Below are 55,725 nucleotides of genomic sequence, written 5' to 3'. Positions count from 1 at the left end.
GGCACGACACCGGCCGACCGGGACGCGTGGACCTCCCGCTACGGCGCGTGGCTGGACGACCTGGCGTCGCGGGACGTCGCGGCCGTCGGGTTCGGCGTGGTCACGCTGCGTCGTCCGGTCGACGGGCCGCCGACCCTGCGACGCCTGGAGTCGGTCACCGGCTCGGTCCGCCAGCCGCTCGGTCCCGTCATCGCCGCGGGTCTCGCCGCGCACGACCTCGTCACGGGCCTGTCCGACACCGCGCTGGCGGACCTGCGGCTGGTGCACGCCCCCGACGTCACCGAGGAGCGCTACCTCCAGCCCGGTGCGTCCGACCCGCGCGTCGTGCTCCTGCGGCAGGGCGGCGGGTTCGGTCGCACCGTGCAGGCCGGCACCGCCCTGGCCGCGTTCGTCGGCGCCTGCGACGGGGAGCTCACCGCGGGGCAGATCATCGGCGCGCTGGGCGCGCTGCTCGACGTCCCCGCGTCCGACGTCGCCGCCGACGTCCTGCCGACGGTCCGCGGCCTGCTCGCCGACGGGCTGCTCACTCCCGCCTGACCGGCCGGGCGCACCTGCCCGGGCGGCTGCGAGGGCTGGACCGACCTCTCGCGGGTGGGAGGGCCCGTGGCCGGGTCCCCGCTGGTCGTAGGCTCGCCCTGGCCGCGGCGGCGCGGCCGGGAGTGCAGGAGGCACGATGACGACGCAGGACCACGGCGGGACGCCCACGGTCGCGGTGCTCGGCGGCGGGGTGATGGGCGGCACGCTCGTGGCCGCGCTGCGCACGGGCGGCTGGCCGGGGGACCGCATCACGGTGGCCGACCAGGACGTCGCGCGGGCGGCCGCGCTCGCCGAGGAGCACGGCGTGCGGACGGCGGGCAACGACGACGCGGTCGCCGGGGCGGACGTCGTCCTGCTGGCCGTGAAGCCCGACGTCGTGCCGGCCGTGCTGGCGCAGGTCGCGCCCGGCCTGCGCGCCGGTGCGCTGGTCGTCAGCGTCGCCGCCGGCGTGCCGCTGCGGGTGTACGAGGAGGCGCTGCCCGCGGGCACGCCGGTGGTGCGGGTCATGCCGAACACCCCGGCGCTCATCGGCAAGGGCGCGAGCGCGATCGCCCCGGGCCGGGACGCGGGTGCGGAGCACCTCGCGCTGGTCGAGCGCATGCTCGCCGCCACGGGCCTGGTCGAGCGGGTCGCCGAGAAGCACCTCGACGCGGTCACCGCGCTGTCCGGGTCGGGGCCGGCGTACGCCTTCTACGTGATCGACGCGCTCGCCGAGGCGGGCGTGCTGCTGGGGCTGCCGCGCGACCTCGCGTCGCGGCTGGCCGTCGCGACCGTCGAGGGGTCCGCGGCGATGGTCGCGCAGACCGGTGACCACCCGGCCGTGCTGCGCGAGCGCGTCTCGTCGCCCGGCGGGACGACGGTCGCGGGCGTCGCGGCGCTCGACGCGCACGCGGTCCGGGCCGGGCTGGTCGCGGGGGTGCGCGCGGCGGCGGAACGGTCGCGCGAGCTCGGCGCGGGCTGAGCGGTGGCTCCGGAACCACGGCCGGCGACGACCGGGCGGCCGGCGTCCCCGCGCACGCGGCGCGACGGGCGCCCGCCGGCGATGAACGACGTCGCGGCGCTCGCGGGCGTCAGCCACCAGACCGTGTCGCGCGTCCTCAACGACCACCCGAGCGTGCGCCCGGCGACGCGGGAGCGCGTGCTCGAGGCGATCGCCACGCTGGGCTACCGGCCCAACCTCGCGGCCCGCGCCCTGGTGACGCGGCGTACGGGGACGCTGGGCGTCATCACGCCCGCCTCGGCGCTCTTCGGCCCGACGAGCACCCTCGTCGCGTTCGAGCAGGCCGCGCGCGACGCGGGCTTCTACGTGTCGGTCGCGACGCTGCGGGAGTTCAGCGGGGCCGAGGTGGTCGCCGCGGTGGAGCACTTCCTGGCGCAGGGTGTCGACGGTGTGGTCGTCGTGGCGCCGCGCAGCGGGACGGTGGACGCCGTCGGCGGGGTGCGGCTGCCCGTGCCGGTCGTGCTCGTGTCGTCCGGTCGCGAGGGCGTCGGGCTGCCGACGGTGGCGGTCGACCAGGTGGCCGGCGGCCGGCTGGCCACCGAGCACCTGCTGGCGACGGGCCGGCGCATGGTCGTCCACGTCGCGGGACCCCAGGAGTGGTACGACGCGCGGGACCGGTTGCGCGGCTGGCGCGAGGCGCTCGAGGCCGCGGGCGCGGCGGTCCCCGACGAGCGCCGCGGCGGCTGGTCCGCGGCGGACGGGTTCGCCGTGGGGCAGGACCTGCTGCGTGAGGGGCTGCCGGACGCGGTCTTCGCGGCGAACGACCAGCTGGCGCTGGGCCTGCTGGCCGCGTTCGCACAGGCCGGTGCGCGGGTACCGGACGACGTCGCGGTCGTCGGGTTCGACGACGAGCCGGGCACGGCGTTCTACACCCCGCCGTTGACGACGGTGCGTCAGGGGTTCGACGAGCTGGGCCGGCGGGCGGTGCAGGCCGTCGCGGACGCGCTGGCGGGCGGGGCCCCGGGCCACCAGTCGATCGCGCCGGAGCTGGTGGTGCGGGCGTCGTCGGGCGCGTTGCAGGGGCGCTGACCGCGGGGTTGGCGCCCCGACTCATGTGAGCGTTAACATCGGGCGCCGGACGTGGCACGATCGCCCGGACGGCACGACGGACCCCGGGCGATGCGGCCCGGAGAGGGAGCAGCGCGCGATGGTGCACCACGACGACGACACCCGTGACGGCCGGGCCCGCGAGGCGATCGAGCAGGGGCGGGTGACCCTCGGCATCGAGCTCGGCTCGACCCGCATCAAGGCGGTCCTGGTCGGCGACGACCACGTCCCGCTGGCCAGCGGCGGGCACGCGTGGGAGAACCAGCTCGTCGACCGGGTCTGGACCTACTCGCTGGACGCGGTGTGGGACGGGCTGCGCGCGGCCGTCGCCGACCTGATCGCGGACACCGAGCGGCGCCACGGCGTGCGGCCGTCGGCCGTCGCCGCGATCGGCGTCTCGGCGATGATGCACGGCTACCTCGCCTTCGACGCCGACGACGACCTGCTCGTGCCGTTCCGCACGTGGCGCAACACGTCGACCGGGCCCGCGGCGGCCGAGCTGACCGAGCTGCTCGGGTACAACATCCCGCAGCGCTGGTCCGTCGCCCACCTGTACCAGGCGGTCCTCGACGAGGAGCCGCACGTGCCGCAGGTGCGGTTCGTCACGACGCTCGCCGGCTACGTGCACTGGCGTCTGACGGGCCGCAAGGTCATCGGTGTCGGCGACGCGTCCGGGATGTTCCCCGTGGACCCCGCGACCCGCGACTACGACGCCGACCTGCTCGCCCGCTTCGACGCGCACGTGGCCGACCGGCTGCCGGTCGACCACCTCGCCGACCTGCTGCCGCAGGTGCTGGTCGCCGGGCAGGAGGCGGGCCACCTCACCGACGAGGGCGCCGCGCTGCTGGACCCGTCCGGCACGCTGCACGCCGGCACCCGGCTCTGCCCGCCGGAGGGTGACGCCGGCACCGGCATGGTCGCGACCGCCTCGGTCGCCCCGCGCACCGCCAACACCAGCGTCGGGACCAGCATCTTCGCGATGGTCGTCCTCGAGAAGCCGCTCGCGACCGTGCACCACGAGATCGACCTGGTGACCACCCCCGCCGGTGACCTGGTCGCGATGGTCCACTGCAACAACGGCGCCAGCGAGCTGGGGGAGTGGGCCAGCGTGTTCGGCCGGTTCGCCACCGCGCTGGGCTCCGACGCCGGCGCGGACGAGGTCTTCGGCGTCCTGCTGCGTGAGGCGCTCGAGGGCGAGGCCGACGGCGGCGGGCTGCTGGCGTACAACTACCTGGCCGGCGAGCCGGTCACCGGGCTCGAGGAGGGGCGCCCGCTGATCGTGCGGACCCCCGACAGCCGGCTCACCCTGGCGAACTTCGTGCGCACGCAGGTCTACGGCGCGTTCGGCACCCTGAGCCTGGGCATGCGGATCCTCGCGGCCGAGGGCGTCGAGGTCGACGCGATGTACGCGCACGGCGGGCTGTTCCGCACCGCGGGCGTCGCGCAGCGGCTGCTCGCGGCGGCCGTCGACACCCCGGTCGCCGTCGGGCGCACCGCGGGCGAGGGCGGCGCGTGGGGCATCGCCGTGCTGGCGGGGTACCTCGCGAGCGGCGCGACGCAGGACCTGGGCGACTACCTGACGACGCACGTCTTCGCGGACGCCGAGATCGAGGTCGTGCACCCGGACCCGGCGGACGTCGCCGGCTACGCCGCCTGGCTCGAGCGCTACGAGGCCGGCCTGGCCGTCGAGCGCACCGCGACCGAGGTGCTCTGAGCACCACCTGAGACCACGCGCGGCACGACCGCGCACCGGCGCCCGCGCGCCGGACCACACCGCCCGCCACCGCGGGCACCGACGCAGGAGGCCGGATGACCACCACAGCACTGGACGCCTACGGGCCCGACGTCCGCGAGGCCGTCGCGCGCGCCCGCGAGAAGGTCAGCGCGCTGCACGCCGAGCTGCCCCGGTGGGGCCTGGTCGTGTGGACGGCCGGCAACGTCTCGCAGCGCGTCGTCGTCGACCCCGCCGGCCCGAGCGAGCGCGACCTGCTCGTCATCAAGCCGTCGGGCGTCACGTACGACGAGCTGACGCCGGAGTCGATGGTCGTGTGCGACCTGCAGGCGAACCTCGTCGAGGGGGACCGGGCGCCGTCGTCGGACACCGCCGCGCACGCGTACGTCTACACGCACATGCCCCACGTGGGCGGCGTCGTGCACACGCACTCGACGTACGCCACGGCCTGGGCGGCGCGCGCCGAGCCGGTGCCGTGCGTGCTGACGATGATGGCCGACGAGTTCGGCGGGGACATCCCCATCGGTCCGTTCGCGCTCATCGGCGACGACTCCATCGGCCGCGGCATCGTCGAGACCCTGCGCGAGTCCCGCAGCCCCGCGGTCCTCATGCGCAACCACGGCCCCTTCACGATCGGCAAGGACGCCAAGGCCGCCGTCAAGGCCGCGGTCATGGTCGAGGAGGTCGCGCGGACCGTCCACATCAGCCGCCAGCTCGGCGAGCCGCTGCCGATCGCGCAGAGCGACGTCGACTCGCTGTACGCCCGCTACCAGAACGTCTACGGCCAGCACTGATGCCGGCCCACGGAGGAGATGCACGATGAGCAAGGCATACCCCGACCAGGAGATCTGGTTCCTCACCGGCTCGCAGGACCTGTACGGCGAGGAGACGCTGCGCCAGGTCGCCGAGCAGTCGCAGGAGGTCGCCGCGGCGCTCGACGCGTCCGGCGACGTCCCGGCGAAGGTCGTCTGGAAGCCGGTCCTCAAGGACTCGGACGCCATCCGCCGCGCGGTGCTCGACGCCAACAGCGACGACAAGGTGCTGGGCGTCATCACGTGGATGCACACGTTCAGCCCCGCCAAGATGTGGATCACGGGCCTGGACCTGCTGCGCAAGCCGCTGCTGCACCTGCACACGCAGGCCAACGTCGAGCTGCCGTGGGACAGCATCGACATGGACTTCATGAACCTCAACCAGGCCGCGCACGGCGACCGCGAGTACGCGTACATCGCCACGCGCCTGGGCGTCGCCCGCACCACCGTGTCCGGCCACGTGTCGAACCCGGCCGTCACCGCACGCATCGGCACCTGGGTGCGCGCCGCCGCCGGCTGGCAGGCCGCGCAGGACCTGCGCCTCGTGCGCTTCGGCGACAACATGCGCAACGTCGCCGTCACCGAGGGCGACAAGACCGAGGCGGAGATCCGGCTCGGTGTCTCCGTGAACACCTGGGGCGTCAACGACCTGGTCGCCGCGGTCGAGGCCGTCGACGACGCGAGCGTCGACGCGCTCGTCGCGGAGTACGAGGACCTGTACGACGTCGTCCCCGAGCTGCGCCGCGGCGGCGACCGTCACGAGTCGCTGCGCTACGCCGCCCGCCAGGAGATCGCGCTCGAGCGCTTCCTCACCGAGCGCGGCGCCATGGCGTTCACGACGAACTTCGAGGACCTGGGCGACCTGCGCCAGCTGCCCGGCCTGGCCGTGCAGCGGCTCATGGCCAAGGGCTACGGGTTCGGCGCCGAGGGCGACTGGAAGACGGCCGTCCTCGTGCGCGTCGCCAAGGTGATGGGCGCCGGGCTGCCCGGCGGTGCCTCGCTCATGGAGGACTACACCTACGACCTCACGCCCGGTGCGGAGAAGATCCTCGGCGCGCACATGCTCGAGATCTGCCCGACCCTCACGACGTCGAAGCCCCGCGTGGAGATCCACCCGCTGGGCATCGGCGGCAAGGAGGACCCGGTCCGCATGGTCTTCAACGCCGACTCCGGTCCCGGTGTCGTCGTGTCGATGGCCGACATGCGCGAGCGGTTCCGCCTCACGGCGAACGTCGTGGACATCGTCCCGCCGACGGCCGACCTGCCGAACCTGCCGGTCGCGCGTGCCGTGTGGGAGCCCCGCCCGGACTTCACCACGTCGTCCGAGTGCTGGCTGACCGCCGGCGGCGCGCACCACACCGTGCTGAGCACGGCCGTGGGCATCGAGGCGTGGGAGATCTTCGCCGAGCTGGCCCGCACCGAGCTGCTCGTCATCGACGAGTCCACGACCCGTCGCGGCTTCGCCGACCAGGTGCGGTGGAACCAGGTGTACTACCGGGTCGCCCAGGGCCTCTGACGCGTCACGCACGACGAGGGCGGGCACCGGCCCTGGGCCGGTGCCCGCCCTCGCCCGTCAGCGGCGGCTCGCCGGGGTCGTGAGCCCGCCGGTCATGGCGTGGGGTCGTCGACCGTGGGCAGGAGGTCGACGCCGACGACGTTGTCCTCGTTGCCAGTGACACCGAGCGTTCGTCGAACCTGCTCGGAGCACGGTGCGTCGTCGAACGTCACCGTCGCTGTCCCCCGTTCGATCTCGACGTCGAAGCACGCGGCTGCGGCGACCTGGGACTTCAGCGGTCCCGCGACCGAGCCGAGCGCGGCACCTCGCCAGGTCGCCCGGCCGTCGTGGAAGCCGGTCGGGTCGAGCGATCCCTCGAAGCGGTCGCCGACCTCCGTGGTGACGAAGGCCTCGAACTCCTCGTCCGGGAGCGGGCCCGCGTCCTCCAGGAGCTCCCCCAGGAGCGACCGCAGGTAGCGGACGCGGTCGAGCGCGGCGTCGCGGGCCTCGCCCTCGCGGTCGCGTCCCGGTGCGCATCCCCCGGTCGTCCCGGCCAGGGAGAGGACGACAGCCAGGGCGATGGTGCGCAGTCGACCACTCACGGTACCGGTGGGTTGAGCGTCAGGTTCATCGCCCACGCGAAGTCGAGGTAACCCTCGGCCTTGGGGTGGAAGGACTGCTGCGACCCGATGGCGAGCATGTCGCCGTCCGTCGGCGTCAGCACGCCCGCGTGGATGTTCTCCGGCGACCCGCAGATGCCCTTGCCCTCGAACGCCGGGCGGGGGTCGGTGAACGTCACGTAGTCCGTGCCGGCTCGCGCGTCGGCGTCCGCGGCGGCGCGGGCGAGCCGCTCGGCGAGGACCCCGCCGTTCGTCATCGGCAGTTCCTGTCGACGTCGGCCTGGACGCCCGTCGGGTCGCCCGCCGCGGCCTTCGCGAGGTTCACGCGGATGCTCTCCTGGGTCGTCTCGTCCATGAACCGGGCCCAGGTCTCGGTCGCGGGCATCGTCTCCAGCGTCGCGAGCGCCGCGGCCTCCGCCGCGGGGTCGACGCCCCGCTGGGCGAGCCACTCCCGCTCCCAGGCGCAGAACCACCCCCTGTGCGCGACGGTCATGCCGTAGCCGGGCTCGTACGCGCCGGCGGCGAAGCGGCCGGGCTCGTCCGTGCCGTCCGCGGACGTGGCACCGGGAAGCTCCTCGGGCCCGGGGTCCACGGGCTCGGGCAGGGTGACCCCGGCGGGGAGTGTCAGGACGTCCATCGTCGCCCGGTACTCGTGGAGCACCGCGGCGAAGTCGCCCTCCGCTCCCACCCGGCCCGTTGCGTCCTCCCCGGACGCTGCGTCATCGCCGACCGCTGTGGCGTCCGGTGCCGTGGCGCCTCGCCCGTCTTCCGGGCCTTCCGGGGTGCTGGTCGCCCGGGTGCCGGGGGAGTCTGCACCGCAGGCCACCAGCGTGAGAGTCAGGAGAGCCACCGTGGCCACCCTGGCGGCGGTGCTGGCGATCCGCATGAGGACTCCTCGTCGTGGCACGGCGCTGCCGGACCGGTGGGGGAACGTGCGAACGGTCTCGCACCCCGGGGCGGGGTGTCCAGAGCCTGCGTCGTCCGTCCGGAGGCCCGCCGTCCGACTCGGCCTCGGCCTCGTCCTCGCCCTCTGACGTGCGACGTCACCCGACCTGCCGATGCGCGGGCCCGGGACGCGACGTACGGTCGGAGGAACGCGCGTCAACGGTGACGTGCTGGGCGCGTCAACGGTGACGCGCAGAAGGGAGCGTCGTCGTGCGGACGCACTCACGCACGCTGGTCTGGGCGCTGCGCGCCCTCCTGGCCACCACGGGCGCCATGCTCATCGTGATCGTCGACGCGGTGCTCAGTCACCCCTGACGCGAGCCGGGCGCCGGGTCACGGCGTCCGCCAGCGCGGCGCCGACGAGCACCGCCAGGCCGGCGCCGCCGACCCACCACGTCGTCGTCACGAGCCCGGCGGCGACATGGTCGGCGACGAGTGCGACGGCCGGGTCACCGAGGAACGCCGCGGCGGGACCCGCCAGCACCCCCGCCCGCACCACGCGCACGCCCACCAGCACCACGAGCGCGCCGAGCACCACCGCGCCGGCGACCCACGCGGCGGCCCGGGCCCGGCGTCGGGCCAGCGCCACGGCACCCACGGCGGCCGCGACGGCGACCCACGGGGCCCACCCGGCGGCGCGCTCCGCCGTGCCGACGGTCTGCTGCAGCCGGGCGGTCGTCCCGCCGTCGAGGACCGGGACGACGACGGTGACGTGCGGCACGAGCCTGTCCGGTACCCCGACGGCCACGACCGCACCGCGCACCGTGTCGGCCAGGCCGGTCAGGTCCAGGGTGAGCCGTCCCTGCGCGTCGACCTGGGCCGCCGCCCCGGGGCCCCCGCGCAGCGTGCCGACCAGCTGGCCGTGGAACGTGCGGTTCGCGCTCGCCCACGCGGCGGCGAACCCGTCGGACCCCACCGCGTCCAGGGACCGCTCCCGGACGACGCCCGCCACCCGCTGCTCGACGCCCGCGGCGGCGTCGTCCCCCAGGGTCCCGGGCAGCAGGCCGACGACGTCGTCCAGCGGGAGCGCCGCGGTGACCCCGCCGGCGACCCGGTCGGCCACCGCACCCTGCAGCCGGGCATCGTCGGCGAGGGGCTCGACCAGCCGGAGCCAGTCGTCCGTGTCGAGCAGCGTGGTGCGTGCCCAGACGCCGACGAGCGCGACCGGCGTCGACAGGAGCACGAGCACGACGAGCACCGCCACGAGGCCCGGCCGTCTCCGCACGCGCCGATCCTGCCCGAAGGGCGGCGTCGCGACACCTGCACGGCACCGGTCGCGCCGTGCGGCCCGGCCGGCCGGCCCGACCGGTGGAGACAGCGACCGGCCCGAAGGTGCCGCCGCGGGCGCCCGGCCGCTGCCGGACCCGTCCGCGCGACCGGCGGTGGGGGTGGGTGAAAGATGGTGATTCGGGTGGTTCAGGTCGCATACTGTCCAGGACGTGCGTCGGTGCGCGCACCGGGGAGGGCTCGGCATGGACACGCAGCGACGCGGGAGAGCGGAGACGTGGGTCCTCCGCGTCCTGCTCGCTGCGCTGGGCGGTCTGCTGCTGGTCCTGATCCAGGTCGCCGCGGGGGACGCCGCCCACGCCCGGACCCCCGGGGACGCCCGAGCCCTGCCGGCCGTGGCGGTCTCACGGGTGACGGACACCGTCGCTGCGCTGGGAGGCACCGCCGTCGAGCACGCCGGCACGGGGGATCCCGGCGTCCCGGCGGAGCCGTCGGGCCAGGACGAGCCGACGGTCCCGGACGGGTCGACGGTCCCTGCGGAGTCGACGGTCCCGGACGGATCCGCCGTGCCGCCGGAGGCCGTCGAGCCCCCGGACCCGGCGCCCGTGGACCCGACCCCGGTGGACCCGACCCCGGTGGACCCGACCCCGGTGGACCCGACGCCCGTGGACCCGACGCCCGTGGACCCGGCGCCTGTGGACCCGACGCCCGTGGACCCCGCGCCCGTCGACCCCGCGCCGTCGGTGGACGACCCGCCCGTGGAGCCGGCGACGGAGGGGAGCGCGCCGCCCGCGACCGGTGACCAGGGCCTCGAGGACGTGCGACCCGTCGCCGGCATCGACCGGGAGACCGCTGTGCTGCGCCCCGACCCGGCGCTGCCTGCCACGGTCACCCTCGTCCCGACCGACCGTGCCGTCCTGGACCCCGTCGTCGTGGTCGCGACCCTTGACGAGGTCACGGCGGTGGACGCCGCCGCCCGGCTGATGCGCGAGCTGAGCACCTCCGCGCGCGAGCAGGGTCCCGCGACCCTGGTGCGCCCCGAGCCCTCGGTGCCGTCGCCGGACGCGTCGAGCGTCGGCACCACGGCGGCGCTCATCGACGACGTCGCGCCCGCCCCGGCGACCGCGACGTCACCCGGCCTGCGGACGCCCTGGCCCACGGCACCCGGGCCGGTCGGCCCGCAGCCCGAGGCCCCGGCGGTCGTCACGGCGACGCCGCACGTCTCGCACGGCCAGGTCGCGCTCGCGACGACGCCCACGGTCCCGACCGTGCTGGTCCAGCGGCCCACGACTCCCGCGCCGGTGGCGCTCGCGACCCGGGGCGGCACCCCCGGCGCCGGTGCCGTCACGCCGCGTGCCGGCCCCACCGGCGGTCCGGTGCCCGGCCTGCGACCGGTCGTCCCCGCACGCGTGACGACGTCCCCGTCGTCCGACGTGCCGCCGACCGATCCCGAGCGCGACGTCCTGCCGATCCCTGCCTGACCGGACGGACGCGCCGCGCGCGACGTCCGACGCCCCCGTGGCGTCCCGGTTCTCCAGGCAAGGAAGTCGATCATGCACATCTACCTCCGCAGCACCCTGCCGACCGCTCGCCTCGCCGCCGGCCTCGCGCTCGTCACCGCTGGCGCCCTGCTCAGCGCCGGCGGCCACCTCCTGCCCGGTGCGCTCCTGCTGGCCGCGGCCGGGACGACCGCCGTGGTCCACCTGCACCGGCCCCGCCGGGTGCAGGCCCCGGACGTCGGTCCGGCGGCTCGCGCACCCCTCGTGCCGACCCAGCGCCGCGCGCCGCAGCCGCGGACGGGTGCAGGCCACCAGGCGGTCGCCGGGACCGGGACGGCCCACCCGCTCGGCCCCGGCCACGACGGTCCCGCGCCGGTGCCGCCCGGTGCCGGCACCCCCACCGACCTGCGGGTGCTGCCGCACGGCGCGCTGCCCCGTCAGCGGCGGCCCTCCGCGGGATCCTGACCGCACGCACCGGCAGCGCGCCCGGGTCGCCCGGGCGCGCGTCCTGCGTCAGCGCGTGGCGTCGAGCCGGGCCATCTCCGCCGCGACGTCGAACGCGGCCTCCGGCCACCCGAGGTCGAGGTCCGTGAGCGCCCGGTGCAGCAGCGCGCTGACCGCGAGCCGGGCGTACCACTTGTCGTCGGCCGGCACGACGTACCAGGGGGCCGCGTCCGTGCTGGTCCGGTCGAGCACGTCCTGGTAGGCCGCCTCGTACGCGGGTCGCCGCGACCGGGCGTCGACGTCCGACGGCGAGTACTTCCAGTGCTTGTCGGGCCGCTCCAGCCGCTTGCGCAGCCGCCGGAGCTGCTCGTCGGGGGAGACCCACAGCAGCACCTTGACGACCGTGGTCCCGGCCGCAGCGGCCTGCGCCTCGAACCGGTTGATCTCGTCGTACCGGCGCTCCCAGACCTCGGGCGCGACGAGCCCGTCCACGCGCGCCACGAGCACGTCCTCGTAGTGGGAGCGGTCGAACACGCCGATCCGCCCCGGCCGGGGCAGCGCCCGCCGGATGCGCCACAGGTAGTGGTGCCGGGCCTCCTCGGGTGTCGGGACGCCGAACGCGTGCAGGGCGACGCCCTGCGGGTCCACCTGGCCGAGCACGTGGCGCACCATCCCGCCCTTGCCGGACGTGTCCAGGCCCTGCAGCACCAGCAGCACCGACCGGTCGCCACCGGTGCGTCCGTGGGCGTAGAGACGCTCCTGCAGGTCGGCGAGGTCGCTGCCGATCGCGCCGAGCGCGCCCTTGCACTGCGCCCGGGACCCCTCGAAGCCCGGGGTGGAGGCGGTGTCCAGCTCGGTCAGGACGAACCCGGGACGCGCACGCAGCAGCTCGATCGCCGTGTCCCGCTGGGCGGTCAGGCCCTCGACCGCTGCGTCGCGGGCGACGGCGGCGCGTGCGGCGGCCTCCTGCTCGGCCTCGGCGGCCTTGCGCTCGGCCTTCTCGACCTTGCGGGCCGCCTTCTGCAGCTTCTCGTCGGCCTTCTTGCGCGCCTTGCGGCCCGCCTTGCCCTCGGGCTTCCCGGAGCCCTTGGCGTCGGACGACTTCTCAGAGGCCTTCGTGCCGGACTTCTTCTTCGCCATGGTGGTCTCCTGGTCGAGGGGCGGCGTGCGGGCCGTGCGGGCGGGCGGGTCAGGGCCGGGCGGCGAACCGCTCGAGCAGGTCGGCGTGACCGCCGACGATGACCAGGTCGTTCGCCGAGATGCGGGTCTCGGGGGTGGCGTACTGGAAGTCGATGCCGGGGGACTTCACCCCGATGATGGTGACGCCGTAGCGCTCGCGCACGCGGGACTGGGCCAGCGTGAAGCCCTGCGTCTCCTTGGGCGGGCGCATCTTGACGACCGTGAACCCGTCCTCGACCTCGATGTAGTCGAGCATCCTGCCGCTGACGAGGTGCGCGACGCGCGACCCGGCGTCGGCCTCCGGCAGGACCACGTGGTGCGCGCCGATGCGCTGCAGGATCCGCGCGTGCTCGGAGCTGATGGCCTTGGCCCAGATCTGCGGCACGCCGATGTCGACGAGGTTGCCCGTGATGAGCACCGACGCCTCGAGGTACGAGCCGACGCCGACCACGGCCACGGGGAACTCCCGGGCGCCGAGCTGCTCGAGCGCCTCGGGGTTGACCGCGTCGGCCTCGACCAGCGGGACGCGACCCGCCCACTGGGCGACCAGCTCGGGGCTGCGCTCGACCGCCAGCACGTCCTGCCCCAGCCGGTCGAGGGTCGCGGCGATGGCCGACCCGAACCGTCCGAGCCCGATGACCAGGACACCGGATCCCTTCCGCGGGGTGCGCGGTGCGGTGCGCGGCTCGCCGCCGCCCGCACGCAGGCTGTCAGCCAATGATGGGCCTCTCCTCCGGGTAGCGGATCACACGACGACGGTTGCGCAGCGCGAGCGCGGCCGCAAGCGTCATCGTGCCGGTCCGGCCGATGAACATGAGAACGACGAGGACGTACTTCGCGGGCGTCGGCAGGTCGGCGGTGATGCCGGTCGACAGTCCGCAGGTCGCGAACGCCGAGATGACCTCGAACAGGACGCGGTCGAGCGTCAGCCCGGTCATGGCGAGCAGCAGCAGGGACGCGATCAGCACGATGGTCGCGGAGATGAAGCCGACCGCGATGGCGACCTGCAGCGTCTCGCGCGGGATCCGGCGTCCGAACGCCTCGACGTCCCGGTCGCCGCGCCCCTCGGCGACGATCGCGAGGAGCATGACGGCCAGCGTGGTCACCTTGATGCCGCCCGCCGTCGACGCCGACCCGCCGCCGACGAACATCAGGGCGTCGAGCAGCAGCCACGTGCCCTCGTGCATCTGCCCCACGTCGACCGTCGAGAACCCGCCCGAGCGCGGCATCACCCCGGCGAACAGCGAGGCCAGGATCGTCCCGCCGCCGTCCAGCGGCTGGAACGTGCCGGGGTTGGTCCACTCGAACGCCGCGACCACGACCGAGCCGAAGACCACCAGGCCGACGCTCGTGGTGATCGTCAGCTTGGAGTGCAGGCTCCAGCGCCCGGGGGCGCGCAGGTGGTGGGCGACGTTGAGGATGACCGGGAACCCCAGGGACCCGATGAACACGCCGACGATGATCGGCAGCAGCATCCACCAGTCCGAGACGAACGGGGCGAGGCCCTCCGGGGTGGGCACGAAGCCGGCGTTGTTGAACGCCGAGACCGCGTAGAACAGGGCGTGCCAGGCGGCGGTGCCCGGGGGCTCGCCGTGCACCAGCAGGCGAGGGAACAGCACGAGGGCGATCGCGACCTCGAGCACGGTGGACGTGATGATGACCGTGCGCACCAGCGACCCGACCTCGCCGAGGCGGGTCACCTTGGTCTCCGAGGAGACCAGCAGGCGCTGCGTGAGCCCGATGCGCCGCGACACGGCCATGCCCAGCAGGGAGGCCAGGGTCATGACGCCCAGGCCGCCGATCTTGATCGCGACGAGGATGACGGCCAGCCCCCACCCGGACCAGTACTCACCCGTGGGCACGACGACCAGACCGGTGACGGTGGTCGCCGAGGTCGCGGTGAACAGGGCGTCGACGAGCGGTGCCGGCTCCCCGTCGGCCGTCGCGAAGGGCATCTGCAGCAGGGCGGTGATCCCGGCGATGACCAGGGCGAACACCCCGAGGGCGAGGCGGGCCGGCGACTGCCGCGCGGACCGGTCGACGTACTCGCGAGCACGCCACAGCAGGCCGGGCCCCGCTGCCATCCCGCCTCCCGCTGATCGTGCCGACAGCACACTCTGGCACGCGCGGACGGGGCCCACGCGCGCACGGGACCGGGTGCGGACGCTACGGCACGTCGGGTCGACACGTGGGGCGTGCGATGGGACGGTGTGGCCCATGGTCGCGACCGACGCCCACCCCACCGCGCGCGGTGCCGGCGCGGCCACGACCCTGCGGGTCGGGTGGTCGACGGAGCTGCTGGGGTACGACTTCGGGTTCGGCCACCCCATGACCTCGGACCGCATCGACCTGGCGATCGCGCTCGCGGCGCAGCTCGGCCTGCTCGACCGGCCGGACGTGGAGGTCGTCGGGTCGGCGCCCGCGTCGGACGAGGTGCTGGCCACGGTGCACGACCCGGCCTACATCCGGGCGGTGCACGCGGCGGCCGAGCACGGCGTCCCGGACCTGGCGCGCGGGCTGGGCACGCGCGACGACCCGCTGTTCCCGCAGATGCACGACGCCGCCGCCCGCGTGGTGGCCGGCACCCTGGACGCGGTGCGCGCGGTCTGGGAGGGGCGCACGCAGCACGCCGTCAACGTCGGCGGAGGGCTGCACCACGCCCAGCCCGGGGCGGCGTCGGGGTTCTGCGTCTACAACGACGCCGCGGTCGCCATCCGGGACGTGCTCGGGGCCGGGGCGCAGCGGGTCGCGTACGTCGACATCGACGCGCACCACGGCGACGGCGTGCAGGACGTCTTCTGGGACGACCCCCGCGTGCTGACGGTCTCCATCCACGAGACGGGCCACGCGCTGTTCCCCGGCACGGGCTACCCGACGGAGATCGGCGGGCGGGGCGCCGAGGGCACGGCCGTCAACGTGGCGCTGCCCTCGCGCACGGACGACGCGGGCTGGCTGCGGGCCGTCGACGCCGTGGTGCCCGCCGTGGTCCGCGAGTTCGCGCCCGACGTGCTGGTGACCCAGCACGGGTGCGACACGCACCGCCTGGACCCGCTGGCCACGCTGCGGGTGTCGGTCGACGCCCAGCGCGTGGCGGCCCACCTGCTGCACGACCTGGCGCACGAGGTGAGCGACGGGCGCTGGGTCGCGCTGGGCGGCGGCGGGTACGCCATCCTCGACGTCGTGCCGCGCACGTGGACGCACCTGCTGGGCGTCGCCTCGCACCGGCCGGTCGAGCCGAGCACGCCCGTGCCGGCGGAGTGGCTGGCCGTGGTCCGGCAGCGGTACGGCCGTGAGGCGGTGGCGCGGATGACCGACGGCGCCCCGGCGACGTTCCGGCCCTGGTCGGGCGGGTACGACCCCGCGAACGACGTGGACCGGGCGATCCGGGCGACCCGGACGGCGGTCTTCCCGGCGATGGGGCTGGACCCGGACCTCGACTGACCGGCGGCCGACTGCGACGCTGGGCCGGGCGGGTGTCCCGTGCTTCCCACCTGTCACACGCGCAACTAAGGTGGTCTGGCACCCGGAACCTCGGGTGCGCGACGCCGGCGCGGCCCGGCCATCCAGGAGGGCCGGGGCATGGGCGAGGACCAGGGCGGGCGGTCGACCCGCGTGCGGTACCTCACGGTCGTCGAGGTCGCCGACCTCATGCGCGTCTCGCGGATGACCGTGTACCGGCTGGTGCACGCGGGTGAGCTGCCGGCGGTGCGCGTGGGACGGTCGTTCCGGGTGCCGCAGGACGCGCTCGACGCCTACCTGCGCTCGTCGGCGACAGTCGAGCCCGAGGGGCTCGGCGAGGAGCGGCGCAGCTCCTGAGCACGCCCCGCCGCCGCGGGTGCGCGGGCAGCCGTTCGCGGACGCGGCGGCCGATCGCGTAAGGTGGGTGCTCGGACTTCTGCGTGCGTGGGTGATTCGGGTCGGCCCGATGCGCACCGCGCGTCGATCGACCACCACTCACGGCCCTCGGGTCGTGACCGGAAACAGAGTGAGGACCGCATGGGCTCCGTCATCAAGAAGCGCCGCAAGCGCATGGCGAAGAAGAAGCACCGCAAGCTGCTGCGCAAGACGCGTCACCAGCGTCGTAACAAGAAGTGAGCTGACGCCGCATCGCGGCGAGCAGTGCACCGCGGGCCCGGTCGGATGACCGGGCCCGACGTGTGTCCGGGAACCCGCAGGATCTACAACGATGTAGGATCAAGGGGTCTGCCACCCTGGGTCGGCAGGCGACACCACGGGCCGCGGGCGGCGACGAGGGCGAGGGCACACGGTGAACGGACGACGCAGCGGGGCCGTGACGATGCACGAGGTCGCGGCGCGCGCCGGGGTGTCGATCAAGACCGTCTCCAACGTCGTCAACGGGTACCCCTACATCCGCGACAGCACCCGCGAGAAGGTCGAGCAGGCGATCGCGGAGCTCGGCTACCAGCTCAACGTCACCGCGCGGAACCTGCGCCGGGGGCGCACCGGGCTCGTCGGCCTGGCCGTGCCCGAGCTGTCGCTCCCGTACTTCGCGGAGCTGGCCGACTCCGTCATCCGGGCCGCCGAGGCGCGAGGGCTCACGGTGCTCATCGAGCAGACCGGAGCGGTGCGCGAGCGGGAGCTCGAGGTGCTGCGCGGTCAGCGCCGGCAGTTCACCGACGGCCTCATCTACTCACCGCTCGCGCTCGGGCCCGACGACGTGGGCGAGCTCGAGGGCGTCGACTACCCCATGGTGCTGCTCGGTGAGCGCATCTTCGGCGGCCCGGCCGACCACGTGACGATGCGCAACGTCGAGGCCGCCAAGGCCGCGACGCAGCACCTGATCGACCAGGGTCGGCGGCGCATCGCCGTCGTGGGCGCGCACGCGGGGGAGTCGGTCGGCTCGGCGGCGCTGCGCGTGCAGGGCTACGTCGCGGCGCTCGAGGAGAACGGGCTGCCCTACGACCCGGCGCTGGTCGGCGAGGCAGGGCTATGGCACCGCGCGACGGGCGCCGAGACCATGGCGCGGCTGCTGGACGCCGACCTCGGCATCGACGCGGTGTTCGGCCTCAACGACGCGCTCGCGCTCGGCGCCCTGCACACGCTGCACCTGCGCCGCATCGAGGTGCCGGGCGAGATCGCCGTCATCGGGTTCGACGACATCGACGAGGCGGCCTACGCGGCACCCACCCTGTCGACCGTGAACCCCGGCCGCGAGCAGATCGCCGCCACCGCGGTCGACCTGCTCGTCGACCGGATCGACGGCGCGCAGGACGACCGGCCGTTCCGCCAGGTCGTCGCCGACTTCTCGGTCGTCGCGCGCGAGTCCACGATCGGCGACGCCGCGCACGTCTGAGCGGCACCCGGCCGGCGGGGCCGTCAGCGGGCGTCGAGCCGGTCCAGCCGCACGTCGACGAGCCACCCGGTGGCCAGCAACGGCACCGCCACGCCGCCGAGCACCGCGAGCGGCGGGGCGACCCAGCACGTCGCGGCCCACACGGCGGCGACGCCGAGCACACCCACCGCGGTGCCCGGGCCCAGGGCGGGCGCCAGGACGAGGAACCGCCACGTCGCCGGCAGGGGCGCGCGGTAGCGCCGCAGCACCGGGGCCGCGTACGCGAGGACCACGACCGCCCAGGCCGTGACCAGGCCCAGGCCCGCGCCGAGCGCCGCGCGCACCGGTCCCTGCGCGGCCGACAGCGCCCAGGCGTCCGCCGCGAGCACCGCCGCGACCAGCCACAGCGGCGCGCCGACGAGCACGGCCCGGCGCCACCCTGCCCGCCACGCGTGCCAGAAGTCCTGCCACACGTGCTCCGAGGGCGTGCCCGCGGGCAGGCGGGCCAGCACGCGGCCGCCCGCGTCGAGCGCGGGGAACAGTCCCAGGACGACGCCCCCGGCCAGGGTGCCGACGACCACGAGGGCCTGCACGGCCAGCAGGTGGGCGACCCACCGCAGGGCCGTCATCACCCCGCCGGCCCATCCCTGCGCGTCCACGTCCCCGATCCTCCCAGGTGCGTCAGGCGGGGCGGGTCGCGGCGGTGACCTGCCCGTGGTCGTCGAGCAGCACCGCGACCTGCGCCGCCACGTCCCGCACGGAGTCCCACGCGGGCAGCACGACCGCCTGCACGGGGGTGCCGTCGGCCCGCCGCGCCGCGAAGCGCCCGGAGCCGAGCGCGCGCACGTGCAGCAGGTCGAGGGTGCCCTCGTGCGTGCGCCGGACCGTCCGCGGGTCCGCGCCCACGTCGAGGACCTCCCAGGTGCCGGCGAGGACCGCGGGGTCCGTCGGCCACAGGGACTCGTCGTCGACCTCGCGGGCCTGCCCTGCCCAGGGCTGCGGGCTGACCAGCGGCCAGCCGTCGTGCGTCCACACCAGGCGTCGCACCTGCACCCGGTGGCGCGTGGGGTCGTCCTCGTCGCGCACGTGGTGCACGAGCAGCCGGCGCGCGGGCGTGCCGTCGCGGGCCGGTTCGGTGAGCACCGCACCGTGGCCCGGCGCCCGCAGGCCCGGGCCGCCGGCGAGCCGGTGCCCGGCGAGCACCACCGTCCCCGCGTCGTGCGCCGGGTCGCGCAGGTCACGGCCCGTGCGGTCGCGGTACGGGCCCGTGACCTCGTCGGCGACGGCGGCACGCACGTGGTACGTCGAGAACAGCGAGTCCCACGACGCGAGCATCGCCCACCCGCCGCCGGGGCGGGGCAGGACGTACGCGCCCTCGACCGCCCCCTCGACCTCGGGGGCCCGGCGCGCCAGCAGGACGCCCGGGCCGGAGCTCGGCACGCCGGGGGCCGGGGCGTCGAGCGCCAGGCCCGTGACCGGATCGAGCTCGAGGGCGTGGATCCCGCCGAAGAACGACCCGTAGACCATCCAGTGCCGCTCGGTGGCGCCCGTGGCATCGACCACGACGGCCGCGTCGATCGCGTTGGGCGGCCCGTCGCCGTGCGGGGAGCCGGTCGTGTCGGGCGGCACCGCCGCACTCGTCACGACCAGCCCGCGGTCGTGCCACGGCCCGCCCGGGTGATCGGCCTCGGCGAGACCGATCGCCGAGCACCGGGAGCCGAACGACGACGCCGACCAGTACATGCGCCAGCGGCCGCCCACGCGCACGACCTCCGGCGCCCACAGGCCGGTCGCGCCCGTGAGGGCCGCCGCGGCGGCCGGCACGCCCGGGAGCGCCCAGCCGTGGAACGTCCACGTCACCAGGTCGTCCGAGCGGCGCACCTGCACGCCGCCGCGGACCGGGCCGTCCGCGTGGGCGTCCGTCGAGAACAGCCAGTACGTGCCGTCGTCGTCGCGCACCGCGGTCGGGTCGTGGGCGTGCCCGGCCCCCCAGCCGGTGGTGTCGACGCTGCCGGCCGGGTCGAGGGTCGTCACGGCGCTACGCCTTGGAGCCGGTGAGCGCCACGGACTCGATGATCTGCCGCTGGAAGACCAGGAACACCACGAGGATCGGCAGCAGCGCGACGAAGGACGCGGCCATGATCAGCGGGTAGTCGCGCTGCGTGGCGTACTCCACGTTGAGGTTGGCGATCACGACCTGGAGCGTCTGCTTGCCGGGGGAGTTCAGGTAGAGGATCGGCCCGAGGTAGTCGTTCCAGACCGTCATGAACCACAGGATGAACTGCGCCGCGATCGCGGGGCGGATCATCGGCACGATCATCCGCCCGAAGATCGTCAGGTAGGACGCGCCGTCGATCTTCGCGGCCTCGATGAGCGAGTCGGGGACCGACTCCAGGTACTGCCGCAGGAAGAAGATCATGATGATGTTGCCGAACAGCAGCGGCACGATCAGGGGCAGCAGGGTGTCCACCCACTGCAGCCGCGAGAACATGACGAACTGCGGGATCATCAGCGTCGGGTAGGGGATCATCAGGCCCGACAGCAGGGCCAGGAAGATGACGTTCTTGCCCGGCAGGCGCATCTTCGACAGCGCGAACGCGGCAATCGAGGACGTCACCGAGCCGATCACGGTGACGGTGCCGGCGACGATGATCGAGTTCTTGAAGCCCGACAGCACCGGGGCCTCGGTCCACATCCGCGCGAACGTCGCCCACTGCGGGGAGTCGGGCCACAGCACGGGCGGCAGCGCGAACACCTCGGGCTTGGTCTTCACGGCGGTCGTGAACATCCACAGCAGCGGTGCGAGCATCGCCAGGGCGAACACCGAGAGCACGACGAGCAGCAGCGCGTTGACGGCGCGGCTCTCGCGGCGCGCACCGGTGCCGGACGGGCGCCGGCCGCGGGTGGCCAGGTCGCGCGGGGGCAGGGTGGGGATGGTGGTCATGGCGGGCCCCTCAGTCGATGCTGAAGCTGTTGCGCCGGTTGAGGCGGAACTGGATCAGGGTGATGACGAGGATGAGGACGCCGAGGACCATGGCCATGGCCGTCGCGTACCCCATCTGCTGGTAGCGGAAGGCCTGGCGCCAGATGTACCAGACCACGGAGGCGGAGCTGAACTCGGGCCCGCCGTTCGGCGTCATGATGTTGATCTCGGTGAACAGCTGCGCGCCGCCGATGATGTTGGTGACCACCAGGAAGAACGTCACCGGTCGCACCATGGGCATCGTGATGTGGAAGAGCCGCTGCCACCATCCGGCGCCGTCGAGCGCGGCCGCCTCGTGCAGGGACGCGGGCACCGACTGGATGGCCGCCAGGTACAGGAGCATCGAGTAGCCCAGGCCCTTCCAGACCATCATGAGGATGATCGCGGGCTTGACGGTGTCGGTGTCCTGCAGCCAGTTGGGCCCGTCGACGCCGACGACGGCGAGCACCTGGTTGACCAGGCCGAAGTCGCCGTTGTACGCGAACTGCCAGACGATCGCGATGGCGGCCAGCGAGGAGATCACCGGCACGTAGTAGATGGTGCGGAACGCGGTCCGCCCGGGGATGCGCCGGTCCAGGGCGATCGCGAGCAGCAGCGCCAGGGCCAGGCCGATCGGGATCCCGATCATGTAGAAGAACGTGTTGAACAGCGACTGGTGGAAGTACTCGTCACCGAGCAGCCGTCGGTAGTTGTCCAGGCCGGTGAACCGCATCGGTCCCAGCCCGTTCCAGCTCGTCAGCGACGCGTAGGCGGCGAACGCCACGGGGTAGAGCGTGAACAGCAGGAACCCGAGCACGGGTGGTGCGACGAACAGCATCGCCCAGCGGTGCTCGCTGCGGTGCAGCTGCCGGCGCTGGCGGGCGGTGCGCATCGACGCACCGGCGTCCGTCCCCTGCGCGCCGGGCACTGCCGGCGGGGCCTCGGGGGCCGCGGATCGCGACATCAGGGTTCCTCTCGTGCGAAGGCGGGCCCGGCCGCCGGGTGGTCGGCGGCCGGGCGCCGGGGGTCAGCCTGCGAACGCCTGCTCGGCGTTGACGTTGGACTCGTCGAGCAGCGCCTGCATGCGCGGCTGCACCTCGGCGAGGTAGTCCGCCGCGGTCCGCTCGCCGTCGAGGACCGGCTGGATGTTGGTCCACAGCTCGTCGTACCAGGCCGCGCCGTACGTGTAGGCGGCCGGCATGGCGCGGCCGTAGTCCTGCACGATGTCGAGGAACTCCTTGCGGTTGGCGGGCTGCGCGTCGGGCTCGGCCGCCCACTCCTCGGCCATGTCGACCAGGTTGGGCACCTGGATGTTCGCGTCGACCAGCGTCTGCTGCGCCGTCGGGTCGGCGGACAGGTAGGTCACCAGCTGCACGGCCTCGTCGGGCATGTTCGTGGTGCCGGAGACACCGATGCCGAGCGAGCCGACCCAGGTGCCGGAGCCGCCGTCACCGAGGGTGGGCCAGGGGATCAGGTCGTACTCGAACTCCAGGTCGTTGTAGACGCTGACGTCCCAGGGGCCGACCGGGAAGAAGCCGAGCTCGCCGGCCATCCAGCGCTGGTACGTGTCGAGCGTCGCGGCGTCGGCCGCGGACGGGGTGACGGCGTCGACCGTGGTGAGGTCGGCGAACTCCTGGAGCGCCTCGGCGAACTCCGGGGTGTCGACGGTGACCTCGGTGCGGTCCTCGTTGACGAAGTCGCCGCCGTTGCTCCACACCAGCGACTGCAGGTTCCACTGGACGTTCGGGCCGGTGCCCCACTGGTCGACCGTGCCGTCGCCGTCGGTGTCCGTCGTCAGCTGCTTGCAGATGGCGACGTACTCGTCCCACGTGAGGGGGACGTCGGGGTCGGGCAGCGGGATGCCCGCGGCCTCGAACATCGTCTTGTTGTAGCCGAACGCGAACGGGCCGACGTCCTTGGGCAGGCCGTACAGGCGTCCCTCGGGCGTGCCCTGCAGCTCGCCGTCGAACCGGTAGGAGTCGACGCCGTAGTCCCAGATGTTGTCGAGGTCGACGCCGAGCTCGTCGACCTGGTCGGTGATGTCCATGAGGACGCCCGAGGCCACGTACGACTGCAGGTTCGCCTGCTCGATGTAGAACACGTCCGGCACCTTGTTGCCCGCGACGGCGGCCTGCAGCTTGGTCGCGTACTGGTCGGCGTCGGTGACGATGACGTCCACCTTCACGCCCGTGTCCTCGGTGAACTTGTCGATGGCCGCCTGGTAGGCCGCCTTCTCGTCGGGTCCGCCGCGGAACATGAACGTCAGCGACCCGTCGTCGCCGCTGCCTCCGCTGCACGCGGTGAGCGACATGGCCCCCACGAGCGCCGCGCACGTCATGCCGACGGCCAGCCTGCTCTTCCTCATCTGCCTGCCTCCCTGTCATGGGTCGGTCAGGTCACGGCGGTGGGGGCGGGGAGGCTGCGTCCTGCGTGCCGTCCGTCCGCCCCTGCTGGTCGTCGTTGACCCTCCGACGTCGTCTGAAACGTCGCCTTACAACGTTGATCTACAACGTTGCACAACGTGCCACGCGATCCGCCGCCGGTCAAGCCACGATCGCGTAACGACGCCCGAGCGGCGTTGCGGCCGGCGTGAAGGGCGTGCGGGGCGGCGCGGCGGTCGGTGCGCGCACGAGGTCGCCACCGCGCGTTGACGCCCCCGGCGGCGTCGGGCAGGGTGGGCCTACAACGATGTAGAGCCGATCCGAGGAGCCTGACGATGACGTGGGCGCGCACGCCCCCCATGGGGTGGAACAGCTGGGACTGCTACGGCACGACCGTGACCGAGGCCGAGGTGCTCGCCAACGCGCGCTTCATGGCCGAGCACCTGGCGCCGTCCGGGTGGGACACGGTCGTCGTCGACATCGACTGGTCCGACCCCGACGCCCGCCCGCACGGCTACGTCGAGGACGCGCGGCTCGTGCTCGACGCGCACGGCTACCCCCAGCCGGCACCCGGCCGGTTCCCGTCCGCCGCCGACGGCACGGGGTTCACGGCGCTCGCCGCGCAGGTGCACGCCCTGGGCCTGCGGTTCGGCGTCCACGTGCTGCGCGGGGTGCCGCGGCGCGCGGTGGCCGCCGCGCTGCCGGTCCCCGGTGACGGCGGCTGGACCACCGCCGACCTCGCCGACCCCACGTCCACGTGCCCGTGGAACGGGCACATGGTCGGCCTGGACCACACCCACCCGGGCGCCCAGGACTGGCTGGACGGGCTCGTCGCGCAGCTCGCGTCCTGGGGCGTCGACCTCGTCAAGGTCGACGACATGCTGGCCCCGTTCCACGCCGACGCCGTCGCGGCGTGGGGCACCGCGATCGCCCGGTCCGGCCGGGACATCGTGCTGTCCCTGTCGCCCGGCACGCGCCTGTCCACCGAGCACCTGCCGGTGCTGCGCGAGCACGCGCAGATGTGGCGCGTCTGCGACGACCTCTGGGACCGCTGGGAGGACGTGCACGCCAACTTCGCGCGGCTCGCGCGGTGGGCGCCGCACCAGCGGCCCGGGGGCTGGGCCGACGCGGACATGCTGCCGCTCGGGCGCATCGGCATCCGCGCCGAGCGGGGCGAGGACCGCAGCAGCCGGCTCACGCCCGACGAGCAGCGCACCCTGCTCACGCTGTGGGTCATGGCGCGCTCGCCGCTGATGATGGGCGGCGACCTGCCGACCTCCGACCCCGCGACGATCGCCCTGCTCACGACACCGGCCGTGGGGCACGTGCTGCGCACGGGCACGGACGGGCGCGAGCTGCTGCGCGAGCCCGCCGGGGACGAGCACGACAGCGGCGAGGTGGTCGTGTGGGCCGCGCGTGCCGGCGACGGCAGCGGGTCGGTCTACGTCGCCGTGTTCTGGACCGGTGCCCACCCGCGCACCGAGCGGCTGCCGCTGACCGCGCTGCTCGGCGACGCCGACGCCGGCCGCGGGCCCTGGGCGGTGCGCGACCTGTGGTCCGGCGCCGACCTTCCCGACCCCGTGGTCACCACGCACGAGCCCCTCGGCTCGATCGACCTCGACGTCCCGCCGCACGGCGTGCGGTGGGTGGAGCTGCACCACCCGCACCACCGACAGGAGCCCTGATGATCCCCGTCCGACTCACCCTCGACCCGGCGTTCCGCGTCGCGCCCGTCCGCCGCCGCACGTTCGGCTCGTTCGTCGAGCACCTCGGGCGCTGCGTCTACACCGGCATCCACGACCCGGAGCACCCCACGGCCGACCAGGACGGGTTCCGCAAGGACGTCCTCGAGCTCACCCGCGAGCTGGGGGTGTCCACGGTGCGCTACCCGGGCGGCAACTTCGTGTCCGGGTACCGGTGGGAGGACGGCGTCGGTCCCGTCGAGCAGCGGCCGCGCCGCCTCGACCTCGCATGGCACTCCACCGAGCCCAACACGGTCGGTGTCGACGAGTTCATGCGCTGGGCCGAGCGTGCGCAGGTCGAGCCGATGATGGCGGTGAACCTCGGCACCCGCGGCGTGCAGGAGGCGGTGGACCTGCTGGAGTACTGCAACGTGCCGGGCGGCACCGCGCTGTCCGACCTGCGGCGGGCCAACGGTGCGCCCGACCCGTACCGCGTGCGGATGTGGTGCCTCGGCAACGAGATGGACGGGCCGTGGCAGACCGGGCACAAGACCGCGTACGAGTACGGCCGCCTGGCTGCCGAGACCGGGCGTGCCATGCGCATGGTCGACCCCGGCATCGAGCTGGTGGCCTGCGGCTCGTCCAGCTCGGTGATGGAGACGTTCGGCGAGTGGGAGCGCATCGTGCTCACCGAGGCGTACGACCAGGTCGACTACATCTCCGCGCACGCCTACTACTGGGAGGAGGAGGGCGACCTCGGCTCGTTCCTCGCCTCCGCGGTCGACATGGACCACTTCGTGGAGTCGGTGACCGCGACGGCCGACGCCGTGCGTGCCGCCCAGCGCAGGAGCAAGCGGGTCCACATCTCGTTCGACGAGTGGAACGTCTGGTACCAGAAGCGTGCCGAGTCCCGCCCGCCGCGCGGTGACGACTGGCCGGTGGCGCCCGTGCTGCTGGAGGACCGTTACAACGTGGCCGACGCGGTCGTCGTGGGCAACCTGCTGATCAGCCTGCTGCGGCACTCCGACCGGGTGCACGCCGCGTCGCTCGCCCAGCTGGTCAACGTCATCGCGCCGATCATGACCGAGCCCGGCGGGCGGGTCTGGAAGCAGACGATCTTCCACCCGTTCGCCGCCGCCGCCCGGTGGGCCCGCGGTGACGTGCTGCAGGTGGCCGTCGAGTCCCCGACGTACGAGACGGCCCGCTACGGCGACGCCGCGCTCGTCGACGCGGTCGCGACGCGGGACGAGGAGACCGGCGACGTCGCCGTGTTCGTGGTCAACCGCTCCACCGGGGCGCCGGCCGCGCTCGACGTGGACCTGCGCGCCCTGCCGGGGCTGCGTCTGGTCGAGGCCTCGACGCTGGCCAACCCCGACCACACCTGGTCGGCCACGGCCGACGACGACACGTCGGTCGCCCCGCGGGCCAACGCGACGGCCCGGGTCGCGGACGGTCGGCTGAGCGCCGAGCTGCCGCCCGTGTCGTGGACGGTGCTGCGCCTGGGACCCGTCGCGTGAGCGTCCGCCGCCGGCGGGCGTGGGCGGCCGTCGCGGTCGTCGGGGTCCTGCTCGCCGGCGGCGCCGCGGTGCTGCTGCCGCGCACGCTGCTGCCCGCGCCGCCGGCCGCCACCGCCCTCGACCCGGCGGGCGACGTGCGGACGCACGACCCCGCCCTCGTCGTCGGCGAGCCGGGGGAGCCCTGGTACGTGTTCTCGACCGGCGACGTGCGGGTGGGGCTGGGCGCCCCGCAGGTCCGGCGGTCCACGGACGACGGGCGTACCTGGGAGCTGGTCGGGACGGTGTGGGACGCCGCGACCCGCCCCGCCTGGGTCGAGGAGCGCATCCCGGGCGTCGAGAACTTCTGGGCGCCGGAGGTCGTCGAGCACGACGGCACCTGGTACCTCTACTACGCCGCGTCGACCTTCGGCTCCAACCGCTCGCTCATCGGCCTCATGACCAGCCCCACGCTCGACCCCGACGACCCGGCGTACGGCTGGGTCGACCGGGGGGAGGTCCTGTCCTCCGAGCCGGGGCGCGACGGCTGGAACGCCATCGACGCCGGCGTCCTCGACGTCGACGGCACGCCGTGGCTGGCCTTCGGGTCGTTCTGGGGCGGCATCCAGCTGGTCGAGCTGGCGTGGCCGGACGGCCTGCGTGCCGACCCCGACGCCCCGCCGCGGCGCATCGCGAGCCGGGTCGGCGCGCCCAACGCGATCGAGGCGCCGTACCTGGTCCGGCGTGACGGCTGGTACTACCTCCTCGTGTCCCGGGACACCTGCTGCCGGGGCTCGGACTCGACGTACAGCATCGCGGTCGGGCGCTCCCGCGACGTGACGGGCCCGTACGTCGACCGTGCGGGCCGTGACATGACCATGGACGGCGGTGAGGTCCTGCTGACCGGCCGCGGGGACATGGTGGGGCCCGGCGGGCAGTCGTACTCCCGCGGGTTCCTCGCCTTCCACTGGTACGACGCGGCGGCGGGCGGCGACTTCCGCCTGGGCATCCGCGAGCTCGCCTGGGACGCGGACGGGTGGCCGGTGGCGACGACGCGCGAGGAGCAGGCCGCGGACCGGGGGTGAACGGCGCGGGGGTGAACGGCGCGGGGGTGAGCGGTGGGGTGAACGGCGCGGGGGAGAGCGGCGCGGGGTCGACGGGCCGTCGTCAGAGCGGGCGCTCGAGGACGTAGTCGTCCTCGAGCCGTCCGCCGACCTGGAAGTGCTTGACGCCGACGACGGCGAACCCCTCACGGGCGTAGAACGCCTGCGCGCGGGCGTTGTGCTGGTTCACGCCCAGCCACATGCCCGAGCCGCCCAGCGCGCGGCCGTGGTCGAACGACGCGCGCAGGAGCGTGGAGGCGACCCCGGCGCCGTGGTGGTCGGGGTGCACGTAGCACTTGGAGAGCTCGACGGTGGGCCGGATGTGCACGGCGGCGCGCGCGTCCTCGTCCGCGGGCTCGCCGGCGACGAGCACGGTGTAGCCGAGGAGCTCACCGTCCGGGGTCGCGGCGACCAGCACGACGCGCGCCGGGTCGACCACGTGGCGCGCGAACCGCTCGGCGCTCAGGTGCGCGGCCAGGAACGCGCGCTGGTCCTCGAGCGTCGAGCCGGGCGGGCACGCCAGGGGGAACGTCACGGCGGCGAGCGCCGCCAGGGCAGGGGCGTCCCGCACGTCGGCCGTCCGCACGGCCCACGCGGTCGCGGCGGTCACTCGGCGCCCATCCGGCGCCGCACCGAGCGCAGCACGGCGCGCGCGACGACCGCCACGGCCCAGGTCAGACCCGCCAGGCTCGCGGCGTTCGCCCCGCGACGTGCCTGGCGGCGACGGTGGCGGAACTCGCGCACGGGCCACCCGACCTCGGCTGCGTGCCGGCGCAGGCGGCGGTCGGGGTTGATGGCGCACGGCCGGCCCACCGTGGACAGGATCGGCACGTCGTTCGTGGAGTCGCCGTAGGCGTGGCAGAGGCTCAGGTCGTACCCCTCGCGCTCGGCGAGCGCGCGGACGGCGGCGGCCTTGGCCTCGCCGTGCAGCAGGTCCCCGACCAGCCGGCCGGTGTAGAAGCCCTCCACGTGCTCGGCGACCGTGCCCAGCGCCCCGGACGCACCCAGGCGGCGGGCGATGAGCTCGCCGATCTCCACGGGTGTGGCGGTGACCAGCCACACCGCGTGGCCGTCGGCGAGGTGGGCGTCGAGCAGCGCCTGGGTGCCCGGGTAGATGCGCAGGCTGAGGACCTCGTCGTAGACGTCCTCGGCGATCGCGGTCACCTCCGCCACCGAGTGCCCGCGCATGATGTCGAGCGCGCGGGCGCGCACGTCGTCGATCTGGTCCTTGTCCTCGCCGAACAGCCGGTACCGGGCCTGCTGCCCGGCGAAGCGCACGAGGTCCAGCTTGCGGAAGAACCCGCGCCGGTACAGGCCGACGGCGAGATGGAAGGCGCTGGCCCCGCGGATGATCGTGTTGTCGACGTCGAAGAACGCGGCCACGCGCGTGCCGTCGGCGACCTCCGCCGCCCGTGGCGTCCGCGCGGTGGCGGCGACGACGGCAGGCTCGTCCGTGCCGTCGCCCGTTCGCATCCGGACACTGTAACGAGCGCGCGGCCCCGCGCGACGGAGGGTCCGCTGCGTGCCGCGACGTGCGCACACGCGCCGCGGGCCTCCCGGAGCCGGGGCGGCCCGGCTAGCGTGGGCGCCGTGAGCGGGACGAGCGCACCGCGGGTGGTGCTGTACGGACGGACCGGGTGCCACCTGTGCGACGACGCGCGGGCGCTCGTCGAGCGGGTGTGCGGCGAGGTCGGTGCGACCTGGGCGGAGGTCGACGTCGACGTGCCGGGACCCGACGGCCGGCTGCCGGCGGACGAGCTGGGCGAGCTGGTGCCGGTGGTCGACGTCGACGGGGTGCGGCGCGGGTACTGGCGGATCGACGAGGCGCGCCTGCGGCGGGCTCTCGCGGCGGCGGGCGGCAGGCCCTAGCGTGTGATCCTGGCGCCGGGGCCGTGCCCGGCGACGCGGGTGCGGAGGGTCAGTGGACGGTCGGCGCAGCGCAGCACGACGCGGGGCCGACGGCCGCGCCGGACGTGACGGCCAGGCCGTGCCGTCCGCCACGGTCGGGCGGCTGCCCGGCTACCTGCGGGCGCTCGAGGCGACAGCGGCGGCCGGTGCCGTCCTGACGTCGTCCGACGAGCTGGCGGAGCGCGCGGGCGTGACCCCGGCACAGCTGCGCAAGGACCTGTCGTACCTCGGCTCGTACGGTCGTCGCGGGGTGGGCTACGACGTCGCGCACCTGCGCGAGCAGGTCACGGTGGCCCTCGGCCTGGCCGACGTGCGCCGCGTGCTGCTGGTGGGCGTCGGCAACCTGGGGCACGCCCTGGCGAACTACGCCGGCATCGCCGAGCGGGGCTTCGTGCTGGTGGGGCTGGTCGACGCGGACCCGGCGGTGGTGGGCACGACGGTGGCCGGGCTCGTGGTCGAGCCGGCCGACGACCTGGCCGCGGTGGTGGCGCGCACCGGGGCGACGATCGCGGTGCTGACGACGCCGGCCGCCGTCGCGCAGCAGGTGTGCGACGCGCTGGTCGCCGCCGGGGTGGTCGGCGTCCTCACGTTCGCGCCGTGCGCGCTGCGCGTGCCGCCGCACGTCGACGTGCGGGCGGTGGACGTGGCGTCCGAGCTGCAGATCCTGGCGTTCCACGACCGCGCGCGCAGCGCCGGCGGCGGGGCGTCGTGAGCGGCGGCGCCCGGGGTCGGTGCCGACGGTGCCCGGACGTGCCGCGAGGGCGCGACGGGGGACGTCGCGCCCTCACGGACGGGGTCGGGGCGTGGTGCCCCGGTGGGGAGCGTCAGGCCTTGATGGCGGACACGTCCAGGTCGATGCGGACCTTGTCGGCGACGAGGACGCCGCCCGCCTCGAGCGCGGCGTTCCACGTGAGGCCGAAGTCCTTGCGGGAGATGGTGACGGTCGCCTCGAAGCCGGCGCGCGTGTTGCCGAACGGGTCCACCGCGGTGCCGTTGAACTCGGTCTCCAGCTCGACCTCGCGCGTGACGCCGTGGATCGTCAGGTCGCCGACGACGACGTGCTTGTCGCCGCCGTCCGTACGGATCGCGGTGGAGGCGAAGGTCCACCCGCCGAACGTCTCGACGTCGAAGAAGTCGGCGCTCTTGAGGTGGCCGTCGCGGTTGGCGTCACCGGTGGTGACCGTGGACGGGTCGAGCGTCACCGAGACGGCGGAGGACTCCAGGTCCTCGCCGACCGTGAGGGTGCCGGACGTCACGGCGACCGTGCCCCGGACCTTGGAGATGCCGGCGTGACGGACCGTGAACGACGCGTCCGTGTGCGTCGGGTCGATGTTCCAGGTGCCGGCGGTGAGGCCGGTGGGCAGAGCGGTCATGGGGTCCTCCGCGGTTCGGTGCCGAACGATTTCGTTGATTCGACAAGTAACTGTTGTTGATCTTTCTACTACGGTGGGCTGCCGAGCGCAACCCCTGAGGAGGACACCCGTGCCCGACGACGTGCGCTGGCTCTCCGCCACGCAGCAGCGCGACTGGCGCGCGTTCCGCGACGGGACCGCGCTGCTGTTCGACGTCCTCGGGCGCGAGCTGGACGAGGGCAGCGGGCTGTCGCTCGGGGAGTACGAGGTGCTCGTGCGGCTCTCCGAGGCGCCGCGCCGCGCCCTGCGCATGTCCGAGCTCGCGGACGACCTCGCGCACTCCCGGAGCCGGCTGACGCACACCGTCGCCCGCATGGAGCGCGCCGGCATCGTGCGCCGCGAGCCCGCGCTCGACGACGCCCGGGGCGTGAACTGCGTGCTCACCGACCACGGGTGGCAGGTGCTCGTGGCCGCGGCGCCCGGTCACGTCGAGTCCGTGCGGCGGCACCTCGTCGACGTGCTGGACGACGCCCAGCTGGCCGCGCTGGGTGAGGCGATGCGCGTCGTCGTCGCGCACCTGCGCGGCCCGGGGCGCCTGCCCGACGCCGACGGGGACGCCGCACGCTGAGCCCGCCGACGCGCACGGGGACGCCGCAGACTTTGCGACACTGTGCACATGGTCGCCACGACGGTCCACCTGCTGCGGCACGGTGAGGTGCACAACCCCGAGGGTCTGCTCTACGGCAGGCTGCCCGGCTACCGGCTGTCCGAGCGCGGGCTGCGGATGGCCGAGCTCGTCGCCGCCACGCTGGCCGGCGAGCAGGGCGCACCACGGCGCGACGTGGTCGTGGTCACGTCCTCCCCGCTGCAGCGCGCCCAGGAGACCGCCGCGCCCCTCGCCGCGGCCTTCGGCGTCCCGGTCGGCACGGACGACCGGCTGATCGAGGCCGACAACCACTTCCAGGGCATGACGTTCGGCGTCGGCGACGGCTCGCTGCGGCACCCGGGCCACTGGCCCTACCTGCGCAACCCCTTCCGCCCGTCGTGGGGCGAGCCCTACGCCGAGCAGGTCGACCGCATGCTCGCCGCGGTCGACGCCGCCCGCGTCGCCGCCCGCGGCCACGAGGCCGTGCTCGTCAGCCACCAGCTGCCGATCTGGGTGACGCGCCTGGCTCTCGAGAACCGCCGCCTGTGGCACGACCCCCGCCGCCGGCAGTGCGCGCTCGCGTCCCTCACGACCCTCCGGTTCGAGGACGACGTGCTGGTCGGCGTCGGCTACGGCGAGCCCGCCGCGTCCCTGCTGCCCGGAGCGTCCCCCGTCGCCGGGGCCTGACGTGCGCCGACGCCTCGCCCGGCCGCACCGTGCGGCCCTCGTCCCCGCGGCCGTGGCCACGGCACTCGCCCTGCTGCTCGCCGGGTGCGGCACGGACGACCCCGCGGGGGACGTGCCCGACGTCGTCGACCAGGGCTACCAGTCCGGCGACGGGTCGACCACCACGTGGGCACCGGACGACCGCGTCGGGCCGCTGACGATCACGGGCACCGACTACGAGGGTGGCGCGCACGACCTGGCGCAGTGGCGCGGCGACGTCGTGCTGCTCAACACCTGGTACGCCGCGTGCCCGCCGTGCCGCGCGGAGGCACCCGACCTCGCGGCCGTCGCCACCGACTACGCCGACCAGGGCCTGCGGGTGCTGGGCATCAACAGCCGGGACGCCGCCGGCACGGCCCAGGCATTCCAGCGGCAGCTCGCCGTGCCCTACCCGTCGCTCGACGACACCAGCGGTGCCGCGATCGCCACGCTGCAGGGCGTCGTGCCCGTCAACGCGGTCCCCACCACCGTGCTGCTGGACCGCGAGGGTCGCGTGGCCGCCCGCGTCCTCGGTCTCGTCGAGCCCTCCACGCTGCGTGCGCTCGTCGAGGACCTGCTCGCGGAGGGCGCCGGGAGCGCGTCGAGCGGGCCGGACGCGTCGGCGTGGGCGCCCGCCGCGGAGGGTGCGCGATGAGCGGGGCGCTCGCCGCCGGGCTCGGCACCACCGTCGTCGACGGCTCGCTGCTGCTCGCCGTGCCCGTCGCGCTGCTCGCCGGCCTCGTGTCCTTCGCGTCCCCGTGCGTCCTGCCGCTGGTGCCGGGCTACCTGGGTCTCCTCGGCGGGCTCGTCGGTGGGGTGCGCCGCGCGCCGGGCGCGCGGCTCGGGTTCGTGGACGCCACGGACGTCGTCCGGCTGAGCGCCGCCCCCGCCGTGCCCGTGACCGCCGCGGCCGACGTGCGCCCGACGGCCCCGCCGGCCGGCGGGGCCGCGGTCCCCGCCGTCGCGGACGGTGCCGCGGTGCCGCTGCCCGCGCCGGTGGGTCGCCGGACGCTGCTGGTCGGCGCGGTGCTCTTCGTCGCGGGCTTCACCCTCGTGTTCGTGGCGTTCGGCACCCTCGCCGGCACGCTCGGCGCCGCGCTGTGGCAGTGGCAGGACCCGGTGAGCCGCGCGCTCGGCGCGCTCACCGTCGTCCTGGGCCTGGCGTTCCTCGGGGCCGTGCCCTTCCTGCAGGCCGCGCGCCGGCCGCGGCTCGCGCCGCGCGCGGGCGTGTGGGGCGCGCCGCTGCTCGGTGTCGCGTTCGGGCTGGGGTGGACCCCGTGCATCGGCCCGACGCTCGCCGCGATCCTCACGCTGTCCCTCACCGGGGGGTCCGCGGCGCGCGGCGCGCTGCTGGCTGCCGTGTTCTGCGTGGGCCTGGGCCTGCCGTTCGTGCTGGTGGGCGTCGGGCTGCAGCGCTCGCAGCGTGCCGTGGGCTGGCTGCAGCGGCACCGGCTCGCCGTCCAGCGCGCCGGAGGTGCCGTCCTCGTCGTGCTCGGCGTCGCGCTGCTCACCGGCGCGTGGGGCACGTGGGCGGCCTGGCTGCAGGGCGTCCTGACCGGTGGCGACCCGTTCGTGCCGGCGCTGTGAGCGGCCCCGTGACCCCCGACGCGACCCCCACCACGACCCCGGGCTACCGGCCCGAGGGTCTCGACGACGCCTTCACCGACGGCGGTGAGCAGGCGACGGCCCCGACCCGCGCCGACGCGCTGCCCGCCCTCGGGCTGCGGGGCTGGCTGCGCTGGGCGTGGCGGCAGCTCACGAGCATGCGCGTCGCCCTGCTGCTGCTCGTGCTGCTGGCCGTCGCCGCCGTGCCGGGCACGATGTTCCCGCAGCGCCCGCAGGACCCCGGCGGCGTGTCGGCGTACCTCACCGACCACCCGACCGCGGGGCCCTGGCTCGACCGGCTCGGGTTCTTCGACGTCTACGCGTCGGTCTGGTTCTCGGCGATCTACCTGCTGCTGTTCGTCTCCCTCATCGGCTGCATCCTGCCGCGCACCCGCGTGCACCTGACCGCCGTGCGCGGCCGGCCGCCGCGCACCCCGCGGCGGCTCGGGCGGTTCCCCGCGCAGGGCGGCGGGACGTCCCCCGACGCGCCGCCGGACGTCGTCGCGCGCGCCGCCGCCGTGCTGCGTCGCCGCCGGCTGGGCGTGCCCGGCTTCCGCGTCGACGTGCACGACGAGGGTGCCGGCGTCTGGTCGGTGTCCGCCGAGCGCGGGTACCTGCGCGAGACCGGCAACCTCGTGTTCCACCTCGCGCTCGTCGGGCTGCTGATCGCGATCGCGACGGGCCAGATGCTGCACTACCGCGGGCAGGCCATCGTCGTGCAGGGCACGGGGTTCGCCAACGTGCAGGCCGCGTACGACACGTTCGAGCGGGGCTCCGCGTTCGACCCCGCGGACCTCGTGCCGTTCACCATGCGGCTCGACGACTTCGAGGCGCAGTTCGACCCCCAGACCCTGCAGTCGCGCGACTTCACGGCGCACGTCACGGTCACGGAGCCGGGCGGTGAGCCGGAGGAGCGCACCATCAAGGTCAACCACCCCACGGTCGCCGGCGGGGCCAAGGTGTACCTGCAGGGCAACGGCTACGCGCCGGCCGTCACGGTGCACGACGCCTCGGGGGAGGTCGCGTTCTCCGGGCCCGTGCCGTTCCTGCCGCAGGACGACGTGTACACGTCGCGGGGCGTCGTCAAGGTGCCCGACGTGTCGGGCGACCAGCCGCAGGTCGGCCTGGTCGGGTTCCTGCTGCCCACCGCGCAGGAGCCCGTGCCCGGGCTGTGGCGCTCGGTCCACCCGCAGCCCGACGACCCGCTGCTGGTCCTGTCGGTGTGGTCGGGCAACCTGGGGCTGGACACCGGGGTGCCGCAGAACGTGTACCGCCTGGACGAGTCGCGCATGGAGCAGGCCGTCGACGCGGACGGCGAGGTGGTCACCCTCTACGTGCGGCCCGGCGAGACCGTCGAGCTCCCGGACGGGCTGGGCACCCTCACGTTCGACGACCTGCCGCGGTTCGTCGCGCTCGACCTGCGCCACGACCCGTCGCTGACGTGGGTGCTGACGTTCTCGCTGCTCGCCCTCGCCGGCCTCACGGCGTCGCTGTTCGCCCCGCGCCGACGGCTCTGGGTGCGCGCCGCCCCCGCCGCTGCCACGGACGAAGGTCCTGGTTCCGCGGCTACAGTGGTCACGGCCGCCGGCCTCGCCCGTGGCGACGACGTCGGTCTGCAGCCCGAGCTGGACCGCGTCCTCGCGGACGTGCTCGGCGCTCCCCGCCCGTCGCACCCCCCGACCGGGCCCGACGTCCCGCAGGAGGACAGGTCATGACCGTCGCCGAGCTGAGCGACCTCTTCGTCTGGTCGGCCGCGACCGCGCTGACGCTCGCGCTGATCGCGTACTCCGTCGACCTCACGCGGCTCACGGAGGTCGCGCGTGCGGCACGGGAGGTCCGCACCCCCGCCCTGGTGGGGGCCGGCGCCCCCGCGACGCCCCCGGCGGGGACGACCGTGGCCGGTGACGGCACGGCTGCGGGCACGGCCGGCGGCCGGGCGGCCGGCATCGCGCGTTCGACGCTGACCCTCGGTGCGCTGCTGCTGCTCGTGGCCATCGTGCTGCGCGGCGTCGCGGCGGGCCGCTGGCCGACCGCCAACATGTACGAGTTCACGATCGTGGGCGTGTTCTGCGCCGTGACCGCGCTCGTCGTGGTGCAGCGCCGGTACCCGATCGCGTTCGTCGGGGTGCTGGTGTCCGGCATCTCGGTGCTCGCGCTCGTGCTCGCGCTCAACACCCTGCACGTGCGCGCCGACGCCGTGCAGCCCGCTCTGCAGCACTACTGGCTGGTCCTGCACGTCGGCGTCGCCATCCTCGCCACGGGCATCTTCACGGTCGCCTTCGCGACGACCGCGCTGCAGGTGCTGCGCGACGCGCGGGCGACCGGGCGCACCCGCCTGGAGCGCCCCTGGTCGCAGCTCGACGGCGTACGTCGTGCGCTGCACGGCGCACGCGTCACCGGTCCGGCGTTCGCGTGGCTCGAGCAGGTGCCGGACGCCCGGCGGCTCGAGGCCTCGTCGTTCCGTCAGCACGCCGTCGGGTTCGTGCTGTGGACCCTGACGCTCATCGGCGGGTCCATCTGGGCGGAGGAGGCGTGGGGCCGGTACTGGGGCTGGGACCCCAAGGAGGTCGGCACGTTCGTCTCGTGGGTCGTCTACGCCGCCTACCTGCACGCGCGGAGCACGCGCGGCTGGTCCGGGCGCAAGGCCGCGTACCTCGTGTTCGTCGCCTACACGGTCGTGCTCGCCAACTTCACGGTCGTCAACCTGTTCATCGACGGCAAGCACTCGTACTCCGGGCTCTGAGCCCGACCGCCCCGTCCCGCCCGGCCTCGTGCCGCGGGGCGGGGCGTTCGCGTGTCGCGGGACCGACGGCGCTCGTGCCGACCCGTCAGGCGGACGGTGCGTCGTCGCTGGCCGCAGGCCCGGTGCCGTCGGCCGTGCCGTCGCCGTCGTCGGGGGCGTCACCGCCCCGCGCACCGGGGGCGTCGTCGGCGCCCTTCCCGCCGTCGCCGTCGCCGCGCGCGTCCCGCTCCTGCTGGCGGCGGCGGCGCTCCTGGTCGAGCCGGAACAGGAACTCCGGGTCGTCGTCCGGTGCCACCGGACCCGTGCCGCGCCGTGCGACGCCACCCTGCGACGATCCCCGCCCGGCCAGCAGCCACGCGACCGCGCCGACCAGCGGCACCAGGACGACGAGCAGCCACAGGTGCCGGGACAGCCCGCGTCGGCGGCGTTCGTCGCTGCCCAGCACGTCGAAGACGCAGTAGACGGACAGTGCGACGACGATCACGATCGGCAGGTACCTGAGCACCCGTCCACCCTATGCGTGCCGTGGGACGCCTACCCTGGTGGGGTGCCCGTCGTGACGTACTCCCTGCTGCGCATCGCCCTCTTCCTGGCCGCCACCGGCGTGCTGTGGGGCGTGGGGATGCGCTCCTGGCTCGCACCGGTGATCGGTGCGGTGATCGGGTTCGCCCTGTCGTACGTGCTGCTCACGCGGCAGCGCGACGCCGCCGCACGGCACCTGGCCGACCGTGCCGCGCGCCGCGGGGCGTCCGGCGGCACCGTGGCCCGGGACGCCCAGGACGAGGACGCCGAGGCGTCGGTCCTGCCGCACGGCACCGGCGGCGCGGAGCGCTGACGCCGCGCGGGGTCACAGCGCGAGCCCGACCCCCAGGAGCACCCCGAAGCCCAGCTCGAGCAGCCCGGTGCCACCGAGCACCGGCACCAGGGCGATGCCGCGGGCGCCGGCCAGCACGGCCACCGCGAGCAGCACCGCGGGGCCGAGCAGCAGCAGCACCAGCAGCGACCACGGCGCCACGGCGGCGCACACCGCGCCCAGCAGGATCGGCAGCACGACCATGCCGGCGTACACCCGGCGCGCCCGGTGGTCCCCGAGCCGCACCGCGAGGGTCCGCTTGCCGGCCAGGACGTCGGTGGGCACGTCGCGCAGGTTGTTGGCCATGAGCAGCGCGCACGCCAGCAGCCCCACCGCGACAGCCCCGACCACGGACGGCCACGTGACCGTCCCCGCCTGCGTGTACGTGGTGCCCATCACCGCGACCAGGCCGAAGAACACGAACACCCCGACCTCGCCGAGGCCCAGGTAGCCGTAGGGCCGCCGCCCGCCGGTGTAGGTCCACGCGGCGACGACGCACAGCGCCCCGACGGCCAGCAGCCACCACGCGCCGGACAGGGCGACGAGCCAGAGGCCGAGCAGCCCGGCCACCCCGAAGGCCGCGAACGCCGCACCGCGCACCTGCCGCGGCGGCGCGGCACCCGAGGCCGTGAGCCGCATCGGCCCGACCCGGTCCACGTCGGTGCCGCGGACGCCGTCGGAGTAGTCGTTGGCGAAGTTGACGGCCACCTGCAACGCCAGCGCGACCCCGGCGGCGAGCAGCGCCCGCCCGGTGTGCGCGGCGTCGACCTGGGCCGCGGCCCCGGTACCGACGAGCACGGGGGCGACGGCGGCGGGCAGCGTGCGGGGGCGTGCACCGGCGAGCCAGTCGGAGGCGGTGGCCATCGTGCTCCTGTTCGTGGGCGGGTGCGGGGCGGGTGACGCGGAGGCAGGACCGCCCCGGTCGCGCGGGGTCGGTCGGTGCGGGTCAGGTGGTGCGGTGCTCGGACATGCGCCGGTCGGCGAGGCGGGCGACGGCCCGTCGGTCGGGCTTGCCGGGGCCGCGCAGCGGCAGCTCGTCGACCACCAGGACCTGCCGCGGCGCGCTCGCCGGGCCGAGCGTCGACGCGACGGCCGTGCGGAGCGCCGTCAGGGGCGGGACCGCACCGTCGCGGGTGACGACGACCGCCACGACCGACTGGCCCCAGTGCTGGTCGGGCACGCCGACCACGCAGACGTCGCGGACACCGGGCAGCCCGGCGACCACCTCCTCCACGGCCAGCGGGTCGACCTTGACGCCGCCGGTGACCAGCACGTCGTCGAGCCGGCCCAGCACGTGCAGCACGCCGTCGTCCAGCCGCCCCCGGTCGGCCGTGCGCAGCCAGCGCCGGCCGCCGGTGGTGACGAAGGTCGTGGCGTCCAGGTCCGGGCGGTGCAGGTAGCCGGTGGCCAGCACAGGTCCCGTGAGCGACACCCGCTGCTCGGCGTCCACCGCGACGGACACCCCGTCGAGCGGGCGCCCGTCGTACACGCAGCCGCCGCAGGTCTCCGTCATGCCGTACGTGGTCACCACCCGCAGCCCGGCGGCGCGCGCGCGGGCCAGCAGCGGGGGAGGGCACGCGGCGCCGCCCACGAGGATCGCGTCGAAGGCCCGCGCCGCGGCGGTGGCTCCCGGGTCGTCGAGGACCCGCACGAGCTGTGTGGGGACCAGCGACGTGTAGTGCGGTCCCGGTCCGTCGGTGGCGGCGCCCGCCGCACGCGTGAAGACGGCGGCCCGGAACGGCCCGTCGGGCAGCGTGGCGAGCTCCCGGCCCGCGAGCACCGAGCGCAGCACCACCTGCAGGCCGGCGACGTGGTGCACGGGCAGCGCCAGGAGCCAGCTGCCCGGCCCGGCGAGCCGTGCCGCGGTGGCGTCGGCGGAGGCCTGCAGGGCCGCGGCCGACAGCATCACGTCCCGCGGGCGGCCGGTGGATCCCGACGTGCGCACGACCACCGCCACGTCCGCGGGCACGTGCGTGCCCGCCCGGGGCGACGGCTCCGCGTCGTCGAGCGCCCGCACGGCGGGGCCCGTGCCCTCGATCGCCGCGGTCAGTGCGGGGAGGAGGTCCCGCGCCTGCGCGGGCACGTCGCGCAGCGGCCGGTCCACGTGCACAGCGTAGGTGGTCGGGCGGCCGCCCGTGCGACGCGCCGTCACCACGGGCGGGACCACAGCCTCACCGGCCCACCCGGGAGCGCGTCGTAGAGTGTCCCGCGGTCCGGCCGCGGTGGTCGGGCCCCGGGGCGCGACCGGCACCGGCGTGCGCACGGGCGCACGGGCGGGCCGCGCCGGTGGGGAACAGGAGACGGACGCATGGCATCGACGGTGGGACGCACGCGCACGACGCCCAGGTGGCGGGCACGCTCCGGCGCGCTGGCGGCGCTCGGCGCGCTCGCGCTGGCAGCCTGCGGGTCGCCGGCCGCCGAGCCCGCTCCCACGGTGACCGAGCGCGCCGAGGTCGTCGCCGACAAGCAGGCCGTCCCCGTACCGGACGTCCCGCCGACGTGGCCGCTGACGGGCGTCGCCGGCGCCCCCGACCCGCGCCCCGCGGTCGCCGTGAAGGTGGAGAACACCTCCGCGGCCCGCCCGCAGTCGGGGCTCGAGCAGGCGGACGTGGTCTGGGAGACGATCGTCGAGTTCGAGGTGTCGCGGTTCGTCGCCGTGTTCCACTCGCAGGCACCCGAGGAGGTCGGCCCGATCCGCTCCGTGCGGCCGATGGACCCCCTCATCGTGGCGCCCCTGCACGGCATGTTCGCGTTCTCGGGCGGGCAGGGCGGCATCCTCGACCTGGTGAACCAGTCCGGCGTGCAGGTCGTGTCCCACGACGCCGGTGCGCCGGGCATGTACCGGGTGGGCAGCCGGCGCGCGCCCCACAACGTCTACGGCTCGCTCAGCACGTGGTGGGGGACCGCCGAGGCGGGTCGCACGGCCCCGCCCGAGCAGTTCGCGTTCGCCCGCACGCCCGAGCAGGCCGCCGCCGCGACGGCGGGCACGCCGGCCGGCACGCTCGACCTGCGCCTGTCCGCGCAGTCGCACCCCGTGTGGACGTGGGACGCCGCGACCGGCACCTGGCTGCGCGCCGAGGGCGCCGAGCCGGCGGTCGCGGCGAGCGGCGCCCGGCTCTCGGCGGTCAACGTCGTCATGATCACCGCGGGCCACCCCGCCACCGGGTTCGGTGCGCAGGGCGGTGCACCGGTCCCGACGTACGAGCTGGTCGGCTCCGGGGACGCGGTCGTGGCGACCGGCGGCAAGACCGTCCCGGTGCGCTGGCAGAAGGACGCGCAGGACCAGCCGCTGCGGCTGCTGATGCCCGACGGGTCGGACGCGACCCTCGCGCCGGGCAACACCTGGGTCGAGCTGGTGCCGGCCGGCAGCGGGTCGGTCACCGTCTCCTGACGCGACCGGGCCGTCCCCGCCGGGTCCCGGCAGGGCGACACGGCCACCCGGGTGGCCCCGCGGTTGTGCTACCCCGGGTGGACCCTGCGGGCACGTGCCTCGTCCCTGCGGCGGACCGGCGGCACCCGCGGGGACGAGGCGACCGCGCCCCCGTGCGGTCCTGCGGTCCGACGCGCCGGTGCGGGGTGCCCGGCCAGGCTGGTCGCATGGCCGCAGAGACCCCGCTCCCCGTCACCGTCCGTCCGGCGCGTGCGCCCCGTCCCGCCGCGGAGGACCGTTCCCTGCGGTCGGCGGTCGCGGTCGTCGCCTCGGGCCTCGTGCTCGTCGCCCTGCTCGTGGGTGGTGGTGCGATGCTCGCCACCCTCGTCGACCTCGCCTCGTGGGTCGGCGGCGCCTGACGCGTCACCGCGCCCGGCACCTCACGGCGCCCGGTGCGCCGTCCCCTCGCCCGACCGTCAGTACGCGTAGGGGAAGCCCGACCAGTCCGGCTCCCGGCGCTGCAGGAACGCGTCGCGGCCCTCGACCGCCTCGTCGGTCATGTAGGCCAGGCGCGTGGCCTCGCCCGCGAACACCTGCTGCCCGGCCAGGCCGTCGTCGGCCAGGTTGAACGCGAACTTCAGCATCCGCACCGCCTGGGGCGACTTGGTCGCCACGATCCGCGCGTACTCCAGCCCGGCGTCCTCGAGGTCCGCGTGGTCGACCACGTCGTTGACCGCACCCCACGCGTACGCGTCGTCCGCCGAGTACTCGCGGGCCAGGAAGAAGATCTCCCGCGCGCGCTTCTGCCCCACCTGCCGCGCGAGCAGCGCGGAGCCGTACCCGCCGTCGAACGACCCGACGTTCGCGTCGGTCTGCATGAACCGGGCGTGCTCCCGGCTGGCGATCGTCAGGTCCGCCACCACGTGCAGGGAGTGCCCCCCACCGGCCGCCCAGCCGTTCACCAGCGCGACGACGACCTTCGGCATCGTCCGGATCAGCCGCTGCACCTCCAGGATGTGCAGGCGTCCCGCGCGCGCCGGGTCGACCGCGGCAGCGGTCTCGCCGTCCGCGTACCGGTAGCCGTCACGGCCCCGGATGCGCTGGTCGCCGCCCGAGCAGAACGCCCAGCCGCCGTCCTTGGGCGACGGGCCGTTGCCCGTGAGCAGGACGGTGCCCACGTCGGACGTGGTCCGGGCGTGGTCGAGCACCGCGTACAGCTCGTCGACCGTGTGGGGCCGGAACGCGTTGCGGACCTCGGGCCGGTGGAAGGCGATCCGCACCACCGGGAGGTCCCGCTCGGCGGCACCCGCGGCGGCCTGCTCGGGCGTCGGGCGGGCGCGTCCCCGGTGGTAGGTCACGTCCGTGAGGTGCTCGAAGCCCTCGACGTCGCGCCAGCGCGTCGGGTCGAACGTCTGCGAGACGCGCACGGGCAGGGGGGCAGGGGTGCCGCTGTCGTTCACCGGCCCACCCTAACGAGCGCCGTAGCCTGGGGCGGTGAGCGCGCAGCCGGAGGCCGTGGTGTGGGACGTGCCGTTGCGCACCCGGTTCCGCGGGCTGACCCGACGCGACGGCGTCCTGGTGCGGGGTGACGCCGGCTGGGGGGAGTTCAGCCCGTTCCGCGACTACGACGACGTGGCCGCGACCCGGTGGTGGCGTGCGGCGCGCGAGGCCGCGGACGTGGGCTGGCCGGAGCCGGTGCGCACGCACGTCCCGGTGAACGTCACGGTCCCTGCCGTCGACCCCGAGCTCGCGCACCGCATCGTCAGCGGCTCGGGCGGCTGCCGCACGGCCAAGGTCAAGGTGGCCGAGCCGGGGCAGCCCGCCGGTGCCGACGAGGCCCGGCTCGAGGCGGTGCGTGACGCGCTGGGTCCCGACGGGGCCGTGCGCGTCGACGCCAACGCGGCGTGGGACGTCGACACCGCCGTGGCACGCCTCGCCGCGCTCGACCGGGCGGCCGGCGGCCTGGAGTACGCCGAGCAGCCCGTGCCGGGCGTCGAGGACCTCGCCGCCCTGCGCCGTCGCACGCACGTGCCGCTCGCGGCCGACGAGGCCGTGCGCCGGTCGGACGACCCGCTCGCGGTCGCGCGGCTGCAGGCCGCCGACGTCGTGGTGCTCAAGGTGCAGCCGCTCGGGGGCGTGCGGGCGTGCCTGGAGCTGGCGGAGCGCCTGGGCCTGCCCGTGGTGGTGTCGTCCGCGCTCGAGTCCTCGGTGGGGCTGGCCGCCGGTCTGGCGCTCGCGGCCGCGCTGCCCGACCTGCCGCACGCCTGCGGGCTCGCGACCGCCGCCCTGCTGGCCGAGGACCTCGTCGAGGACCCCCTGCTGCCGCGCGACGGGATGATCGAGGTCCGTCGGACGGTGCCCGCGCCGCGGCTGCTGGAGGCGGCGGCCGCGCCGCCGGAGGTCGTGGCGCACTGGCAGTCACGTCTCGCCGCCGTGACGGGTCGGGCATGATGACCGGCGTGACCCAGGACCCGACCGCACCGCGCCGCCGGCGCCGGGGCACGGCTGCGGCCGCGCCGGCGGGCGACCCGGCCGTGCCGGCGCCCGCGGTGGCCGCCGCGCGGGTGCTGGTGCAGGCGCTCGCGGCGCTCGGCGTGCGCGACGTCGTCCTCGCGCCGGGGTCCCGCAGCGCGCCGCTGGCCTACGCGCTGGCCGACGCCGCACGCCCCGACGACCAGCGGCCCGCGGGTGCCCCGGCGCTGCGGCTGCACGTGCGGATCGACGAGCGCGACGCGGGCTTCCTCGCGCTCGGGCTGAGCAAGGCGTCGGCCCACACCGGCGACCGCGGTCCCGTGCCGGCGCGGCCGGTCGCGGTCGTGACGACCTCCGGCACGGCGGTCGCCAACCTGCACCCCGCGGTGCTCGAGGCCCACCATGCTGGGCTGCCCCTGGTCGTCCTCACCGCCGACCGCCCGCACGAGCTGCGCGGTACGGGCGCCAACCAGACGACCGAGCAGGTCGGGATCTTCGGCGCGGCGGTGCGGCTGGCCGTCGACGTGCCCGCCCCCGTGGGACGCCCCGGCGAGGACCGCGACCTGCGGCGCACGGTGTCCCGGGCGGTGGCCGCCGCGACGGGTGCGCGGACGCAGGACCCCGGGCCGGTGCACCTGGACCTGGCCTTCCGCGACCCGCTCGTGCCGGGTGACGAGCCGTGGCCCGCACCGTCCGACGCGGGCCTGACCCACGTGGCCGCACGGGCGCTGCCCGCCGAGCCGGCCGGGCTGCTGACGGGGGCGGTGCCCGTCGTCGTCGACGTGCTCGACGAGCCGGGCGACGGCCGGTCGTCCCGGCGTGCGCGCGGACCGGTGCCGACGGTGGTCGTCGCCGGTGACGGCGCCGGTCCCGCGGCGGCCCGCCTCGCGGAGGCCAACGGCTGGCCGCTGCTGGCCGAGCCGTCGTCGGGCGCGCGGCAGGGGCCCACCGCGATCGGCGCCTACCGCCTGCTGCTCGCCGACGAGCGGCTCGGCGGGCGCACGGGGCGCGTCGTGGTGCTCGGCCGCCCCACGTTGTCGCGGCCCGTGCAGGCGCTGCTGGCACGCCCCGACGTCGACGTCCTCGTGGTCGCCCCCCGCGGTGCGGACTGGCCCGACGCGGCGCGCAACGCCTCCCAGGTGCTGCTCGACGTGCCGGCGCGCATGCGTCAGGGCCGCGTCGGGGCGCCCGCCGGGTGGCTCGACGCCTGGCGCACGGCCGACGCGGCGGCGCAGGACGTGCTGGCGGGTGCGCTCGACGCCCCGGAGGACGGCCGTCGCTCCCGCAGCGGCCCGCGCGTCAGCGGCTGGGCGCTGGCGCGGGCGGTCGCGCGCGCCAGCGCGCCGGACGACGTGCTGGTCGTCGGGTCGTCCAGCCCTGTGCGGGACCTCGACCTCGTCGCCCGCTGGGACCTCGCTCCGCTGGTGCTCGCGAACCGTGGGCTGGCGGGCATCGACGGCACGGTCGCGACCGCGACCGGTGTCGCGCTCGCCCTGCCGCGGCGCCGGGTGCGGGCGTACCTGGGTGACCTCACGTTCCTGCACGACGTGGGCGGGCTGCTGCGGGGGCCGGCCGAGCCGGCGGTCGACCTGCAGATCGTCGTGGCGAACGACGACGGCGGCTCGGTCTTCACGACCCTGGAGCACGGCGCGCCCGAGCGTGCCGACGTCTTCGAGCGCGTGTTCGCGACCCCGCACGGCGTGGACGTCGCCGCGCTGTGCGCCGCGTACGGCGTGCGGCACACCCGCGTGGTCGACACCGAGGGCCTGCTGCCGGCGCTCGCGGCGCCCGGCACCGGGACGAGCGTCGTCGAGGTCCGCGTCGACCGCACGCACCGCCGCGGCCTGTCCGAGCGCCTCGCCGCCGAGGTCGCGGCGGCGGTGGACAAGGCCCTGTCGTCCGGCGGCTGAGCAGGCGCCCCCGTCCCTCCTGGCGGGCACACAGGAAGTTCCCAGGCGCCTGGGAGGCCGATCCCAGGACGACGCGGTGTGATGGGTGTCGAGAAGGAGGCAGCCATGACCACTACGCCCGAGCCGCAGCCCGGCAGCGACCCCCAGCACCACCCGACGACGCCCGTCCCCCCGCACGGCGCAGTCCCCCCGCAGGGCGCGACGCCGCCGCAGGGCGCCCCGCGCCTGTCGCCCGCGCAGGAGTGGGCCCGCTACGAGGCCGCCCAGCGTGCGCAGGCCGGCGGTGCCCCGGGCGCGCCCGGCTACGCCCCGACGACCACCGCCGCTCCCGCGGGTGACCCGTGGGCCGCACCGACCGGGGAGCCGGGCGAGAGGTCCGGCCAGGAGCGGCGGCGCTCGTCGCGCGCGTGGGTGTGGATCGCGTCGGCAGCGGTCGTCGGCCTCCTGGTGGGCGGCGGCTCCGTCGCCGCGGCCGGTCTGCTGGACCAGGACGGGTCGTCGTCGCGGTCCGCCTCGCTCGCCGACGTGGGTCGCTCGTCGACCGACGAGGTGCCCGTCTCGGGCTCGAACGCCGAGGACCCGGACTGGCAGGCCGTGGCGGCCGCCGTGCAGGCGTCCGTCGTCGCGATCGAGGTCCAGACGGAGTCCGGCGGCGGGCAGGGGTCCGGCGTCATCATCGACGACGAGGGCCACGTGCTGACCAACAGCCACGTCGTCTCGGGCGCCCAGGGCAACGTGCAGGTGACGCTCACCGACGGCCGGATCCTCGAGGGTGAGGTCGTGGGCTCCGACGCCAGCACCGACCTGGCCGTCGTGCAGCTGCTCGACGCGCCCGACGACCTGCAGCCGGCGGCGTTCGGCAACTCCGACGAGGTCCGGGTCGGTGAGCCGGTCATGGCGGTCGGCAACCCGCTGGGCCTGGCCAACACCGTGACCACCGGCATCGTCTCGGCCGTCGACCGTCCGGTCTCGACCCTGGAGGACGGCGGCAGCGAGGCGGCGGTGACCAGCGCGATCCAGATCGACGCGGCCGTCAACCCCGGCAACTCCGGCGGTCCGCTGTTCGACGCGACGGGCCGGGTCATCGGCATCACGTCCTCGATCGCCACGCTGAGCGCGCAGTCCGGCTCGATCGGCCTCGGGTTCGCCATCCCGTCCGACCTCGCCCGGCGCGTCGCCGCGCAGCTCATCGAGGACGGCCAGGCCGAGCACGCGTTCCTCGGGGTCTCGCTGTCCGACGGTGTCGCGACGGCCGACGGCGTCACGCGCCGCGGTGCGGTCGTCGAGTCGGTCAACGAGGGCTCGCCGGCCGCCGCGGCCGGCCTGCAGGCCGGTGACGTCATCGTCGCCGTCGACGACAAGCCGGTGGGCGGCGCGGAGGCGCTCACGGCCCTCGTCCGGTCGCTGTCGTCGGGCGACGACGCGACCGTCACGGTGGTGCGCGACGGCGAGACGCGCGAGCTGGACGTCACGCTGGCCACCCGGCCCGACGACCTCGGCTCGGCGCAGCCGCGCCAGGACGGCCAGGGCGGTCAGGGCGGTCAGGGCCAGGGCGACCAGTCCCTGCCCGGCGGCCTGACGCCCGAGCAGCTCTGGGAGTGGCTGCAGCAGCAGCAGCGGGGCCAGGGCTGACGCTCCGCCCCACCCCCTGAACCGGGTCGGCCCCACCGGGCCGCGCCCCCCCGACCGGGCCCGCCGCGATCCCCCTCCCGCGGCGGGCCCGCGGTGTCCCCGCCGGCGGGCGGCGCGGCCCCGTGCGGCGGGTCAGGGCAGCGCGGGTCGGGACAGCGCGGGTCAGGACAGCGCGGGTCGGGACAGCGCGGGTCGGGACAGCGCGGGTCGGGACAGCGCGGGTCAGGACAGCGCGAACCGCATCGGGTCGAGCTTGGCGCGCGACTCGGCGAGCTCGGCGGCGGGGTCGGAGGCGGCGACGACGCCGCACCCGGCGAAGAGCCGCAGCCGGTGCGGGTCGTCGCGGTCCACCTCGGCGGAGCGCAGGGCGATGCCCCACTCGCCGTCGCCGTCGGCGCCGAACCAGCCCACGGGACCGGCGTACCGGCCACGGTCCATGCCCTCGATGCGGGTGATGAGCGCGCGCGCCGCCTGCGTCGGGGTGCCGCAGACCGCGGCGGTGGGGTGCAGGGCCGCGGCCAGTGCCAGCGACGAGGGGTGTGCACCGTCGCCCTGCGGCGCGGAGAGCACACCGGTCACGTCGGACGCGAGGTGCAGCACGTTGGGCAGCGACAGCACGAACGGCACGTCGGGCACGTTCGACGACGAGCAGAAGGGCGCGAGCGCGCGGGCGACCGACGTGACCGCGTACTCGTGCTCCTCGAGGTCCTTGGAGGAGTGCGCGAGGATCGCGGCGCGTGCCATGTCGGCGTCGTCGTCGCCGGTGCGCCGGATCGTGCCGGCGAGCACCCGGGACGTGACGAGCCCGCGCTCGGAGCGCACCAGCAGCTCGGGCGTGGCGCCGATCATGCCGTCGACGCTGAAGGTCCAGCACGACCGGTACCGGTCCGCGAGCCGCTGCAGCGCCCACCGCACGTCCAACGGGTGCTCGGTGCGGGCACGCACGTCGCGCGCGAGCACGACCTTCTCGACCTCACCGGCGCGGATCGCGGCCACGCCGCGCGCCACCACGTCCATCCAGTCGTCCGCGGCCACGGCGCCGTCGGTGTAGGTGACGTCGCCCGGTGCGCGGGGCTCGGTGCGCGGCGGCAGGACGTCCCGCAGGCGGGGCGCGGGGCCCAGCTCGCCCGCGGTGCTGACGGTCGTGAGCCACGTCCGCCCGTCGCGGCGGCCCACCACCACGCGCGGCACCACGACGACGCCGCCGGCGGGGGAGTCGTCGTCGAAGGCGAAGGAGCCGAAGGCGACCGGCCCCGTGCCGGGCAGGCGCACCTCGTCGCGCACGATCGCGCGCCCGAGCACCTCGTGCCACGCGCGCTCGGCGGCGGCGAACCGGTCGGCGCCCCGCACCTCGACGCGCACGGCCTCGCCCCAGGCGACCAGGCCGTCGCCGCGGCGCACCCAGGCCAGCGGGGCCGCCGGCCCCAGCAGGTCGAGCAGGTCCGCCGGGTCGGTCGAGCCGCCCGCGGGCAGGTCGTGGCACTCGACGGTGCGGACCACGAGAGGGTGCGGGACGCCCCCGGTGACGGGGGAGCTGGGCGACGTGCTCATCGCGTTCAGGGTAGGCCCTCACCGCCGCGGGCTCGCCCCGGAGCGGTGCGACCCACGTCTCAGCGCGGCTTGCGGGCGACGACCACGTCGCGGTCGATCGCCTGGTCGACGCGGTGCGCCAGGTCGAGGAACGGGTCGCCGTCCAGCGGCTCGAGGCCCGCGTCGACGAGCATCGCGACGAGGTCCTGACGCGGCAGCACCTTGGTGTTCCACGACAGGCCGAGCGCGCCGCCGCGGCGCAGCACCGTGACCCAGCCGGGCAGGGCGTCGGCGAGCAGGTCGCCCGGTGCGCGCGACGGCGTGCGCGGCCCGGTGACCGACCCGTGCTGGATGCCGTACGGCGCGTCGGCGACGACCACGTCGAAGAACCCGGCGCGGTACATGCGGTCGACATCGAGCGTGTCGCCCTGCGTGACCTCGAGCGTCTGCACGTCGCCGGCCCGGAACAGCTCCTTGTCGGCCGCGAGCGTGAACGTGGTGCGCCGCCCCAGGGTCTTCCCGGCGACGCGCAGCCGCGTCGACCCCGAGCGGTGCTTGAGCCGCTTGTCCTGCAGCCAGCGGGCGGCGAACGCCGTGTACGCCTCGACGTCGCGCCGGTCGACGTCGACGCCGTACGCGTCCCACCCGTACATGAGCGCCTGGTTCAGCGTGGTGCCGCGCCCGCACATCGGGTCGAGCACCCGCAGCCGGGAGCCCAGGAACCCCTCGCGGGTCGTGGCGGCCGCGGCCGTGAGGTTCAGCAGGAGGCGGGTGAGCTGCTCGTTGGTCTTGCCGACGTACTTGAGGATCGTCAGCAGGTCGTCGTCGTAGCGGTCGAGCCGCTCGAGGTCGAGGGGGACGAGCGCGCCGTCGTCGCGCAGCTCGAACAGCGCGAACAGGGAGGAGAGGTTCGCCAGGACCCGCAGGTCCTCGGGCTCCGGTGCCGCGACGGGGACGACGAGGTACGGGACGCCGCCCATCGTGCGCTCCACCGGTCCGCCGAGGGCGCGCAGGCGCCCGTCGAGCAGCAGCTCGTCGAGCCCGAGGAGCTCGTTGCGGGTGAGGCGCGCGGCGTTGCGGGAGTACACCCGGTTGGCAGAGGGCTGGACGAGGATCGCGTACTGCGGCATGGGTGGTGAGGCCCCCGGGTCGGTCGTGCGGCGCCGCCGGCGGCGCCGCGTCCACGCTACCCGAGCACGGTGCGCGCACCGGGGCGCCGACCTGCGACCATGGGCACATGCCTCGCGCCGCCCTCGACAAGGACCCCCGCGACGTCGCCGCCATGTTCGACGCCGTCGCGCGCCGGTACGACGTCACCAACGACGTGATCTCCCTGGGTCAGGACCGTGCGTGGCGTCGCGCCACGCTCGCCGCGCTCGACGCGCAGCGCGGCGAGACGGTCCTCGACCTCGCGGCCGGCACCGGCACGTCGAGCGAGCCGCTCGCCGACGCCGGCGTGCACGTGGTGCCGTGCGACCTGTCGACCGGGATGCTGCGGGTCGGTCGCCGTCGCCGCCCGGACCTGCCGTTCGTGGCGGGCGACGCGCTGCACCTGCCCTTCGCCGACGCGTCGTTCGACGCCGTGACCATGTCGTTCGGGCTGCGCAACGTGGCGGACGTCGACGCGGCGCTGCGTGAGCTGCTGCGGGTGACGCGGCCCGGCGGGCGTCTGGTGGTGTGCGAGTTCTCGCAGCCGACGTTCGCGCCGTTCCGCACCGTGTACACGAACTACCTCATGCGCGCGCTGCCGCCGGTGGCCCGCGCGGTGTCCAAGGAGCCGGACGCCTACGTGTACCTCGCGGAGTCCATCCGGGAGTGGCCGGACCAGCGCGAGCTGGGCCGGCTGGTGCGCGCGGCCGGCTGGGAGCAGGTCGCGTACCGCAACCTCACGGGCGGCGTGGTCGCGCTGCACCGCGGCCGACGCCCCTGACGGACCCGCCCGCACGCGGCCGGGACGCCCCCGGTGTGACGCTCGTCGCGTCGCGGCCGCCGCGAGGGAGCGTCGGCGGGTGTGCGCTGCGCGCCGGCCCCGCGCTGCGCGGGTCCGCGTCGTCGGTGACGATGGTCCTCCCGCCGCGGTCCGGGCCCGGCGGCACGCTCGCGGAAGGTCGTCGGTGCTGCTCCGGGCGCCTCACCGGGACCTTCGTCCCGGGGAGCTGTTGAGGTAAGCCAACCCTTCGCAGACAGCGTCTGAGGGGCTGGTTACACTCGCCGGAGTCGCACGTGAACGTCGTCACAAGTGGGGTGGCCAGGGTGGACGGAACGACCGATGACGCGGACGTCATCGTCGTCGGCGCCGGTCCGGCCGGTGCCTCCGCGGCGTACCACTGCGCGGCCGCAGGCCTCGACGTCCTCCTGCTGGAGAAGGCGACCTTCCCGCGCGACAAGATCTGCGGCGACGGGCTGACGCCCCGCGCGGTGGCCGAGCTCGTCCGCATGGGCGTGCCGATCCGCGAGCAGGACGGCTGGATCCGCAACAAGGGCCTGCGCGTCATCGGCGGCGGCCACCGGCTCGAGCTGCCGTGGCCCGAGCTCTCGAGCTACCCGTCCTACGGGCTGGCCCGGGCGCGCACGTCCTTCGACCAGATCCTCGCCGAGCACGCCCGCGCCGCCGGCGCGAAGCTGCTCGAGGGCACGTCCGTGACGGCCCCGGTGCGCGACGAGCGCACGGGCCGCGTCGTGGGCGTGCGGGCACGGGCGGTCGGCGTCGACGGTCGCCGCACGGTCGACGCGGGCGACGAGGTCACCTACCGCGCCCCCGTCGTGGTCGCCGCCGACGGCGTCTCCGCCCGGCTCGCCACCGCCGTCGGGCGCGTCAAGCGCGACGACCGGCCGATGGGCGTCGCGGTGCGCACGTACTTCCGCACCCCGCGCCACGACGACGCGTGGATGGAGTCGCACCTCGAGCTGTGGGACGGCGCGCCCGGCCGGTCCAACCTCATGCCCGGCTACGGCTGGATCTTCGCCCTCGGCGACGGCACCGCCAACGTCGGCCTGGGATCGGTCAGCTCGACGGCCGCCGCGACGAAGGTCGACTACAAGGACCTGTTCGCACGCTGGATGGCGAACGCCCCCGCCGAGTGGGAGTTCACCCCGGAGAACCAGACCGCGCCCGTGCGCGGTGCGGCGCTGCCCATGGGCTTCAACCGCGGCCCGCTGTACGCCGACGGGCTGCTGCTCGCGGGCGACGCCGCCGGCATGGTCAGCCCGTTCAACGGCGAGGGCATCGCGTACGGCCTGCAGGCCGGCCGCGTGGCGGCCGACGCGATCGCGCAGGGCCTCGCGCGCGGGTCCGCCGCCGGTCGCGAGCGGTCGCTGGCCACGTACCAGCAGCGCATGAAGGACGACCTGGGCGGCTACTACACGCTCGGCCGGATCTTCGTGCGGCTCATCGAGCACCCGCAGGTGATGCACGTCTGCACGCGGTACGGTCTGCCCCGGCCGCTGCTGATGAAGTTCGTGCTCAAGCTGCTGGCCGACTGCTACGAACCGCGAGGGGGCGACGTCGTGGACCGCGTCATCGCCGCGCTCGCCCGGCTGGCGCCCGATGCCTGACGCCGCCCCACCCCGCACCCGTACCCGCACCGCCCGGCCCACCGGACCGGCGTCTTCGACGAGGAGGACCGCTCGATGAGCAACCCGTACATCCCGCTCCTGGTGATGATCGGGATCGCGGCCGTCCTCGCCCTGGGTGGTGTCGGCGCGAGCGCGATCCTGGGTCCGAAGCGCTACAACCGCGCCAAGCTCGAGGCGTACGAGTGCGGCATCGAGCCGACGCCCCACGCCATCGGCGGCGGGCGCTTCCCGATCAAGTACTACCTGGTCGCGATGACCTTCATCATCTTCGACATCGAGGTCGTCTTCCTCTACCCGTGGGCCGTCGGCTTCACGGAGCTCGCGACGTACGGCCTCGTGGCCATGATGGCGTTCCTGCTGATCATCACGGTGCCGTTCGCCTACGAGTGGAAGCGCGGCGGTCTGGAGTGGGACTGATGCAGCAGCGCCCGGAACCCGCCACGACGCGCAGCCGACCGACCCTGAGGAGGGGCTGACATGGGCATCGAGGAAGCGCCCTCGGGCTTCCTGCTGACGACGGTCGAGGACCTCGTCGGCTACTTCCGCAAGGCATCGCTGTGGCCCGTGACGTTCGGGCTCGCGTGCTGCGCGATCGAGATGATGGCCGCCGGCACCAGCCGGTACGACATCTCGCGCCTCGGCATGGAGGTCTTCCGTGCCTCGCCGCGCCAGTCCGACCTCATGATCGTCGCCGGCCGGGTCAGCCAGAAGATGGCCCCCGTGGTGCGGCAGGTCTACGACCAGATGGCGGGGCCCAAGTGGGTGCTGTCGATGGGCGTCTGCGCGTCCTCCGGCGGCATGTTCAACAACTACGCGATCGTGCAGGGCGTCGACCACATCGTCCCGGTCGACATCTACCTGCCCGGCTGTCCTCCGCGCCCCGAGATGCTGCTGCACGCGATCCTCGCGCTGCACCAGCAGATCCAGGACGAGCCCCTCGGCGTCAACCGCCAGGAGGCCGCCCGCAAGGCGCAGGAGGCCGCGATGGCCGCGACCCCGACGTCGCACATGACGGGACTGCTGCGATGAGCGACGAGCGCACGACGCCCGCCGAGGGCACGCCCGAGGGCACCGACCCGACGACGGGCACGAAGCCCGAGGCGACGTCGACCCCGCGCGAGGACGCCACGTCCCCCGCGGCCGACCGTCCCACCGAGGGCACCAAGCCGACGGCCGAGAAGGCGGACGCCTCCGCGGCGGTCAAGCCGGGCGAGCCCGCCCCCGCCGGGACGCAGCGCACCAGCGCCGCGGCCCTCGAGGCCGGCTCCCAGAACCTGCCCGCCGGCCCCGACCCGACGACCGCGCCGCGCACGCCGCTGGACATCGTCGACGTCCGCACCGGCATGTTCGGCGTGGCGGGCACCGGCGACACCTCCGGCTTCGGGGGCCTCGTGCGGACCGTGGCGATGCCCGGCCCCAGCGAGCGGCCCTACGGCGGCTGGTTCGACGAGGTCGTCGACGTGCTGGCCGAGGTGCTCGACGAGTCGGGCACCGGCTACGCGGCGGCCGTCGAGTCGGTCGTCGTCGACCGGGGCGAGCTCACGCTGAACATCGCGCGCGAGCACCTCGTCGAGGTCGTGCAGGCGCTGCGCGACGACCCGGACCTGCGCTTCGAGCTGTCGCTCGGGGTGTCGGGCGTCCACTTCCCGCACGACGCGGGACGTGAGCTGCACGCCGTCTACCACGTGGCGTCGGTGACCCACGGGCGACGGCTGCGGCTCGAGGTCGCGGTGGCCGAGGGCGACCCGCACATCCCCTCGACCACGGCGGTGTACCCCGCCAACGACTGGCACGAGCGCGAGACCTGGGACTTCTTCGGGATCGTGTTCGACGGCCACCCGGGGCTCGCGCGCATCGAGATGCCCGACGACTGGCCGGGCCACCCCCAGCGCAAGGACTACCCCCTCGGCGGCATCCCGGTCGAGTACAAGGGCGCCACCGTGCCGCCCCCGGACCAGCGGAGGTCGTACAGCTGATGACCGCCCCCACGTCGCAGACCCCCCACGCGACCCGTCACGTCCCGTTGTCCGAGACCGAGGGTGTGCCCTCGTTCGAGGCCTCCGGCGGCGACTGGTCCGACATCGCCGAGGAGGCCGCGCGCCTCGGCGAGGAGCGCATCGTCGTCAACATGGGCCCCCAGCACCCGTCCACCCACGGCGTGCTGCGGCTCATGCTCGAGATCGACGGCGAGACCGTCACCGAGGCCCGGGCCGGCATCGGCTACCTCCACACGGGCATCGAGAAGAACATGGAGTTCCGCACCTGGACCCAGGGCGTGACCTTCTGCACCCGGATGGACTACGTCGCGCCGTTGTTCCAGGAGGCCGGCTACTGCCTGGCCGTGGAGAAGCTGCTGGGCATCACGGACGACGTCCCGGAGCGGGCGTCGGTCATCCGCGTGCTGATGATGGAGCTCAACCGCATCTCGTCGCACCTGGTGTTCCTGGCCACGGGCGGCAACGAGCTGGGCGCCACGACGATCATGATCCTGGGCTTCACGGCCCGCGAGGAGATCCTCAAGATCTTCGAGCTGATCTCCGGCCTGCGCATGAACCACGCGTACATCCGCCCCGGCGGCGTCGCGCAGGACGTTCCCCCGGGCGCGATCGACTCCGTGCGCGAGGCGCTGGGCAAGGTCCGGGGCTACATGCGTCAGCTCGAGGACCTCATGCTGGCGAACCCGATCCTGCAGGCGCGCATGAAGGACGTCGGCGTGCTGAGCCTGGCGGCCTGCATGTCGCTGGGCGTCACCGGCCCCCTGCTGCGTGCCACCGGCCTGCCGTACGACGTGCGCAAGACCGACCCGTACTGCGGCTACGAGACCTACGACTTCGACGTGCCGACGAACGACGCGGCCGACTCGTGGGGCCGCCTGCTGGTGCGGATCGAGGAGTGCTACCAGTCGATGCGGATCGTCGAGCAGTGCCTCGAGCGGCTCGCCGAGCCGGGGCCGGTCATGGTCGCGGACAAGAAGATCGCGTGGCCGGCGCAGCTGGCCATCGGCACCGACGGCATGGGCAACTCGCTGGACCACATCCGCGAGATCATGGGCACCTCGATGGAGTCCCTCATCCACCACTTCAAGCTGGTGACCGAGGGCTTCCGCGTGCCGGCCGGGCAGGTGTTCCAGACCGTCGAGCACCCGCGCGGCGAGCTGGGCGTGCACCTCGTCTCCGACGGCGGGACCAAGCCGTACCGGGCGCACTTCCGCGACCCGTCGTTCAACAACCTGCAGGCGGTCTCCATGATGTGCGAGGGCGGGCAGATCGCCGACGTCGTCGTCGCCGTGGCGTCGATCGACCCGGTGCTGGGAGGGGTGGACCGCTGATGTCCGTCGAGCACGCGGGCGCGGCAGCGCCCCACGACCACGGCCGGACCCCGGGGGAGCGGCACGCCACGGGGTACGACGAGCAGACCCGCGCCCGGCTGACGGCCGACGCGCAGGAGATCATCGCCCGCTACCCGCAGGCGCGCTCCGCGCTGCTGCCGATGCTGCACCTGGTGCAGTCGGAGGACGGCTACGTCAGCCCGCGGGGCATCGCGTTCTGCGCGGCGACCCTCGGCCTCTCGACCGCCGAGGTCTCGGCCGTCGCGACGTTCTACACGCAGTACAAGCGGCACCCCAACGGCACGTACACGGTGGGCGTGTGCACCAACACGCTCTGCGCGGTCATGGGCGGCGACGCGATCTGGGAGGAGCTCAGCGAGCACCTCGGGATCGGTCACGACGAGACCACGGACGACGGCGCGATCACGCTCGAGCGCATCGAGTGCAACGCGGCGTGCGACTACGCGCCGGTGGTGATGGTCAACTGGGAGTTCTTCGACAACCAGACCCCGGCCTCCGCCGTCGAGGTCGTCGACAAGCTGGTCGAGGGCGCGCCGGTGGCGCCGACCCGCGGTGCGTCGTCGGTCTGCACGTTCAAGGAGATGAGCCGCGTGCTGGCCGGCTTCCCCGACGGCCGCGCCGAC

General features: G+C 75.1%; 57 protein-coding genes (2 of these 57 only partly in view). 36 read left to right on the top strand and 21 right to left on the bottom strand.

The features are described from left to right. The 6 genes from KG103_RS13970 to araA form a co-directional block, all read left to right on the top strand. Positions 1-537, top strand: the end of a protein-coding gene (locus KG103_RS13970; RefSeq protein ID WP_207339144.1) for a DUF7059 domain-containing protein. 1,032 nt of this gene lie to the left of the window's left edge; the window shows 537 of its 1,569 coding nt (coding positions 1,033-1,569); the start codon falls outside the window, past its left edge; its stop codon occupies positions 535-537. A gap of 136 nt (positions 538-673) precedes the next feature. Next, the gene (proC, locus tag KG103_RS13965) at positions 674-1,498 is read left to right on the top strand and encodes a pyrroline-5-carboxylate reductase (RefSeq protein ID WP_207339143.1); all 825 of its coding nucleotides are present in this window, start codon (positions 674-676) and stop codon (positions 1,496-1,498) included. 81 nt (positions 1,499-1,579) lie between these two features. Next, entirely contained in the window at positions 1,580-2,566 is a 987-nt protein-coding gene (locus KG103_RS13960) for a LacI family DNA-binding transcriptional regulator (protein WP_207339142.1), read from the top strand. A 118-nt stretch (positions 2,567-2,684) separates the two neighbouring features. After that, a complete protein-coding gene (locus tag KG103_RS13955) occupies positions 2,685-4,298 on the top strand; it encodes a xylulokinase (protein ID WP_207339141.1) in 1,614 nt (537 codons plus the stop codon). A gap of 95 nt (positions 4,299-4,393) precedes the next feature. Beyond that, positions 4,394-5,110 carry an L-ribulose-5-phosphate 4-epimerase gene (locus tag KG103_RS13950; protein ID WP_207339140.1) on the top strand — a complete coding sequence of 239 codons (717 nt, stop codon included), beginning with the start codon at positions 4,394-4,396 and terminating at the stop codon, positions 5,108-5,110. A 25-nt stretch (positions 5,111-5,135) separates the two neighbouring features. After that, positions 5,136-6,644: an L-arabinose isomerase gene (araA, locus tag KG103_RS13945; protein WP_207339139.1), complete on the top strand. Its 1,509-nt coding sequence runs from the start codon at positions 5,136-5,138 to the stop codon at positions 6,642-6,644. A 92-nt stretch (positions 6,645-6,736) separates the two neighbouring features. On the opposite strand, the gene KG103_RS13940 is transcribed toward araA, so the two are convergent. The 4 genes from KG103_RS13940 to KG103_RS13925 form a co-directional block, all read right to left on the bottom strand. After that, entirely contained in the window at positions 6,737-7,225 is a 489-nt protein-coding gene (locus tag KG103_RS13940; RefSeq protein WP_207339138.1) for a hypothetical protein, read from the bottom strand. Beyond that, positions 7,222-7,500: a hypothetical protein gene (locus KG103_RS13935; RefSeq protein WP_207339137.1), complete on the bottom strand. Its 279-nt coding sequence runs from the start codon at positions 7,498-7,500 to the stop codon at positions 7,222-7,224. The genes KG103_RS13940 and KG103_RS13935 overlap by 4 nt, the downstream gene beginning before the upstream one ends. Next, a complete protein-coding gene (locus KG103_RS13930; protein WP_207339136.1) occupies positions 7,497-7,931 on the bottom strand; it encodes a hypothetical protein in 435 nt (144 codons plus the stop codon). Before KG103_RS13930 ends, KG103_RS13935 begins: the two co-directional genes overlap by 4 nt. 558 nt (positions 7,932-8,489) lie before the next feature. After that, the gene (locus KG103_RS13925) at positions 8,490-9,413 is read right to left on the bottom strand and encodes a hypothetical protein (RefSeq protein WP_207339135.1); all 924 of its coding nucleotides are present in this window, start codon (positions 9,411-9,413) and stop codon (positions 8,490-8,492) included. Positions 9,414-9,660: 247 nt separating this feature from the next. Here KG103_RS13925 and KG103_RS13920 point away from each other — a divergent pair, with 247 nt between their 5' ends. Then, positions 9,661-10,896, top strand: coding sequence for a hypothetical protein (locus KG103_RS13920; RefSeq protein WP_207339134.1), 1,236 nt, complete (start codon positions 9,661-9,663; stop codon positions 10,894-10,896). A gap of 72 nt (positions 10,897-10,968) precedes the next feature. Further along, positions 10,969-11,379, top strand: coding sequence for a hypothetical protein (locus KG103_RS13915; RefSeq protein WP_207339133.1), 411 nt, complete (start codon positions 10,969-10,971; stop codon positions 11,377-11,379). A 48-nt stretch (positions 11,380-11,427) separates the two neighbouring features. Here KG103_RS13915 and KG103_RS13910 read toward each other — a convergent pair whose 3' ends face one another. The 3 genes from KG103_RS13910 to KG103_RS13900 are packed head-to-tail and all read right to left on the bottom strand — an operon-like array spanning position 11,428 to position 14,621. Then, positions 11,428-12,498, bottom strand: coding sequence for a PPK2 family polyphosphate kinase (locus tag KG103_RS13910; protein ID WP_207339132.1), 1,071 nt, complete (start codon positions 12,496-12,498; stop codon positions 11,428-11,430). A 49-nt stretch (positions 12,499-12,547) separates the two neighbouring features. Next, positions 12,548-13,243: a potassium channel family protein gene (locus KG103_RS13905; RefSeq protein WP_207339856.1), complete on the bottom strand. Its 696-nt coding sequence runs from the start codon at positions 13,241-13,243 to the stop codon at positions 12,548-12,550. Between the two features lie 4 nt (positions 13,244-13,247). After that, a complete protein-coding gene (locus KG103_RS13900; protein ID WP_207339131.1) occupies positions 13,248-14,621 on the bottom strand; it encodes a TrkH family potassium uptake protein in 1,374 nt (457 codons plus the stop codon). Positions 14,622-14,754: 133 nt separating this feature from the next. Between KG103_RS13900 and KG103_RS13895 the strand changes: the two genes are divergently transcribed. From KG103_RS13895 to KG103_RS13880, 4 genes are all read left to right on the top strand, one after another. Then, the gene (locus tag KG103_RS13895) at positions 14,755-15,978 is read left to right on the top strand and encodes an acetoin utilization protein AcuC (RefSeq protein ID WP_207339130.1); all 1,224 of its coding nucleotides are present in this window, start codon (positions 14,755-14,757) and stop codon (positions 15,976-15,978) included. 138 nt (positions 15,979-16,116) lie between these two features. Then, a complete protein-coding gene (locus KG103_RS13890; protein WP_207339129.1) occupies positions 16,117-16,353 on the top strand; it encodes a helix-turn-helix domain-containing protein in 237 nt (78 codons plus the stop codon). 180 nt (positions 16,354-16,533) lie between these two features. Beyond that, positions 16,534-16,632 (top strand): 30S ribosomal protein bS22, encoded by a 99-nt coding sequence (locus tag KG103_RS13885; RefSeq protein WP_003792170.1) that lies wholly within the window; start codon positions 16,534-16,536, stop codon positions 16,630-16,632. Positions 16,633-16,834: 202 nt separating this feature from the next. Then, positions 16,835-17,851 (top strand): LacI family DNA-binding transcriptional regulator, encoded by a 1,017-nt coding sequence (locus KG103_RS13880; protein WP_207339855.1) that lies wholly within the window; start codon positions 16,835-16,837, stop codon positions 17,849-17,851. Positions 17,852-17,874: 23 nt separating this feature from the next. On the opposite strand, the gene KG103_RS13875 is transcribed toward KG103_RS13880, so the two are convergent. The 5 genes from KG103_RS13875 to KG103_RS13855 all read right to left on the bottom strand — a co-directional run bounded on the left by KG103_RS13875 (position 17,875) and on the right by KG103_RS13855 (position 23,157). Next, positions 17,875-18,489: a YesL family protein gene (locus KG103_RS13875; RefSeq protein WP_207339128.1), complete on the bottom strand. Its 615-nt coding sequence runs from the start codon at positions 18,487-18,489 to the stop codon at positions 17,875-17,877. Between the two features lie 22 nt (positions 18,490-18,511). Continuing rightward, positions 18,512-19,864: an arabinan endo-1,5-alpha-L-arabinosidase gene (locus tag KG103_RS13870; protein ID WP_207339127.1), complete on the bottom strand. Its 1,353-nt coding sequence runs from the start codon at positions 19,862-19,864 to the stop codon at positions 18,512-18,514. Between the two features lie 4 nt (positions 19,865-19,868). Next, positions 19,869-20,774, bottom strand: coding sequence for a carbohydrate ABC transporter permease (locus tag KG103_RS13865; RefSeq protein WP_207339126.1), 906 nt, complete (start codon positions 20,772-20,774; stop codon positions 19,869-19,871). Between the two features lie 10 nt (positions 20,775-20,784). Then, a complete protein-coding gene (locus KG103_RS13860) occupies positions 20,785-21,756 on the bottom strand; it encodes a carbohydrate ABC transporter permease (RefSeq protein WP_207339125.1) in 972 nt (323 codons plus the stop codon). A gap of 63 nt (positions 21,757-21,819) precedes the next feature. Further along, positions 21,820-23,157, bottom strand: coding sequence for an ABC transporter substrate-binding protein (locus KG103_RS13855; RefSeq protein WP_207339124.1), 1,338 nt, complete (start codon positions 23,155-23,157; stop codon positions 21,820-21,822). A gap of 351 nt (positions 23,158-23,508) precedes the next feature. Here KG103_RS13855 and KG103_RS13850 point away from each other — a divergent pair, with 351 nt between their 5' ends. Genes KG103_RS13850 through KG103_RS13840 form a run of 3 tightly spaced genes read left to right on the top strand, consistent with a single transcriptional unit; the run spans position 23,509 to position 27,433 of the window. After that, positions 23,509-24,858 (top strand): glycoside hydrolase family 27 protein, encoded by a 1,350-nt coding sequence (locus tag KG103_RS13850; RefSeq protein WP_207339123.1) that lies wholly within the window; start codon positions 23,509-23,511, stop codon positions 24,856-24,858. After that, on the top strand, positions 24,858-26,372 hold the full coding sequence (arfA, locus tag KG103_RS13845) for an arabinosylfuranosidase ArfA (RefSeq protein ID WP_207339122.1): 1,515 nt from the start codon (positions 24,858-24,860) through the stop codon (positions 26,370-26,372). The genes KG103_RS13850 and arfA overlap by 1 nt, the downstream gene beginning before the upstream one ends. Beyond that, positions 26,369-27,433: an arabinan endo-1,5-alpha-L-arabinosidase gene (locus tag KG103_RS13840; RefSeq protein ID WP_249670591.1), complete on the top strand. Its 1,065-nt coding sequence runs from the start codon at positions 26,369-26,371 to the stop codon at positions 27,431-27,433. The genes arfA and KG103_RS13840 overlap by 4 nt, the downstream gene beginning before the upstream one ends. An 82-nt stretch (positions 27,434-27,515) precedes the next feature. On the opposite strand, the gene KG103_RS13835 is transcribed toward KG103_RS13840, so the two are convergent. Both KG103_RS13835 and KG103_RS13830 read right to left on the bottom strand, forming a co-directional pair. After that, complete coding sequence (locus KG103_RS13835) at positions 27,516-28,061, bottom strand: GNAT family N-acetyltransferase (RefSeq protein ID WP_207339120.1); 546 nt, start codon at positions 28,059-28,061, stop codon at positions 27,516-27,518. After that, positions 28,058-28,924 (bottom strand): HAD family hydrolase, encoded by an 867-nt coding sequence (locus KG103_RS13830; protein ID WP_207339119.1) that lies wholly within the window; start codon positions 28,922-28,924, stop codon positions 28,058-28,060. Before KG103_RS13830 ends, KG103_RS13835 begins: the two co-directional genes overlap by 4 nt. 108 nt (positions 28,925-29,032) lie before the next feature. Here KG103_RS13830 and KG103_RS13825 point away from each other — a divergent pair, with 108 nt between their 5' ends. Next, on the top strand, positions 29,033-29,320 hold the full coding sequence (locus KG103_RS13825; protein WP_207339118.1) for a glutaredoxin family protein: 288 nt from the start codon (positions 29,033-29,035) through the stop codon (positions 29,318-29,320). A 52-nt stretch (positions 29,321-29,372) separates the two neighbouring features. Then, positions 29,373-30,071 carry a redox-sensing transcriptional repressor Rex gene (locus tag KG103_RS13820; RefSeq protein WP_207339117.1) on the top strand — a complete coding sequence of 233 codons (699 nt, stop codon included), beginning with the start codon at positions 29,373-29,375 and terminating at the stop codon, positions 30,069-30,071. A gap of 112 nt (positions 30,072-30,183) precedes the next feature. Here the strand turns inward: KG103_RS13820 and KG103_RS13815 are convergent, their stop codons facing one another. Next, positions 30,184-30,732: a YceI family protein gene (locus KG103_RS13815; RefSeq protein ID WP_207339116.1), complete on the bottom strand. Its 549-nt coding sequence runs from the start codon at positions 30,730-30,732 to the stop codon at positions 30,184-30,186. 109 nt (positions 30,733-30,841) lie between these two features. On the opposite strand from KG103_RS13815, the gene KG103_RS13810 reads away from it, so the two are divergent. From KG103_RS13810 to ccsB, 6 genes are read left to right on the top strand one after another with little or no spacing between them, the layout of a single operon-like run. Next, positions 30,842-31,339: a MarR family winged helix-turn-helix transcriptional regulator gene (locus KG103_RS13810; RefSeq protein ID WP_307860890.1), complete on the top strand. Its 498-nt coding sequence runs from the start codon at positions 30,842-30,844 to the stop codon at positions 31,337-31,339. A 48-nt stretch (positions 31,340-31,387) separates the two neighbouring features. Next, positions 31,388-32,044 carry a histidine phosphatase family protein gene (locus KG103_RS13805; protein ID WP_207339114.1) on the top strand — a complete coding sequence of 219 codons (657 nt, stop codon included), beginning with the start codon at positions 31,388-31,390 and terminating at the stop codon, positions 32,042-32,044. A 1-nt stretch (position 32,045) separates the two neighbouring features. After that, entirely contained in the window at positions 32,046-32,717 is a 672-nt protein-coding gene (locus KG103_RS13800) for a TlpA family protein disulfide reductase (RefSeq protein WP_249670589.1), read from the top strand. After that, complete coding sequence (locus KG103_RS13795; protein ID WP_207339113.1) at positions 32,714-33,649, top strand: cytochrome c biogenesis CcdA family protein; 936 nt, start codon at positions 32,714-32,716, stop codon at positions 33,647-33,649. The genes KG103_RS13800 and KG103_RS13795 overlap by 4 nt, the downstream gene beginning before the upstream one ends. Continuing rightward, positions 33,646-35,382, top strand: a complete 1,737-nt coding sequence (gene resB / locus KG103_RS13790) for a cytochrome c biogenesis protein ResB (protein ID WP_249670588.1) — start codon at positions 33,646-33,648, stop codon at positions 35,380-35,382. Before KG103_RS13795 ends, resB begins: the two co-directional genes overlap by 4 nt. Then, positions 35,379-36,410 carry a c-type cytochrome biogenesis protein CcsB gene (gene ccsB / locus KG103_RS13785; RefSeq protein WP_207339111.1) on the top strand — a complete coding sequence of 344 codons (1,032 nt, stop codon included), beginning with the start codon at positions 35,379-35,381 and terminating at the stop codon, positions 36,408-36,410. Before resB ends, ccsB begins: the two co-directional genes overlap by 4 nt. Positions 36,411-36,495: 85 nt before the next feature. On the opposite strand, the gene KG103_RS13780 is transcribed toward ccsB, so the two are convergent. Then, complete coding sequence (locus tag KG103_RS13780) at positions 36,496-36,915, bottom strand: PLDc N-terminal domain-containing protein (RefSeq protein ID WP_207339110.1); 420 nt, start codon at positions 36,913-36,915, stop codon at positions 36,496-36,498. Positions 36,916-36,957: 42 nt separating this feature from the next. On the opposite strand from KG103_RS13780, the gene KG103_RS13775 reads away from it, so the two are divergent. After that, a complete protein-coding gene (locus tag KG103_RS13775; protein WP_207339109.1) occupies positions 36,958-37,245 on the top strand; it encodes a DUF4229 domain-containing protein in 288 nt (95 codons plus the stop codon). Between the two features lie 12 nt (positions 37,246-37,257). On the opposite strand, the gene KG103_RS13770 is transcribed toward KG103_RS13775, so the two are convergent. Together KG103_RS13770 and menE are read right to left on the bottom strand one after the other, a co-directional pair. Then, positions 37,258-38,127, bottom strand: a complete 870-nt coding sequence (locus KG103_RS13770) for a 1,4-dihydroxy-2-naphthoate polyprenyltransferase (RefSeq protein WP_207339108.1) — start codon at positions 38,125-38,127, stop codon at positions 37,258-37,260. An 82-nt stretch (positions 38,128-38,209) separates the two neighbouring features. Then, entirely contained in the window at positions 38,210-39,367 is a 1,158-nt protein-coding gene (gene menE, locus KG103_RS13765) for an o-succinylbenzoate--CoA ligase (protein WP_207339107.1), read from the bottom strand. A gap of 204 nt (positions 39,368-39,571) precedes the next feature. On the opposite strand from menE, the gene KG103_RS13760 reads away from it, so the two are divergent. Next, positions 39,572-40,654, top strand: a complete 1,083-nt coding sequence (locus tag KG103_RS13760) for a DUF3048 domain-containing protein (RefSeq protein WP_207339106.1) — start codon at positions 39,572-39,574, stop codon at positions 40,652-40,654. Between the two features lie 206 nt (positions 40,655-40,860). After that, positions 40,861-41,052: a hypothetical protein gene (locus tag KG103_RS13755; RefSeq protein WP_207339936.1), complete on the top strand. Its 192-nt coding sequence runs from the start codon at positions 40,861-40,863 to the stop codon at positions 41,050-41,052. A 57-nt stretch (positions 41,053-41,109) separates the two neighbouring features. Here the strand turns inward: KG103_RS13755 and KG103_RS13750 are convergent, their stop codons facing one another. Then, a complete protein-coding gene (locus KG103_RS13750; RefSeq protein WP_207339105.1) occupies positions 41,110-42,093 on the bottom strand; it encodes a 1,4-dihydroxy-2-naphthoyl-CoA synthase in 984 nt (327 codons plus the stop codon). 34 nt (positions 42,094-42,127) lie between these two features. Between KG103_RS13750 and KG103_RS13745 the strand changes: the two genes are divergently transcribed. From KG103_RS13745 to KG103_RS13735, 3 genes are all read left to right on the top strand, one after another. Beyond that, a complete protein-coding gene (locus tag KG103_RS13745; RefSeq protein WP_207339104.1) occupies positions 42,128-43,084 on the top strand; it encodes an o-succinylbenzoate synthase in 957 nt (318 codons plus the stop codon). After that, positions 43,084-45,015, top strand: a complete 1,932-nt coding sequence (menD, locus tag KG103_RS13740) for a 2-succinyl-5-enolpyruvyl-6-hydroxy-3-cyclohexene-1-carboxylic-acid synthase (RefSeq protein ID WP_243656159.1) — start codon at positions 43,084-43,086, stop codon at positions 45,013-45,015. The genes KG103_RS13745 and menD overlap by 1 nt, the downstream gene beginning before the upstream one ends. Positions 45,016-45,120: 105 nt before the next feature. Further along, the gene (locus KG103_RS13735) at positions 45,121-46,647 is read left to right on the top strand and encodes a S1C family serine protease (protein ID WP_243656158.1); all 1,527 of its coding nucleotides are present in this window, start codon (positions 45,121-45,123) and stop codon (positions 46,645-46,647) included. Between the two features lie 222 nt (positions 46,648-46,869). On the opposite strand, the gene KG103_RS13730 is transcribed toward KG103_RS13735, so the two are convergent. Next, on the bottom strand, positions 46,870-48,198 hold the full coding sequence (locus KG103_RS13730) for an isochorismate synthase (protein WP_207339101.1): 1,329 nt from the start codon (positions 48,196-48,198) through the stop codon (positions 46,870-46,872). A gap of 59 nt (positions 48,199-48,257) precedes the next feature. Further along, complete coding sequence (locus KG103_RS13725; protein WP_207339100.1) at positions 48,258-49,307, bottom strand: TRM11 family SAM-dependent methyltransferase; 1,050 nt, start codon at positions 49,305-49,307, stop codon at positions 48,258-48,260. Between the two features lie 107 nt (positions 49,308-49,414). Between KG103_RS13725 and KG103_RS13720 the strand changes: the two genes are divergently transcribed. The 7 genes from KG103_RS13720 to nuoE all read left to right on the top strand — a co-directional run. Further along, positions 49,415-50,107 carry a demethylmenaquinone methyltransferase gene (locus tag KG103_RS13720; RefSeq protein ID WP_207339099.1) on the top strand — a complete coding sequence of 231 codons (693 nt, stop codon included), beginning with the start codon at positions 49,415-49,417 and terminating at the stop codon, positions 50,105-50,107. Between the two features lie 323 nt (positions 50,108-50,430). After that, a complete protein-coding gene (locus tag KG103_RS13715) occupies positions 50,431-51,732 on the top strand; it encodes a geranylgeranyl reductase family protein (RefSeq protein ID WP_207339098.1) in 1,302 nt (433 codons plus the stop codon). Positions 51,733-51,807: 75 nt separating this feature from the next. Beyond that, the gene (locus tag KG103_RS13710; RefSeq protein ID WP_207339097.1) at positions 51,808-52,170 is read left to right on the top strand and encodes an NADH-quinone oxidoreductase subunit A; all 363 of its coding nucleotides are present in this window, start codon (positions 51,808-51,810) and stop codon (positions 52,168-52,170) included. A gap of 60 nt (positions 52,171-52,230) precedes the next feature. Further along, positions 52,231-52,782 (top strand): NuoB/complex I 20 kDa subunit family protein, encoded by a 552-nt coding sequence (locus KG103_RS13705; RefSeq protein ID WP_089798377.1) that lies wholly within the window; start codon positions 52,231-52,233, stop codon positions 52,780-52,782. Positions 52,783-53,027: 245 nt separating this feature from the next. After that, on the top strand, positions 53,028-53,729 hold the full coding sequence (locus KG103_RS13700; protein WP_207339853.1) for an NADH-quinone oxidoreductase subunit C: 702 nt from the start codon (positions 53,028-53,030) through the stop codon (positions 53,727-53,729). Next, positions 53,729-55,081, top strand: a complete 1,353-nt coding sequence (locus KG103_RS13695; protein ID WP_207339096.1) for an NADH-quinone oxidoreductase subunit D — start codon at positions 53,729-53,731, stop codon at positions 55,079-55,081. Before KG103_RS13700 ends, KG103_RS13695 begins: the two co-directional genes overlap by 1 nt. Next, positions 55,081-55,725, top strand: partial view of an NADH-quinone oxidoreductase subunit NuoE gene (nuoE, locus tag KG103_RS13690; RefSeq protein WP_207339095.1) — the 5' portion only. The gene runs 237 nt beyond the window's last position; 645 of the gene's 882 nt are visible here — the first part of the coding sequence; the start codon lies at positions 55,081-55,083; its stop codon lies off the right edge, out of view. Before KG103_RS13695 ends, nuoE begins: the two co-directional genes overlap by 1 nt.

Source organism: Cellulomonas wangleii (assembly GCF_018388445.1).
In the GTDB taxonomy this organism is placed as follows: domain Bacteria; phylum Actinomycetota; class Actinomycetes; order Actinomycetales; family Cellulomonadaceae; genus Cellulomonas; species Cellulomonas wangleii.
This window is presented reverse-complemented; position numbering and strand designations above follow the sequence as displayed.

What these genes read in the sequence shown, in the direction of transcription:
- KG103_RS13755 (WP_207339936.1), top strand. Translation starts at nt 40,861, where the DNA reads ATGGCCGCAGAGACCCCGCTCCCCGTCACCGTCCGTCCGGCGCGTGCG.
- KG103_RS13720 (WP_207339099.1), top strand. Translation starts at nt 49,415, where the DNA reads ATGCCTCGCGCCGCCCTCGACAAGGACCCCCGCGACGTCGCCGCCATG.
- KG103_RS13705 (WP_089798377.1), top strand. Translation starts at nt 52,231, where the DNA reads ATGGGCATCGAGGAAGCGCCCTCGGGCTTCCTGCTGACGACGGTCGAG.
- KG103_RS13860 (WP_207339125.1), bottom strand. Translation starts at nt 21,756, where the DNA reads ATGTCGCGATCCGCGGCCCCCGAGGCCCCGCCGGCAGTGCCCGGCGCG.
- KG103_RS13710 (WP_207339097.1), top strand. Translation starts at nt 51,808, where the DNA reads ATGAGCAACCCGTACATCCCGCTCCTGGTGATGATCGGGATCGCGGCC.
- KG103_RS13770 (WP_207339108.1), bottom strand. Translation starts at nt 38,127, where the DNA reads ATGGCCACCGCCTCCGACTGGCTCGCCGGTGCACGCCCCCGCACGCTG.
- KG103_RS13935 (WP_207339137.1), bottom strand. Translation starts at nt 7,500, where the DNA reads ATGACGAACGGCGGGGTCCTCGCCGAGCGGCTCGCCCGCGCCGCCGCG.
- KG103_RS13730 (WP_207339101.1), bottom strand. Translation starts at nt 48,198, where the DNA reads ATGAGCACGTCGCCCAGCTCCCCCGTCACCGGGGGCGTCCCGCACCCT.
- KG103_RS13795 (WP_207339113.1), top strand. Translation starts at nt 32,714, where the DNA reads ATGAGCGGGGCGCTCGCCGCCGGGCTCGGCACCACCGTCGTCGACGGC.
- KG103_RS13850 (WP_207339123.1), top strand. Translation starts at nt 23,509, where the DNA reads ATGACGTGGGCGCGCACGCCCCCCATGGGGTGGAACAGCTGGGACTGC.
- KG103_RS13900 (WP_207339131.1), bottom strand. Translation starts at nt 14,621, where the DNA reads ATGGCAGCGGGGCCCGGCCTGCTGTGGCGTGCTCGCGAGTACGTCGAC.
- KG103_RS13895 (WP_207339130.1), top strand. Translation starts at nt 14,755, where the DNA reads ATGGTCGCGACCGACGCCCACCCCACCGCGCGCGGTGCCGGCGCGGCC.
- KG103_RS13695 (WP_207339096.1), top strand. Translation starts at nt 53,729, where the DNA reads ATGACCGCCCCCACGTCGCAGACCCCCCACGCGACCCGTCACGTCCCG.
- KG103_RS13815 (WP_207339116.1), bottom strand. Translation starts at nt 30,732, where the DNA reads ATGACCGCTCTGCCCACCGGCCTCACCGCCGGCACCTGGAACATCGAC.
- KG103_RS13760 (WP_207339106.1), top strand. Translation starts at nt 39,572, where the DNA reads ATGGCATCGACGGTGGGACGCACGCGCACGACGCCCAGGTGGCGGGCA.
- KG103_RS13880 (WP_207339855.1), top strand. Translation starts at nt 16,835, where the DNA reads ATGCACGAGGTCGCGGCGCGCGCCGGGGTGTCGATCAAGACCGTCTCC.
- KG103_RS13855 (WP_207339124.1), bottom strand. Translation starts at nt 23,157, where the DNA reads ATGAGGAAGAGCAGGCTGGCCGTCGGCATGACGTGCGCGGCGCTCGTG.
- KG103_RS13890 (WP_207339129.1), top strand. Translation starts at nt 16,117, where the DNA reads ATGGGCGAGGACCAGGGCGGGCGGTCGACCCGCGTGCGGTACCTCACG.
- ccsB (WP_207339111.1), top strand. Translation starts at nt 35,379, where the DNA reads ATGACCGTCGCCGAGCTGAGCGACCTCTTCGTCTGGTCGGCCGCGACC.
- araA (WP_207339139.1), top strand. Translation starts at nt 5,136, where the DNA reads ATGAGCAAGGCATACCCCGACCAGGAGATCTGGTTCCTCACCGGCTCG.
- KG103_RS13960 (WP_207339142.1), top strand. Translation starts at nt 1,580, where the DNA reads ATGAACGACGTCGCGGCGCTCGCGGGCGTCAGCCACCAGACCGTGTCG.
- KG103_RS13735 (WP_243656158.1), top strand. Translation starts at nt 45,121, where the DNA reads ATGACCACTACGCCCGAGCCGCAGCCCGGCAGCGACCCCCAGCACCAC.
- KG103_RS13950 (WP_207339140.1), top strand. Translation starts at nt 4,394, where the DNA reads ATGACCACCACAGCACTGGACGCCTACGGGCCCGACGTCCGCGAGGCC.
- KG103_RS13865 (WP_207339126.1), bottom strand. Translation starts at nt 20,774, where the DNA reads ATGACCACCATCCCCACCCTGCCCCCGCGCGACCTGGCCACCCGCGGC.
- KG103_RS13725 (WP_207339100.1), bottom strand. Translation starts at nt 49,307, where the DNA reads ATGCCGCAGTACGCGATCCTCGTCCAGCCCTCTGCCAACCGGGTGTAC.
- KG103_RS13910 (WP_207339132.1), bottom strand. Translation starts at nt 12,498, where the DNA reads ATGGCGAAGAAGAAGTCCGGCACGAAGGCCTCTGAGAAGTCGTCCGAC.
- KG103_RS13955 (WP_207339141.1), top strand. Translation starts at nt 2,685, where the DNA reads ATGGTGCACCACGACGACGACACCCGTGACGGCCGGGCCCGCGAGGCG.
- menD (WP_243656159.1), top strand. Translation starts at nt 43,084, where the DNA reads ATGACCGGCGTGACCCAGGACCCGACCGCACCGCGCCGCCGGCGCCGG.
- KG103_RS13920 (WP_207339134.1), top strand. Translation starts at nt 9,661, where the DNA reads ATGGACACGCAGCGACGCGGGAGAGCGGAGACGTGGGTCCTCCGCGTC.
- KG103_RS13830 (WP_207339119.1), bottom strand. Translation starts at nt 28,924, where the DNA reads ATGCGAACGGGCGACGGCACGGACGAGCCTGCCGTCGTCGCCGCCACC.
- KG103_RS13885 (WP_003792170.1), top strand. Translation starts at nt 16,534, where the DNA reads ATGGGCTCCGTCATCAAGAAGCGCCGCAAGCGCATGGCGAAGAAGAAG.
- arfA (WP_207339122.1), top strand. Translation starts at nt 24,858, where the DNA reads ATGATCCCCGTCCGACTCACCCTCGACCCGGCGTTCCGCGTCGCGCCC.
- proC (WP_207339143.1), top strand. Translation starts at nt 674, where the DNA reads ATGACGACGCAGGACCACGGCGGGACGCCCACGGTCGCGGTGCTCGGC.
- KG103_RS13915 (WP_207339133.1), top strand. Translation starts at nt 10,969, where the DNA reads ATGCACATCTACCTCCGCAGCACCCTGCCGACCGCTCGCCTCGCCGCC.
- KG103_RS13805 (WP_207339114.1), top strand. Translation starts at nt 31,388, where the DNA reads ATGGTCGCCACGACGGTCCACCTGCTGCGGCACGGTGAGGTGCACAAC.